Source organism: Caballeronia fortuita (genome assembly GCF_001544835.2).
Classification (GTDB): Bacteria; Pseudomonadota; Gammaproteobacteria; order Burkholderiales; family Burkholderiaceae; genus Caballeronia; species Caballeronia fortuita.
Map to the genome: position 1 here is coordinate 114,151 of NZ_FCNX02000018.1, position 56,996 is coordinate 171,146.

The 56,996-nt window shown below is 63.8% G+C and carries 52 protein-coding genes (1 of these 52 running past the window's edge); 20 read left to right on the forward strand and 32 right to left on the reverse strand.

All coding sequences use genetic code 11. The features are described 5' to 3' along the window. The 4 genes in view from gsiB to AWB77_RS28650 are tightly spaced (at most 37 nt apart) and all read right to left on the reverse strand, a layout consistent with a single transcriptional unit that may run on beyond the window. Positions 1-1,031 carry the 5' portion of a glutathione ABC transporter substrate-binding protein GsiB gene (gsiB, locus tag AWB77_RS28635; protein WP_061137846.1) on the reverse strand. The gene continues 517 nt to the left of window position 1, outside the view, so only the first 1,031 of its 1,548 coding nucleotides appear in the window; the start codon lies at positions 1,029-1,031; its stop codon lies off the left edge, out of view. A gap of 37 nt (positions 1,032-1,068) precedes the next feature. After that, on the reverse strand, positions 1,069-2,970 hold the full coding sequence (locus AWB77_RS28640; RefSeq protein ID WP_061137897.1) for a dipeptide ABC transporter ATP-binding protein: 1,902 nt from the start codon (positions 2,968-2,970) through the stop codon (positions 1,069-1,071). After that, on the reverse strand, positions 2,970-3,944 hold the full coding sequence (locus AWB77_RS28645) for an isoaspartyl peptidase/L-asparaginase family protein (RefSeq protein ID WP_061137847.1): 975 nt from the start codon (positions 3,942-3,944) through the stop codon (positions 2,970-2,972). The genes AWB77_RS28640 and AWB77_RS28645 overlap by 1 nt, the downstream gene beginning before the upstream one ends. Next, a complete protein-coding gene (locus tag AWB77_RS28650) occupies positions 3,941-4,921 on the reverse strand; it encodes a MurR/RpiR family transcriptional regulator (RefSeq protein WP_061137848.1) in 981 nt (326 codons plus the stop codon). Before AWB77_RS28650 ends, AWB77_RS28645 begins: the two co-directional genes overlap by 4 nt. Before the next feature lie 208 nt (positions 4,922-5,129). On the opposite strand from AWB77_RS28650, the gene AWB77_RS28655 reads away from it, so the two are divergent. Both AWB77_RS28655 and AWB77_RS28660 read left to right on the forward strand, forming a co-directional pair. Beyond that, positions 5,130-6,395, forward strand: coding sequence for a mechanosensitive ion channel family protein (locus AWB77_RS28655; protein ID WP_061137849.1), 1,266 nt, complete (start codon positions 5,130-5,132; stop codon positions 6,393-6,395). A 186-nt stretch (positions 6,396-6,581) separates the two neighbouring features. Next, positions 6,582-7,574, forward strand: a complete 993-nt coding sequence (locus AWB77_RS28660; protein WP_061137850.1) for a LysR family transcriptional regulator — start codon at positions 6,582-6,584, stop codon at positions 7,572-7,574. A 13-nt stretch (positions 7,575-7,587) separates the two neighbouring features. Here AWB77_RS28660 and AWB77_RS28665 read toward each other — a convergent pair whose 3' ends face one another. Next, positions 7,588-7,884 (reverse strand): YciI-like protein, encoded by a 297-nt coding sequence (locus AWB77_RS28665; RefSeq protein ID WP_061137898.1) that lies wholly within the window; start codon positions 7,882-7,884, stop codon positions 7,588-7,590. Positions 7,885-8,033: 149 nt separating this feature from the next. On the opposite strand from AWB77_RS28665, the gene AWB77_RS28670 reads away from it, so the two are divergent. Continuing rightward, entirely contained in the window at positions 8,034-8,270 is a 237-nt protein-coding gene (locus AWB77_RS28670; RefSeq protein WP_061137851.1) for a hypothetical protein, read from the forward strand. A gap of 139 nt (positions 8,271-8,409) precedes the next feature. Then, entirely contained in the window at positions 8,410-10,215 is a 1,806-nt protein-coding gene (locus AWB77_RS28675) for an OmpA family protein (RefSeq protein WP_061137852.1), read from the forward strand. Positions 10,216-10,314: 99 nt separating this feature from the next. Here AWB77_RS28675 and AWB77_RS28680 read toward each other — a convergent pair whose 3' ends face one another. Next, positions 10,315-10,803: a hypothetical protein gene (locus tag AWB77_RS28680; protein WP_061137853.1), complete on the reverse strand. Its 489-nt coding sequence runs from the start codon at positions 10,801-10,803 to the stop codon at positions 10,315-10,317. Between the two features lie 202 nt (positions 10,804-11,005). Between AWB77_RS28680 and AWB77_RS28685 the strand changes: the two genes are divergently transcribed. Continuing rightward, a complete protein-coding gene (locus AWB77_RS28685) occupies positions 11,006-11,257 on the forward strand; it encodes a GlsB/YeaQ/YmgE family stress response membrane protein (RefSeq protein ID WP_061137854.1) in 252 nt (83 codons plus the stop codon). Between the two features lie 83 nt (positions 11,258-11,340). Here the strand turns inward: AWB77_RS28685 and hutI are convergent, their stop codons facing one another. The 3 genes from hutI to AWB77_RS28700 form a co-directional block, all read right to left on the reverse strand. Continuing rightward, a complete protein-coding gene (gene hutI / locus AWB77_RS28690; RefSeq protein WP_061137855.1) occupies positions 11,341-12,570 on the reverse strand; it encodes an imidazolonepropionase in 1,230 nt (409 codons plus the stop codon). Next, complete coding sequence (hutU, locus tag AWB77_RS28695) at positions 12,567-14,240, reverse strand: urocanate hydratase (RefSeq protein WP_374728722.1); 1,674 nt, start codon at positions 14,238-14,240, stop codon at positions 12,567-12,569. The genes hutI and hutU overlap by 4 nt, the downstream gene beginning before the upstream one ends. 154 nt (positions 14,241-14,394) lie before the next feature. Further along, positions 14,395-14,859, reverse strand: a complete 465-nt coding sequence (locus AWB77_RS28700) for an Lrp/AsnC family transcriptional regulator (RefSeq protein WP_061137856.1) — start codon at positions 14,857-14,859, stop codon at positions 14,395-14,397. 128 nt (positions 14,860-14,987) lie between these two features. Between AWB77_RS28700 and AWB77_RS28705 the strand changes: the two genes are divergently transcribed. Next, positions 14,988-15,614 (forward strand): LysE family translocator, encoded by a 627-nt coding sequence (locus AWB77_RS28705; RefSeq protein WP_061137857.1) that lies wholly within the window; start codon positions 14,988-14,990, stop codon positions 15,612-15,614. Between the two features lie 2 nt (positions 15,615-15,616). On the opposite strand, the gene AWB77_RS28710 is transcribed toward AWB77_RS28705, so the two are convergent. Further along, positions 15,617-16,837, reverse strand: a complete 1,221-nt coding sequence (locus tag AWB77_RS28710; RefSeq protein ID WP_061137858.1) for an ROK family transcriptional regulator — start codon at positions 16,835-16,837, stop codon at positions 15,617-15,619. A gap of 169 nt (positions 16,838-17,006) precedes the next feature. Here AWB77_RS28710 and AWB77_RS28715 point away from each other — a divergent pair, with 169 nt between their 5' ends. Then, a complete protein-coding gene (locus AWB77_RS28715; RefSeq protein ID WP_061137900.1) occupies positions 17,007-17,216 on the forward strand; it encodes a hypothetical protein in 210 nt (69 codons plus the stop codon). Positions 17,217-17,228: 12 nt separating this feature from the next. Here AWB77_RS28715 and AWB77_RS28720 read toward each other — a convergent pair whose 3' ends face one another. From AWB77_RS28720 to AWB77_RS28730, 3 genes are all read right to left on the reverse strand, one after another. After that, entirely contained in the window at positions 17,229-20,198 is a 2,970-nt protein-coding gene (locus tag AWB77_RS28720) for a putative bifunctional diguanylate cyclase/phosphodiesterase (RefSeq protein ID WP_061137859.1), read from the reverse strand. A gap of 154 nt (positions 20,199-20,352) precedes the next feature. After that, a complete protein-coding gene (locus AWB77_RS28725; RefSeq protein ID WP_374728723.1) occupies positions 20,353-21,027 on the reverse strand; it encodes an N-acyl amino acid synthase FeeM domain-containing protein in 675 nt (224 codons plus the stop codon). 665 nt (positions 21,028-21,692) lie between these two features. Beyond that, entirely contained in the window at positions 21,693-22,115 is a 423-nt protein-coding gene (locus tag AWB77_RS28730; protein ID WP_061137861.1) for a hypothetical protein, read from the reverse strand. Positions 22,116-22,416: 301 nt separating this feature from the next. Here AWB77_RS28730 and AWB77_RS28735 point away from each other — a divergent pair, with 301 nt between their 5' ends. Next, positions 22,417-23,637 (forward strand): EAL domain-containing protein, encoded by a 1,221-nt coding sequence (locus AWB77_RS28735; RefSeq protein ID WP_244158684.1) that lies wholly within the window; start codon positions 22,417-22,419, stop codon positions 23,635-23,637. Between the two features lie 3 nt (positions 23,638-23,640). On the opposite strand, the gene pip is transcribed toward AWB77_RS28735, so the two are convergent. Beyond that, a complete protein-coding gene (gene pip, locus AWB77_RS28740; protein ID WP_061137863.1) occupies positions 23,641-24,630 on the reverse strand; it encodes a prolyl aminopeptidase in 990 nt (329 codons plus the stop codon). A gap of 130 nt (positions 24,631-24,760) precedes the next feature. Between pip and AWB77_RS28745 the strand changes: the two genes are divergently transcribed. Beyond that, positions 24,761-25,474: a lysophospholipid acyltransferase family protein gene (locus AWB77_RS28745; RefSeq protein ID WP_061137864.1), complete on the forward strand. Its 714-nt coding sequence runs from the start codon at positions 24,761-24,763 to the stop codon at positions 25,472-25,474. A gap of 6 nt (positions 25,475-25,480) precedes the next feature. Here the strand turns inward: AWB77_RS28745 and AWB77_RS28750 are convergent, their stop codons facing one another. Further along, the gene (locus AWB77_RS28750; protein WP_061137865.1) at positions 25,481-25,849 is read right to left on the reverse strand and encodes a response regulator transcription factor; all 369 of its coding nucleotides are present in this window, start codon (positions 25,847-25,849) and stop codon (positions 25,481-25,483) included. Positions 25,850-26,049: 200 nt separating this feature from the next. Further along, positions 26,050-26,988 carry a pca operon transcription factor PcaQ gene (pcaQ, locus tag AWB77_RS28755; protein ID WP_061137866.1) on the reverse strand — a complete coding sequence of 313 codons (939 nt, stop codon included), beginning with the start codon at positions 26,986-26,988 and terminating at the stop codon, positions 26,050-26,052. A 115-nt stretch (positions 26,989-27,103) separates the two neighbouring features. On the opposite strand from pcaQ, the gene pcaH reads away from it, so the two are divergent. The 3 genes from pcaH (at position 27,104) to AWB77_RS28770 (ending at position 28,815) form a co-directional block, all read left to right on the forward strand. Next, entirely contained in the window at positions 27,104-27,805 is a 702-nt protein-coding gene (pcaH, locus tag AWB77_RS28760) for a protocatechuate 3,4-dioxygenase subunit beta (RefSeq protein ID WP_061137867.1), read from the forward strand. A 7-nt stretch (positions 27,806-27,812) separates the two neighbouring features. After that, positions 27,813-28,421: a protocatechuate 3,4-dioxygenase subunit alpha gene (pcaG, locus tag AWB77_RS28765; RefSeq protein ID WP_061137868.1), complete on the forward strand. Its 609-nt coding sequence runs from the start codon at positions 27,813-27,815 to the stop codon at positions 28,419-28,421. A gap of 88 nt (positions 28,422-28,509) precedes the next feature. Further along, positions 28,510-28,815, forward strand: a complete 306-nt coding sequence (locus tag AWB77_RS28770) for a DUF2288 domain-containing protein (RefSeq protein WP_061137869.1) — start codon at positions 28,510-28,512, stop codon at positions 28,813-28,815. Positions 28,816-28,914: 99 nt separating this feature from the next. On the opposite strand, the gene AWB77_RS28775 is transcribed toward AWB77_RS28770, so the two are convergent. Beyond that, positions 28,915-30,003, reverse strand: a complete 1,089-nt coding sequence (locus AWB77_RS28775) for an AI-2E family transporter (RefSeq protein WP_061137870.1) — start codon at positions 30,001-30,003, stop codon at positions 28,915-28,917. A gap of 175 nt (positions 30,004-30,178) precedes the next feature. Here AWB77_RS28775 and AWB77_RS28780 point away from each other — a divergent pair, with 175 nt between their 5' ends. Then, a complete protein-coding gene (locus AWB77_RS28780; protein ID WP_061137871.1) occupies positions 30,179-30,706 on the forward strand; it encodes an OmpA family protein in 528 nt (175 codons plus the stop codon). Here AWB77_RS28780 and AWB77_RS28785 read toward each other — a convergent pair. From AWB77_RS28785 to AWB77_RS28795, 3 genes are read right to left on the reverse strand one after another with little or no spacing between them, the layout of a single operon-like run. Continuing rightward, a complete protein-coding gene (locus AWB77_RS28785) occupies positions 30,696-32,699 on the reverse strand; it encodes an acetyl/propionyl/methylcrotonyl-CoA carboxylase subunit alpha (RefSeq protein ID WP_061137872.1) in 2,004 nt (667 codons plus the stop codon). The genes AWB77_RS28780 and AWB77_RS28785 overlap by 11 nt on opposite strands. A 17-nt stretch (positions 32,700-32,716) precedes the next feature. Then, positions 32,717-34,324 carry a carboxyl transferase domain-containing protein gene (locus tag AWB77_RS28790; protein ID WP_061137873.1) on the reverse strand — a complete coding sequence of 536 codons (1,608 nt, stop codon included), beginning with the start codon at positions 34,322-34,324 and terminating at the stop codon, positions 32,717-32,719. A gap of 10 nt (positions 34,325-34,334) precedes the next feature. Next, positions 34,335-35,516 (reverse strand): isovaleryl-CoA dehydrogenase, encoded by a 1,182-nt coding sequence (locus tag AWB77_RS28795; protein ID WP_061137874.1) that lies wholly within the window; start codon positions 35,514-35,516, stop codon positions 34,335-34,337. 164 nt (positions 35,517-35,680) lie between these two features. Between AWB77_RS28795 and AWB77_RS28800 the strand changes: the two genes are divergently transcribed. Continuing rightward, positions 35,681-36,415, forward strand: coding sequence for a TetR/AcrR family transcriptional regulator (locus AWB77_RS28800; protein ID WP_061137875.1), 735 nt, complete (start codon positions 35,681-35,683; stop codon positions 36,413-36,415). Here AWB77_RS28800 and AWB77_RS28805 read toward each other — a convergent pair. Beyond that, a complete protein-coding gene (locus AWB77_RS28805) occupies positions 36,405-37,301 on the reverse strand; it encodes a ferritin-like domain-containing protein (RefSeq protein WP_061137901.1) in 897 nt (298 codons plus the stop codon). The genes AWB77_RS28800 and AWB77_RS28805 overlap by 11 nt on opposite strands. Positions 37,302-37,420: 119 nt before the next feature. Further along, the gene (locus tag AWB77_RS28810) at positions 37,421-38,107 is read right to left on the reverse strand and encodes a TetR/AcrR family transcriptional regulator (protein WP_061137876.1); all 687 of its coding nucleotides are present in this window, start codon (positions 38,105-38,107) and stop codon (positions 37,421-37,423) included. Positions 38,108-38,224: 117 nt separating this feature from the next. On the opposite strand from AWB77_RS28810, the gene AWB77_RS28815 reads away from it, so the two are divergent. From AWB77_RS28815 to AWB77_RS28825, 3 genes are all read left to right on the forward strand, one after another. Continuing rightward, positions 38,225-39,751, forward strand: coding sequence for an MDR family MFS transporter (locus tag AWB77_RS28815; protein WP_208601574.1), 1,527 nt, complete (start codon positions 38,225-38,227; stop codon positions 39,749-39,751). A 193-nt stretch (positions 39,752-39,944) separates the two neighbouring features. After that, on the forward strand, positions 39,945-40,739 hold the full coding sequence (locus AWB77_RS28820) for an ABC transporter substrate-binding protein (RefSeq protein WP_061137877.1): 795 nt from the start codon (positions 39,945-39,947) through the stop codon (positions 40,737-40,739). A gap of 195 nt (positions 40,740-40,934) precedes the next feature. After that, positions 40,935-42,050 carry a succinylglutamate desuccinylase/aspartoacylase family protein gene (locus AWB77_RS28825; RefSeq protein WP_061137878.1) on the forward strand — a complete coding sequence of 372 codons (1,116 nt, stop codon included), beginning with the start codon at positions 40,935-40,937 and terminating at the stop codon, positions 42,048-42,050. Between the two features lie 15 nt (positions 42,051-42,065). On the opposite strand, the gene AWB77_RS28830 is transcribed toward AWB77_RS28825, so the two are convergent. Next, positions 42,066-42,434, reverse strand: coding sequence for a nuclear transport factor 2 family protein (locus AWB77_RS28830; RefSeq protein WP_061137879.1), 369 nt, complete (start codon positions 42,432-42,434; stop codon positions 42,066-42,068). A gap of 239 nt (positions 42,435-42,673) precedes the next feature. On the opposite strand from AWB77_RS28830, the gene AWB77_RS28835 reads away from it, so the two are divergent. After that, the gene (locus tag AWB77_RS28835) at positions 42,674-43,870 is read left to right on the forward strand and encodes a porin (RefSeq protein ID WP_061137880.1); all 1,197 of its coding nucleotides are present in this window, start codon (positions 42,674-42,676) and stop codon (positions 43,868-43,870) included. 65 nt (positions 43,871-43,935) lie between these two features. Here AWB77_RS28835 and AWB77_RS28840 read toward each other — a convergent pair whose 3' ends face one another. The 4 genes from AWB77_RS28840 to AWB77_RS28855 all read right to left on the reverse strand — a co-directional run bounded on the left by AWB77_RS28840 (position 43,936) and on the right by AWB77_RS28855 (position 49,048). Further along, on the reverse strand, positions 43,936-45,582 hold the full coding sequence (locus AWB77_RS28840; RefSeq protein WP_061137881.1) for a bifunctional aspartate transaminase/aspartate 4-decarboxylase: 1,647 nt from the start codon (positions 45,580-45,582) through the stop codon (positions 43,936-43,938). Between the two features lie 49 nt (positions 45,583-45,631). After that, entirely contained in the window at positions 45,632-47,323 is a 1,692-nt protein-coding gene (gene aspT / locus AWB77_RS28845) for an aspartate-alanine antiporter (protein ID WP_061137882.1), read from the reverse strand. A 315-nt stretch (positions 47,324-47,638) separates the two neighbouring features. Further along, the gene (locus tag AWB77_RS28850) at positions 47,639-48,700 is read right to left on the reverse strand and encodes an alkene reductase (RefSeq protein ID WP_061137883.1); all 1,062 of its coding nucleotides are present in this window, start codon (positions 48,698-48,700) and stop codon (positions 47,639-47,641) included. Between the two features lie 54 nt (positions 48,701-48,754). Further along, positions 48,755-49,048: an ArsR/SmtB family transcription factor gene (locus AWB77_RS28855; protein WP_061137903.1), complete on the reverse strand. Its 294-nt coding sequence runs from the start codon at positions 49,046-49,048 to the stop codon at positions 48,755-48,757. Between the two features lie 205 nt (positions 49,049-49,253). Here AWB77_RS28855 and AWB77_RS28860 point away from each other — a divergent pair, with 205 nt between their 5' ends. Together AWB77_RS28860 and AWB77_RS28865 are read left to right on the forward strand one after the other, a co-directional pair. Beyond that, positions 49,254-49,658, forward strand: coding sequence for a DUF6232 family protein (locus tag AWB77_RS28860; RefSeq protein ID WP_061137884.1), 405 nt, complete (start codon positions 49,254-49,256; stop codon positions 49,656-49,658). A 112-nt stretch (positions 49,659-49,770) separates the two neighbouring features. Beyond that, positions 49,771-50,097, forward strand: a complete 327-nt coding sequence (locus AWB77_RS28865) for a hypothetical protein (protein WP_061137885.1) — start codon at positions 49,771-49,773, stop codon at positions 50,095-50,097. A 7-nt stretch (positions 50,098-50,104) separates the two neighbouring features. Here the strand turns inward: AWB77_RS28865 and AWB77_RS28870 are convergent, their stop codons facing one another. From AWB77_RS28870 to phnS, 5 genes are all read right to left on the reverse strand, one after another. Then, entirely contained in the window at positions 50,105-52,558 is a 2,454-nt protein-coding gene (locus AWB77_RS28870) for a glycogen/starch/alpha-glucan phosphorylase (protein ID WP_061137904.1), read from the reverse strand. A gap of 275 nt (positions 52,559-52,833) precedes the next feature. Further along, the gene (gene phnV / locus AWB77_RS28875) at positions 52,834-53,643 is read right to left on the reverse strand and encodes a 2-aminoethylphosphonate ABC transport system, membrane component PhnV (RefSeq protein ID WP_061137886.1); all 810 of its coding nucleotides are present in this window, start codon (positions 53,641-53,643) and stop codon (positions 52,834-52,836) included. 1 nt (position 53,644) lies between these two features. Beyond that, entirely contained in the window at positions 53,645-54,586 is a 942-nt protein-coding gene (locus AWB77_RS28880; protein WP_061137887.1) for a 2-aminoethylphosphonate ABC transporter permease subunit, read from the reverse strand. Continuing rightward, positions 54,564-55,625: a 2-aminoethylphosphonate ABC transport system ATP-binding subunit PhnT gene (gene phnT / locus AWB77_RS28885; RefSeq protein WP_061137888.1), complete on the reverse strand. Its 1,062-nt coding sequence runs from the start codon at positions 55,623-55,625 to the stop codon at positions 54,564-54,566. Before phnT ends, AWB77_RS28880 begins: the two co-directional genes overlap by 23 nt. After that, complete coding sequence (phnS, locus tag AWB77_RS28890) at positions 55,625-56,698, reverse strand: 2-aminoethylphosphonate ABC transporter substrate-binding protein (RefSeq protein WP_061137889.1); 1,074 nt, start codon at positions 56,696-56,698, stop codon at positions 55,625-55,627. Before phnS ends, phnT begins: the two co-directional genes overlap by 1 nt. Positions 56,699-56,996: the final 298 nt, after the last annotated feature.

The following is a 56,996-nucleotide window of genomic DNA, read 5'->3' on the forward strand; positions in this document are numbered from 1 at the left end:
CCCGCTTCCTTCAGCAGCTCGCGCGCCTTTGCGGGATCGTATTTCCAGGGCCCGAGCTTCGTCGAATAATCGACGCCCGGCGGCACGACGCCTTCGGCCGGCACCGCATAACCCGCGAATGCGACCTTCACGAGCGCTTCCTTGTTGATCGCATAGTTCATCGCTTCGCGCACCTTCGGATTGTCGAAGGGCTTTTGCAGCGTGTTCATGCTGACGTAGCGCTGAATGATCGACGGCGCCGCGATCAAATCGACCTTCGGGCTCGCCTTGAGCGTCGCGGCCTGCTCGAATGGGATCGAGAACGCGAAGTCCGCTTCGCCCGTTTGCATCAAGGCGGCGCGCGTGTTGTTATCGACGACGGGCTTCCAGTCGATCATGTCGATCTTCGGCAAGCCCTTCTGCCAATAGCCCGCGAACTTCTTCACCTTCAGGTCGTCGGTCTGCTTCCATTCGACGAATTCGAACGGGCCCGTGCCGACGGGATGGAACGCGATCTCCTTGCCGTACTTCTGCAATGCCGCCGGCGAAATCATCACCGCCGACGGATGCGCGAGCACGTTGATGAACGCCGAGAACGGGATCTTGAGCGTGATCTTCACCGTGTACGGATCGACCGCTTCGGTCTTCTCGATCTTGTTGAAGAGGTTGTAGCGCCTCAGCTTGTTGTCGGGATTGGTCACGCGGTCGAACACGGCTTTCACGGCCTCCGCGTTGAAGTCCGTGCCGTCCTGGAACTTTACGCCCTGGCGCAACTTGATCGTGTAGACCTTCGCGTCGGGACTCGCTTCGTAGCTCGTCGCGAGCACGTTGCGGATCTTCATGTCCTTGTCGAAGCCGAACAAGCCTTCGTAGAACGACTTCGCCACCGCTTGCGAGAGCGTGTCGTTGGCGTCGTAAGGGTCCATCGTCGTGAAGGTCGAGGCGACGGCCATCACGGCCGTAGTCTGCGCGTGCGCCGCGACCGGTGCGAGAGCGGTCAGTGTGGCAAGCGCGCTGGCCGTGAACATTGCGCGCAAATTGAAGGACGGCATCGTTGGGCTCCTTGTTGAAGTGCTCTTAGAGGTGCTCTTAGTAAGCGCCGCCAACGTGATGCTCGGCGACAAAGTGATCGGGTCCGACGGCAACCAGTTTCGCGACGATCGGCTCATCGCCGAGTTTGCGGATCGGGCTCGGAATCTCGTCGGCGGCGAGCATGCGCTTAGCGTGCCGTCGCGACGGATCGGCGACCGGCACCGCGCTCATCAACTTGCGCGTGTACGGATGACGCGGCGCTTCAAACACCGCCGCGCGCGGTCCGATCTCGACGATCTGCCCGAGATACATCACCGCCACGCGATGACTCACGCGCTCCACGACCGCCATGTCGTGCGAGATGAAGAGATACGCGACGCCGAGTTCGCGCTGCAGATCGAGCATCAGGTTGACGATCTGCGCGCGCACGGAGACATCGAGCGCGGACACGGATTCATCGGCGATCACGACTTTCGGATTCAACGCGAGCGCGCGCGCAATCGCGATGCGCTGCCTTTGTCCGCCCGAGAATTCATGCGGATAACGCTGTGCGGCTTCCGGCGGAAGACCGACCTTTTCGAGCAGCCAGTCGACGCGCGCCTGCGCCTCTTTACCGCTCGCGACGCCGTGCACGAGCAAAGGCTCCATCACGGAGAAGCCGACCGTCAAACGCGGATTGAGCGACGCGAACGGGTCCTGAAAAATGAATTGGATGTTGCGTCGAAGCGTTTGCAGCTCATGGCCTTCGAGCTTGCTGATATCGCGTCCGTCGAATTCGATGGAACCGCTCTGACTCTCGACGAGCCGGAGCAGCGAGCGGCCCGTCGTCGACTTGCCGCATCCCGACTCGCCGACGAGCGCAAGCGTTTCGCCCGGCCGCAGATCGAAGCTCACGCGTTCGACCGCATGCACCGCCGCCGTTGTGCGCCCGAACAGGCCGCTCTTCACCGGAAAGCGCGTGACGAGATCGCGCACACGCAGAATCGGCTTGATGGATTCATCGACGGCGGGCTGCGTCTCTTTCCCGACCGCTTCCGATACGCGCAGCGCGCTCGCATCGTCGGGTGCGATCTCCACCGGTTCTACTTCGAGGATCGGGAATTTCGCGGGGCGGTCGGTGCCGCGCATCGCGCCGAGCGTCGGCACGGCGGCGAGCAGCGCCTTCGTGTACGGATGCTTTGGCGCATGAAAGAGCGCGTCGGACTGCGCCTCTTCCACTTTCTCGCCGCGATACATCACGAGCACGCGATCCGCCACTTCCGCGACCACGCCCATGTCGTGCGTGATGAAGATCACGCCCATGTTCATCTCGTCCTGCAAGCCGCGCACGAGTTGGAGTATCTGCGCTTGAATCGTCACGTCGAGCGCGGTCGTCGGCTCGTCGGCAATCAGCAGCGCAGGCTTGCATGACAGCGCCATCGCGATCATCACGCGCTGGCGCATGCCGCCCGACAACTGTTGCGGATAGCGCGCGAACACGCGCTTCGACTCGGGGATACGCACGAGATCGAGCAGACGCAGCGCTTCCGCGCGCGCGTCGGCGCGGCTCTTGCCTTGATGCAATGCGATGGCTTCCGCGATCTGATCGCCGACCGTGAAGACCGGATTGAGCGATGTCATCGGTTCCTGGAAGATCATCGCAATGTCGGCGCCGCGCACGCCGCGCATCGTCGCCGACGATGCTTTCGCGAGATCGTGAATCCGCCCATTGCGCCGCCGGAAGGCGATGCTGCCCGACACGATCTGTCCGCCGCCGTGCTCGACGAGACGCATCAGCGCGAGCGACGTCACCGACTTGCCCGAGCCCGACTCGCCGACGATCGCGAGCGTCTCGCCGCGATCGACGGTGAACGAGATATCGCGCACGGCTTCGATCGTGCGCGAGCGCGAGCGGAAATTCACGGACAGGTTCTGCACGTCGATGACGCGCGAGTCTGGCAAATGCAGTGGCAATGTCATCATCGGTAAATCGCCGTGACGGGCGCAGCGCCTACGCGCGCAAATCCACGATACATGCCTTCCGTGTTGAACGGCAGCACGACGTTGCCTTTCGCATCGACAGCGATGAGTCCGCCGCGTCCTTCGATACGCGGCAGCTTGTTCATCACGACATCGTTCGACGCTTCTTCCAGGGACACGCCGCGGTACTCCATCTGCGCCGATACGTCATACGCCGCGAGCATGCGCATGAACATTTCGCCCGTGCCCGTCGTCGAAACCGCGCAGGTCGCGTCGTTCGCGTAACAGCCCGCGCCGATCATGGGGGCATCGCCGACGCGCCCCGCCTGCTTGTTCGTGATACCGCCCGTCGATGTCGCCGCCGCGAGATGGCCGTTCGCATCGAGCGCGACCGCGCCGACGGTGCCGAACTTCTTGTCCGGATCGATGGGATCGTTCGGGCCGTTATCGAACGAGAACTTCGTCATCGCATCGTGATCGAGCATCGTGCGCGATGTGCCGCGCGCCTTCTGCCATTGCTGATAGCGCGCATCCGTGTGGAAGTACGACGGATCGACGAGTTCGAGACCTTGCGCTGCTGCGAACGCCTCCGCGCCCGCGGCCGTGAACATCACGTGATCGCTCACGTCGAGCACGCGGCGCGCGGCGAGCACCGGGTTCCTCACGCGCGTCACGCAACTGATCGCGCCGGCTTCGAGCGTTGCGCCGTCCATCACGGAGGCATCGAGTTCGTGTGTGCCTGCCGCCGTGAACACCGCGCCGTGGCCCGCGTTGAAGAGCGGACAATCTTCGAGCAGACGCACGGCCTCGGTGACGGCGTCGAGCGCGCTGCCGCCGTCGGCGAGCACGCGCTGGCCGGCGCTCAAAATATCGGTGAGCGCGGCGATGTAGCGCGCTTCCATCTCGGCGTTCATTGCCTGGCGCAGGAGCGTGCCCGCGCCGCCGTGAATCGCGATGACTGGTGTGACTTTCATGATTCGCGCGGCTCCGTGTGAGTGTGGCGTTTCGCGGGCGTGCGGCGCGGCGTGTCGACGGTCTGCGTCTTCTTCGACATCGACGGCGCGACGAGCCACGGCAAAACGAATTCCGTCAATCCCGATGCCGCCTCGACCGAGCGCTTCGCCCGATGCGCGACCGCATCGCACAGCGCTTCGATGACGGCGAGCACGGCGGTATCGCAATTCGCCGCGAGCCTGCGCTCGGCGCGGATCGCGAGCACGAGGTCCGCGACGTGCGCGAGCGGGGACGCGGCGCTGTCAGTAAGCGCGACGACGCGCAAGCCGTGATCGTGCGCGAGACGCGCGAGCGTGATGGTGTCGTCGACATAACGCGGGAAGGCGATCGCGACGAGCACATCGCCGCGCGACGCCGTGAAGAGCCTGCGCGCCGCATGCGACGGACCGCCTGTCAGCGCGAGCGACTGCACGTTCGCGCAATACGGCGTGAGTCCGTGCTCCATCAGACCGGCGAGAAACGCGCTCGCGCCGTAGCCGATCACGAAGACGCGCGGCGCGGCGAGAATTGTCTCGATGATCGCTTCGGCGTTCGCGCCATCGACGGATGTTTGCGCAAGACGCAGATTCGCCGCCGCCTGCGCGAGCGATGCATCGAACACTTCGGCGCCGCTCGCAGGCGATTCGAGCGCCGTGCGCAATCGCTCGACCGGCGCGATGGTCGCCTCGAAGCCGCGCACGAGCGCCTCGCGAAACGCCGGATAGCCGGAGAAGCCGAGCGCGCGCGCGAACCGGTTCGCCGTCGCGACCGACGCGCCGACCGCGCCCGCGAGTTCGTCGATACGCATCGTCGCCGAACGGAACAGGTTGGCCAGCACGAACGCTCCCATGCGCCGATGGATCGGCGTGAGCGTCGGCATGGCCGCGGCGATGCGCGCGGAGATGAGATCGTCGGCGCTCGCGGGCGCGCGAACCCGAACCGATAGTGAGCGAGTCATGAAATGCGCTGCACACTCATGGCGATGAAACGCGATGAAAGTATATTTACTCGAAAAACCCGCCAAAAAAAATTCATTTTCATCGGACTCGGGTTTTCGATAACGCGGGCAAGTGGGCTGCGTCCGATGCATCGATCGCGCACGATCATGCACAATACGAAGCGCGTCGCGAGGCTAAAGCGCGCGTTTCCAGTCTCCAAACTCCCCTATGAATTTCGATTTCCTGCCCGATCCGCTGCCTCATCTGCTCGCCGCCCATCCGTGGGCGCAAACGCTCGCGGGTCTCGTCTCGCTCGCGCTGATCGCGCTCTTCGTGCAGTGGGTGATGGCGCGCATCGTGCTGTATGTCGCGCATCGGCTGCTCGTGCTCGCCGGGCATCAGAAGTGGGACCGCGCGTTCATCAGGCATCGCGCGTATCACAGGCTCTGGTATGCGGTGCCGTTCGCAACCGTCGCGCTCGGCATCGACGATGTGCCGCGCATCGGCGCCTGGTCGACGATGATCGGCCGCGTCGCGCACGGCGGCGCGTGGGTCTGCATCTTCTTCGCCGCGGGCAGCGCGCTTTCCGCATGGCAGGACGTCTATGCGGACAGCAAGGAAGCGCAGACGCGCTCGATCAAGGGCTATATACAGATCGGCAAGCTGGCGCTCGCGCTCGTGTGCGGCGTGCTCGTCCTGTCGATACTGATCGATCGTTCGCCGCTCTGGATGCTCTCCGGAATCGGCGCGCTCTCCGCCGTGCTGCTGCTCGTGTTCAAGGACACGTTGCTGTCGCTCGTCGCGAGCACGCAGTTGACGTCGAACGACATGCTGCGCATCGGCGACTGGATCGAAATGCCGCAAGCCGCCGCCGATGGCTTCGTGAAGGACATCGCGCTGCATACCGTCAAGGTGCAGAACTGGGACAACACCGTGACCACGGTGCCGACCTACAAGCTCTTTTCGGAGAGCTATCGCAACTATCGGCACATGTTCGAATCGGGCGGACGGCGCATCAAGCGGACCATGCGCATCGACGCGCAATGCGTGCGCTTTCTAACCGATGAAGAGACCGCGCGCCTGAAACGCTTTCGCCTGCTGCACGATTATCTGGAACAGAAGCAGACCGAAGTGGAGCAGGCCAACCGCAATCTCGGCGAACTCGCGAACGAGCCCGCGAACCGGCGGCGGCTCACGAACATCGGCACGTTCCGCGCGTATGGGCTCGCTTATCTGCAGCGGCATCCGGAGATCCGCCAGGACATGGCGATCATGGTCCGCATGATGGAACCCGAATCGCAGGGCATTCCGATCGAGGTGTATTGCTTCACCGCGACGACCGCATGGACGCAGTATGAGCGCATTCAGGGCGACGTCTTCGACCATCTTCTGTCGATTCTCCCGGAGATGGGCCTGCGGCTCTATCAGGCGCCGTCGGGCAGCGACTTCGCAGGCGTCGCGGGCCGTCTGCGCGGCGAAATGCCGACCATGTGACGCGCGCGATTCTCGCCGTCAAAAAGAATCAGGCAAGAATCCGCCATTTTTGTGTATTCACGTTGACGCTTCCCGTCCGTACGATCTAACCATCGCCGATGCGCCTTTTTTCCGCAGCTTCAACGCCGCGGCGGAGCCGTTCGTTCCGCGCATCGCCATTCAATCGTCATAAAAGGAAAACTCAACGTGATCGATCGCGTCCATGCCATGCGTGTCTTTACGCGTGTCGTCGATACGAACAGTTTCACGCGCGCCGCCGAGTCGCTCGGCATGCCGCGCGCGAGTGTTTCGACGACCGTGCAACAACTCGAGGCGCTCGTCGGCGTGCAATTGCTCGCACGCACGACGCGGCGCCTGAATCTCACCGTCGACGGCGCCGCTTATTACGAGCGCTGCGCGCAGATCCTCGCCGATATCGACGAACTCGAATCCGGTTTCGGCGCGGGCGAGGAGCGTCTGCGCGGGCGGCTGCGCGTCGAAATGCCGGATACCGTCGCGACGTCGATCGTCGTGCCCGCGCTGCCGGAGTTTCACGCGCGTTATCCGCACATCGAACTGTCGATCGGGATCGGCAACCGGAATGTCGATCTCGTCGGCGAAGGTGTCGATTGCAGCGTGCAGCTCGGAGAATTGCCGGATTCCGGTCTGATCGCGCGCCGGCTCGGCATGCTCGAACAGGTGACGTGCGCGAGTCCCGCGTATCTGGAAAAGCACGGCATGCCGGAAACGCTCGACGAACTCGCGCAGCATGTCGCGGTGAATTGTCTGTCCGAGAAGAGCGGACGCCCCGCCGATTTCGACTTCGACGTGGACGGCGAGGCCGTCACCATGAAGATGCGCGGTTTCGTGCAGGTCGCCGACGAGCACGCGTACCTCGCGTGCGGCGTCGAAGGGCTCGGGCTGATCCAGCCGCTGCGCATCGCGGCGCAGCCTTATCTGCGTTCCGGACAACTGCGCGAAGTGCTGCCGCAATGGAAGTCGCCGCCGCTCGAGGTGTCGGTGGCATTCCTGAAAAGCCGTCAGGCGACGCCGCGCGTGTCGGTGTTCGTCGACTGGCTCGCGACGCTTTTCGAGCGTTCGCAGCAGATCGACGCCACGCTGACGAGCCTGTATCGCGCGGCGCAGCGTCGCGGGCCGACGCGCCGCGATCGGCCGGAGGAAGAAACCGCCGACGCGTGATGCAAGCGTCGCGCTATCGCACTGGCGTGGCGGCATTCGCGCCCACGACCGTATTCCATTTGCGCACTTCCCATCGCTCGACGAGCCCGTTCGTCACGTAAGGATCGTTCTTCGCGAAAGCCTCGGCGGCGGCCGGTGAATCGCTGTGAAAAAGCAGCATTGCGCGATCCGAGGGCGCATCGAGCGCGCCCGCGAGCACGATCTCCCCGCGCTCCACCGCCGCCCATGCGAGGGCCAGATGCGCGTCGCGGAATTCCGCGCGCCGCTCCAGATAGTCTGAACGAAGTTCATAAATCAACAGGTAGTGCATCGCCAATCTCCTTTCAGTGGCACGCAGGCGCATCATCGCCTTAGTTTGTCCTATTTCCGAGATCGAAACTAAGAGTTCAATCGGATGTCTCTGATCGTCTAACGATAACGTATCGAAGATCATGTGCGGATACTGTCAAGGACTCTGCCATGAACCGCGATCAACCTCCCTGCAACATGTGCGCGAAGCACGATTGCCGCGCATGCGCGTGGACATCGCCGCTCGACGCCTCATACCGCGCGCTCCTCCGCTCCCATTCCATGCTGTCGCTCGTCGCGCTTTCCGTACAGAACCCGGAACCCGCGCCCGCGGAACCGTCCTGGCTGGCCGTCGCGGGGAAGCGCATCGTCAACTTCTTCTCGGAACTGACGCTGCGCGCACGCTGAGAGAACGCAATTTCAGTCGTTTGAAAACACCATTTTCGTAAAGATGTTTGCACGAATCTTTTTAGGATAACTGTGCATATAGAATGCGCCACACCCTCGCGCTTGCGTCAAGCGCTCATGTAGAAAGGAAATTCAGTCGATGAGCATCAATCTGGTCCAGGCGGTCAACGCCGCGATCTCGGAACCCATCGCGGAGCAATTGTCGCAGCAGTTCGGCATTCCGGGGCAGATCGTCCGGCAACTCGCATCACGTATCGCGCCCGGACTCGTGGCATCGCTGATGGACCGGGCGACGCTCGTTCCCGGCTCGCAGTCGGTGTTCTCCGTCATCATGCAGCAGGAGACGAATGCCTATATCGCGGATCAGCTACCGAAACTGATCGCGACCACTGGCGGGCTCAAGCAGCTCGAAACCAACGGTCATATGCTCGCCGCGCTCGCGACCGGACAGCGCGTCGACGCTCTGACCGACGCCGTATCGGCCGAAACGGGCGTTCCCACGCAAGCGACGTCGGCGCTCGCCGGCATCGTCGCCGCCGTGCTGTTCGGCGTGATGAAGCGGCACTTCCTGCTCGCGCAGTGGGGTCTGCCGCAGCTTCCCAAGCTGTTGCGCGAACAGGTCGGCGAGATCAATGGGTCGATGTCGAACGCGGTGGCTACGGCTATCGGCGTCGGCAATACGGAAGGCTTCACCAGTTGCATCACGCCGCGCCTGGATACGGTCGCTTCGAGCCTCGAACCGCACACCGATCGAGATGTCGCGATGGTGGCGGCGGGAGCGCTCCCGCCCGAGCCGGCCATGAAGGCGGCCCCGCAAAGCGCGCCTGTTTCGAAACCCGTGACGCCGCCCCCGCCGCCGATGCGCGCGCCCGTGCGCAAGCCGTCGCCGAAGCGTTCGAACAAATGGGTCTGGATGCTGTTCGCGGTGCTGGCCGCCATTCTCGCGCTGGTCTATTACCGCGGCTTCACGCATAGCGGCAGTGTCGATCTGAGCGCCGCGCCCGCCACGCAGCAGGTCGCGAGCGAGCCGGAGCCCGCTTCGTCGGCCATGCCGCCGGTTACGGCGATTACGACCGAAGCGCCGGCTGCGGCGCCCATCGATCCGCCGGAGGCCTCCACGAGCGCGGCGGCATCCAAGCCCGCACCCGCATCCTGGAAAGACGCGCAGTTGCTGTTCAACGTCAATGCTTCGGGCGCTCCGGCGATCGAGGCGACCGTTGGCACGGAAGCAGAGAAGAAGCATCTGATCGATGCGCTGACTGCGCGCTTCGGAAAGGCCTATACCGCGACCGTTTCGGTCGTTCCCGAAACGCGTCCGGCAACCTGGCTCTCGCGTCTGAACGACTTCTTCCCGCTCATGGCCGTGCCCGGTGCGGAAGCTAAGATCAGCGGCTCGAAAGTCGAACTGAGCGGCACGGCGGCGAGCGCGAAGTCGGGCTGGACGGATCGTCTGCGCGGCGCGCTCGGCGGCATGTTCCAGGTCGCAGCGTTCGACGTCGACGGCGCAGTCGCCACCGCGACGCAATCCTTTCGCAGCGCGATGAAGAGCCTGCTCGCCACCGAAACGCCCTGCTCCGGCAGCAAGCTGACGCGCGTGCTGGACCTCCAGGTCGTCAACTTCGCGCGCTCGAGCGCGCAAGTGCCTGAAAGCGCATACGCCACGCTCGGCGAAACGGCCCAATTGCTCAAAAATTGCGCCGCGAAAGGTTCGATGGTCAATCTCGAAGTCGCTGGATTCTCGGACGCGCAAGGCGCGGCATCCGCGAAACTGGAAGTGTCGAAGGAACGCGCTCAGGCGGTCCGCGGATACCTCGTTCGAAACGGCGTCCCGCCGCAATCGCTCACGGCCGCAGGCTACGGCGACGCGAACCCGATCGCCGACAACGATACCGCCAGCGGACGTTTCGCGAATCGCCGGATCGAGTTTGTCGTCAGAAAGGGCTAAGCGAGAACCCTACTCGCGTGATTCCGCTCACGACGCCGTCGCACGAAAGCGCGACGGCGTTTTGCTTTTTGCGCGCGCCGTCAGCGCCTCGCAGCCGGTCTAGTTCGGCTTTGCGAAATCGTTCTCGGCCCAACGCTCGGCGCTTGCCTTGCTGAGCTTGAATGCGGGCGACACGCGCACGAACGCGAGTTGCGCGCCATACGCATCGAAGGCCTTGAGATTGGCGTACGGATCGTCTTCATCCGGAACGATCTCCAGCGTGACGGTGATGTCCTCGCCCGCTACGCCGATGGTGACATTCTTGTTCAGCATCGCGTGACGCTGCTGTTCATGCCGCCGCAATACTTCCGATGCCGTCTTGACCAGCGTGCGGAACGCGTTGGCATCGAGCGGCTTGGGATTTTTCTTGTCGCGGCCCATTGTCCACGGGCCGACGAGCGCAGGCTCCGCCTCGCCCGTCTGGATCATCTCGACGGCCCAGCCGTCGTCGTCTTCGTTCTTGATCACGCGCGCGGTCCAGCCGTCGTCGCGCCACAGGCGGTCTTCGTGGATCGCGTCCTCGGTGGAGGAAAAGTCGGAATCGGTCATGGTGTGAAGGCATGCAGTGAGGCAATGCGACGAATTTTACCTTGGGGCGGCGCGCGGCATCGTTTGTGCTTCGAGGGTTGGCCGAACGGCCAGTGTCATACCCAAACGCATTGCGCCGTGCTAATTTGAATAGGCCGGGATCATCCGGAATCCATCCGCAACGCTATCAAGAAGCCTTAAAACTCTGCCAAGGAGCAACCGCATGCTTGCATTCATCGGTACTTTGATCGTCGGACTCGTCGTCGGTCTCATTGCGCGGGCCATCAAGCCAGGCGACGACAGCATGGGCTGGATCATGACCATCGTCCTCGGCATCGCGGGCTCGCTGATTGCGGGCTATGTCGGCCGGGCGCTAGGCTGGTATCAGCCGGGACAGCCGGCGGGCTGGATCGCCTCGGTGATCGGCGCGATCATCCTGCTCGTCATCTGGGGCATGATCCGCAAGCGCGCCTGAGGGCACGTCGGGCATGTAAGTGCCGTGCCTCGTCGTTTCATTTTTTGCAAAACGCCTCGTCGGCATTCGAACGAGGCGTTTTTTCATCGCGCGATGTTGTCGATCCGATCGACATCGATTAACGCTCCGCCCCGCACCACACGATGCGGAACCGAACCGCCGAGCCAGTACGAAAGCTCCGCCGGCCTGCCGATTCGCCACGCGACGAAATCCGCGGCCTTGCCGGCTTCGAGCGAACCGTGCGTCGCGTGCAGCCCGAGCGCCCTTGCCGCGTGAATCGTCACGCCGGCCAGCGCTTCTTCGGGCGTCAGGCGAAAGAGCGTGCAACCCATGTTGAGCATCAGCCGCAACGATAGCGCCGGCGACGTGCCGGGGTTCGAATCGCTCGCGAGCGCGATCGGCACGCGATGCCGCCGTAGCGCATCGACCGGCGGCAACTGCGTTTCGCGCAGCATGTAGAATGCGCCGGGCAGAAGCACGGCGACGGTGCCGGATTGCGCCATCGCGATGGCGTCGTCCTCGGTCATATATTCGAGATGATCCGCCGACAGCGCGCGGTAGCGCGCCGCGAGCGACGATCCATGCAAGGACGACAACTGCTCGGCATGCAGCTTCACCGGCACGCCCAGATCGTGCGCGCGCTGGAACACGCGCTCGACTTGGGCCGCCGAGAACGCGATGTGCTCGCAGAACGCATCGACGGCATCGACGAGGCCTTCGGCGACGAGCGCGGGGAGCATTTCATCGCAGACATAGGCGATGTAATCGTCCGCGCGATTCGCATATTCGGGCGGCAACGCGTGCGCGGCGAGGCAGGTCGTGCGCACGGTCAGCGGCAGCGCTTCGCCGAGACGCCGCGCGACGGCGAGCATCTTGCGCTCGTTCGCGAGATCGAGGCCGTAGCCGGATTTCACTTCGAGCGCGGTCACGCCCTCGCGCAACAAGCCGAGCGCGCGCGCTCTCGCGGTCTCGAAGAGCGCGTCCTCGCCCGCTTCGCGCGTCGCGCGCACCGTGCTCGCGATGCCGCCGCCGCGCGCCGCAATCTGCGCGTAACTCACGCCTTCGAGCCGCTCTTCGAACTCGCCGCTCCGATCGCCGCCGAAAACGAGATGCGTGTGACAGTCGATCAGACCCGGCGTGACCCACGCGCCTTCGAGATCGACTCGCTCGCATTCGCCGATATCCGGCGCCGCCGCGCGCGGCCCGATCCATTCGATGCGCGCGCCGTCCGTCAGAATCGCCGCGTCTTCGATGGCCGAATATTTGCCATCGACCATCGTTGCCGCGCGGCAGTGTTGCCAGAGCGTTCTCATCGCTTGTCGATCATCGGCAGATCGAGGCCTTGCTCGCGCGCGCAGTCGACCGCAATGTCGTAACCCGCATCGGCGTGACGCATGACGCCCGTCGCCGGATCGTTGTGCAGGACGCGTGCGATGCGCGCGTCGGCTTCAACGCTGCCGTCGCACACGATCACGACGCCCGCGTGCTGCGAGAAGCCCATGCCGACGCCGCCGCCGTGGTGGATCGACACCCACGTCGCGCCGCTCGCCGTGTTCAAAAGCGCGTTGAGCAGCGGCCAGTCGGACACGGCGTCGGAGCCGTCCTGCATCGCTTCGGTCTCGCGGTTCGGGCTCGCGACCGAACCGGAATCGAGATGATCGCGGCCGATCACGACCGGCGCCGACAACTCGCCGCTGCGCACCATCTCGTTGAACGCGAGGCCAAGCTTCGCGCGCAATCCGAGCCCGACCCAGCAGATGCGCGCCGGCAAACCTTGAAAGCTGATGCGCTCGCGTGCCATGTCGAGCCAGCGATGCAGATGCGCATCATCGGCGATCAGCTCTTTGACCTTCGCATCCGTCTTGTAGATGTCCTCGGGATCGCCCGACAGCGCGGCCCAGCGGAACGGCCCGACGCCACGGCAGAAAAGCGGCCGGATATACGCCGGCACGAAGCCCGGAAAATCGAACGCGTTCCCGACGCCCTCTTCCTTGGCCATCTGGCGGATGTTGTTGCCGTAATCGAACGTCGGCACGCCTTGTTCGCGGAACGCGAGCATCGCGCGGACGTGCTCGGCCATTGATTGCTTCGCGGCCTTCACGGTCGCCGCCGGATCGCTTTGCGCGCGGTCGCGATATTGCGCCCAGGTCCAGCCTTTCGGCAGATAGCCGTTGAGCGGATCGTGCGCGCTCGTCTGATCGGTGACCATGTCCGGGCGCACGCCGCGACGGACGAGTTCCGGCAGCACGTCGGCCGCGTTCGCGCACAACGCGACCGACATCGCGCGGCCTTCGGACGTGTAGCGCTTAATGCGCGCGAGGGCATCGTCGAGATCGCTTGCCTGTTCGTCGACGTAACGCGTCTTCAGACGAAAATCGATGCGGCTTTGCTGACATTCGATGTTCAGCGAGCACGCACCCGCGAGCGTCGCCGCGAGCGGCTGCGCGCCGCCCATGCCGCCGAGACCGGCGGTGAGCACCCAGCGGCCCTTGAGGTCGCCGCCGTAATGCTGGCGGCCGGCTTCGACGAACGTCTCGTAGGTGCCCTGCACGATCCCTTGACTGCCGATATAGATCCAGCTTCCGGCGGTCATCTGACCGTACATCGCGAGACCTTTCGCGTCGAGTTCGTTGAAGTGTTCCCAGTTCGCCCAGTGCGGCACGAGATTCGAATTCGCGATGAGCACGCGCGGTGCGTTTTCATGCGTGCTGAACACGCCCACCGGCTTGCCGGACTGGATGAGCAACGTTTCGTCCCCTTCCAGACGCTTGAGCGTCTCGACGATCTTGTCATAGCACGCCCAATCGCGTGCCGCCCGGCCGATGCCGCCGTACACGACGAGTTCTTTCGGATTCTCGGCCACTTCCGGGTCCAGATTGTTCATCAGCATGCGCAGCGGCGCTTCGGTCAGCCAGCTTTTGGCGTTGAGTTGCGTGCCGCGCGGCGCGCGGACCTCGGTATCGCGAAAGCGGGAAGAAGTCACGGAAGGCTCCAGAGCATCGGGGAAAGAAGATCGGCGGACGCGCACGGTCAGCCAAGTCGGTTCCGGCTCATCTTCTTGTATATACAACTTAGGGGGTACTAGGGAAATCCCGAGGCCGAGAGGTGGATTCGTGCGTCTTCTTGTATAGACAGCGTCAGGGCACCGGGAGGCCGCCGTCGCGTTTCACTTCGCGAAGCGAGAGCATCGATTCGACTGCCGTCACGCCGGGCAAGGTGCGCAAGACGTCGCGCATGAAGATGCCGTATTCGTCGAGATTGCGCGCGACGATCTGAAGCAGATAGTCCGCCGTGCCCGATACGTTATGGCACGACACGATGCGCGGAATGCCCTGAATTTCGCGCTCGAAACGATCCGACAGCGCGCGGTCGTGCACGCTGAAGCGCACCTGCGCGAACGCGACGACGCCCAGTTCCAGCGTTTTGCGCGATAACACCGCGCGATATCCGTCGATGAAGCCGTCGCTTTCCAGCCGCTTCAGACGGCGCGCGCACGGCGTTTCGCTCAAGCCGACGCGCTCGGCAAGCTTCGCGACGGAAAGACGGCCGTCCTGTTGAAGCGCGACGAGCATTGCGCGGTCGATACGGTCTAGATCGTTCATGGTGTTTCCCATTTTTTCGAGTAATGATTCTAGTGTAAAGCTCCAAATTAATACGATAAATCGACGCAAAAGACCACAAAACGCTCCTATCGAAGTGGCACCATGAAGTCTTCCAACAGGAGCGCATCATGGTTTCGGCACATCTGCTTTGGGTTTTCATCGGCGCGCTGGCAGTCGTCTACGCGCTGCCCGGACCGGACATGGCCCTCGTACTGCAAACGAGCGGCACGCGCGGCTTTCGGCACGGACTCGCCGTTGCGGCCGGACTTGCCACCGCGCGCGCGACGCACGTGACGTTATCGGCGCTCGGCGTCGCCGCGCTCTTGCGCAGCGCGCCGTGGCTCTACGACAGCGTACGCATCGCGGGTGGCCTGTATCTTTCGTATGTGGCGATTCAGATTTTTCGCTCGCCCGCGTTCGGACTCGACGCCGCGCCCGGTCGAACGGCGGCGCTCACGCTGCGTTCGGCCTACGCAAAGGGGATCCTGAGCAGCATTCTGAATCCGAAGGCGCTGCTCTTCTGCTCCGTGCTGCTGCCGCAGTTCGTCCGGCCGGAGGCGGGGCCGGTCTGGTCGCAAGTGCTGGAACTGGGCGTCGTGCTGATCGCGGTCGGCGTGTTGTTCGATCTCACGCTCGCCGCCTGCGCAGTGCGGATTTCGGGATGGCTGCGCCGTCATCCGAAGGCGCAGACCGTGCAACGCTGGACGTTCTCCGCCGCCCTGCTCGCGTTCGCAGCGCGTCTTTCGCTCGACTGAACTCAGGTTTCGAGCGGCTTCAGAAAAAGCTCGTGCTTGGGCGCGAAGTGCGCGTAGAGCGGCAGGATCGCGCCGCCCATCGCGCGGGCGTCGGGGCCGATCTGTCCTTCGACGAGACGCGGCCGCGTCATGCCTTGCCAGTCGAACGCGGCGAGCGCGTCGTCGCTTCGGCTGATGACTTCGCGCAGCAGCGCGCGGTCGATTTCCCCGTCGATGACCACGGCTTCGAGATCGAGCAATGCCGCCGACGACGCGATGGCCGTCGCCAGCGCGGGACAGGTCTCGCGCATCCACGCTTCCGATAACGCGCGCAGTTCCGTCGACCACGCGCGCTCGTCGTGCGCGGCTTCGGCCGGCACGCCCGCCGCAGCGAACGCCTTCTCCAGCACGTACACCGACGCCGTGTTGAGCAACTGACCCGCACGTTTGCCCTTGCTGCCGATCAGCGGCAACGAGCCGATCGCGCCCGCGTTGCCGCCCGGCCCCGCATGCAGCCGGCCATCGATGACGAGCCCGCCACCGATGAACGTGCCGATGAACAAATACAAAAAATTACGTATTCCGCGTCCTTGACCCATCACGAGTTCGGCGGCGCACGCGGCCGTCGTGTCCTTGGCGAACTCCACGGGCAGCGCGGTCATCGCTTCGATCCGTGCGCGGATGTCGATGTCGTTCCACGCCGCGAGCGCATCGGGCGGCGTATCGAAGAAATCGCGCCAGCCGCCGAGCCACAGCGGCGCCGCGACGCCGATGCCCGCGATCTTGAGCGCATCGTCGCCGAGCGCGGCCGTGACGCGCGCGAGCCGCTCTTCGAGCGCGGGAAAGAGCGTGTGCGGATCGGGATACGGATACTCCAGCGTCTCGCGCGTACGCACGTTCCCGGCGAAATCCATCGAGAGCACGTCGAGACTGCGCCGCCCGACTTTCACGCCGATGGAAAACGCGCCGTCCGCGCGCAGCGAAATCGGCACCGAAGGCTGCCCGATGCGCCCGCGCACGCGCGAACGCGGTTCCTTCGCGAGCAGGCCGTCCTCGATCAGATGATCGACGATCAGCGAAACGGTCTGCATCGACAGACGCGTCATGCGCGCGATATCGGCCTTGGGCAGCGCGCCATGAAGCCGGATCGCCTGCAGCACGATGCGCTCGTTGAACTGACGCATGCCGAGCTGATTGGAGCCGACGGATTGCATCGAAGCTTTGCGCGCGGGCCGTTCAGACATCGGCCCGCGCCTCGCGGCGCAGGCGTGCGCGCCGGAAATGATTCATAAGGTCGTCCCGCTAGATTAATTCGAGTGCTTTTATTTAAACATCCGCGCGGATTTTTTTCCGGATTTTTAGCCGGTTATGGTCGATGCGAGCGCCATCGCCATCAACCTCGTTTCCGAAAACATGAGCACACTCGAAGCCCTCCACGCGATCGTCAACGACGACAACGCGCCGCAGATCATCCGCGATCACATCGTCGATTCGTTGCAGTTTGCGTTGCGCAACCATCCCGGCTACTTCACGCGCAAGGAGATTCAATGGCTCGCGCAATGGGATGACACGCGCATTCCCATTGCAGCGGCGAAAATTCTGAATGAGATGAAAACGGCGTGAGTCGCGGCGCGTTCAGTGCGTGCCCGACGCGCGCGCGTGCCATTCGTAGTCGAACACGGTGGCCTGCACCGGCTCCGACAGACCTTCGACGAAGCTGATCACTTCCGGATCTTTCAGGAAGCTCGCGGCCGAGCTTGCCGCGAGAATCGCCGCGCTGTCCTGCGGCCGCGCGACGAGGAAGCCCTGCACGTAATCCACGCCGATTTCCTGCAGCGCGCGCAAGGTATCGACGTCCTCGACCCATTCCGCGACGCTGCGCATCCCGAGATTGCGCGCGAGCGCGACGATCGCCTCGACGATCGCGATATCGGCCGGATGCGCACACATCGAACGCACGAATTCGCCGTCGATCTTCAGCGCATCGGCGGATAGCGCCTTCAGATATTTGAACGACGTGTAGCCCGCGCCGAAGTCGTCGAGCGCGATCTTGCCGCCCATGTCGTGCACGCGCGCGATGAAGCGCTGCGTGTTTTCCAGATCGTGCAGCGCGACGCTCTCCGTGATTTCGAGACAGAGGTAATGCACGATGGACTGATGCCGCGCGAAGAGCGCGAAGATGTCCTCCATGAACTGCTCGTCGTTCAGCGAGCCGCCGGAGAGATTCACGCAGATGAACTGCGTGTTGGCGAGCCGGTGCTGATGCGCCTCGATCCAGTCCAGCAATGTCGAGATGACCCAGCGATCGATCGCGGCGATATTGCCCGATTCCTCCGCCGCGACGATCACCTTGCCTGCGGGCAGCGTCGCGCCGTCGGGCGAGCGCATGCGCAGCAGGACTTCGAAGTTGAGCGATTCGGTCGGCGCTGTGAGCGACATGATCGGCTGCATCACGAGGAACAGGCCCGGCGGAAGGCGATTGCGCCCGAGCGTCTCGACGAGCTTCAGTTCTTCCGCGCGCTCCTCGAAAGCGGCCGCGCCCTTGCGATACGTGACGAGATGCGTGTGCGCGACTTTCTTCGCTTCGCGGCACGCGCGATCCGCGTGCGAGAGCGCGTCCTGCACGCGCACGCCGCGCGAGCATTCGACCAGACCGATCGACGCCTTCACCTGGAACGCGCGATTGCCGACCTGATACGGCGCATCCGACAAAATGGAAATGAGCTCGCGGCATTGCGCGATGGCGTCTTCGATCGACGTATCGTTCATCACGCAGACGAACTCGTCGCCGCCGATGCGCCCGACCGGATAGCTGCGCGCGAAGTGCGCGCGCGTGCGCGCCGCGACTTGCCGCAATACTTCGTCGCCGCTGCGATGGCCGAAGAGATCGTTGACGAGCTTGAAACGGTCGAGATCGACGTACGCCAGCGCCCACGGCAGCGTCTCTTCGCTTTGCGCGGCGATTGCCTTCTCGACGCCGCGTCGGTTCAGCGAGCCGGTCAGCGAATCGTGCTCCGCGAGAAAGCGCAGGCGCTCGACGGCCTTCGAACGTTCGGTCGTGTCCTGCAGCGAGCCTTCGATCCAGCCGTTCGAGCGGATCGCCTTCAATAGATATCGGCGCTCGCCGGTGCCGCGTTCGAGCGAGCCGCCCATTTCGAGCTCGCCGTCGCTGCCTTTCGACGCCAGCGCCTGGAGTGCGCCCCACGCGCCGGCTTCGAAATAGTCGTTCCAGTGCCGCGCCTTGTAGTCGGCTTTTTGCAGATCGAGCATCGCGCGCAACGCGGGATTGGCGCGCACGAAGTGGCCGTCGGCATCGAGCGTGAAGAGGCCGATCGGCGTGACTTCGTAGGTATTGCGCAATTCCATCTGCGCCTGACGGCGGAAATCGCGTTCGGCGCGCATCTGCTCCGCGATCGCGAAGGCGGCCATCATGCTCGACGACAGCGCGGCCATCACCGTATTCACGCCGCCGACGAGCACCTTCAGCCCGAACGCCGCGCCGAGCACTTCGGAGAACGTCGAGAACAGCACAACCGCGAGCGACGCGACGTACCACAGCACGGTGCGCGAGCGCGCCATCCACACGAGCCGCGCGAGGAAGAACAGCAGCACGCAGATGCCGAAGCCGGCGATGATCCACAGCGCCGGGATGAAAAGGGAATACGGCAGCGCGAACGCGGCGGCGAGCAGCACGATGCCGACGTATTGAATGACGCGCAGCAGCCATCGATAGCCGACTACGCGCAACTCGCGCCTGAAGAGTTGCTGGAAAAGCGCGGCGGTCAGCAGGTAATACGCGGCGAACGTGAATTGCCGCAACGGCTGCATGTAATCCGATGGCAGCACGCGGCCGAGCCATTGCATGTCCCAGCCCATTGCGTTCGCGCACAGACGCAGATTGCCGACGAGCCATACCGCGAAAATCACGTAGGTCCATTCGTGATTGATCAGCGCCGTGACGAACACGAAGACCGCGAGCGTCAGCAAGCCGCCCGCGATGAGTGCCGAACTCTCCTGAAAATCGAGTGCCGAATTACGCAGACCTTGCCATTCCCATGCGAATGCATTGATTTGCGCCGGACCTGAAAATGTGCCCCGGCAGAGAATGTCTTGCGCGTGTTTCAGGCGGCCGACCTGAATCGAGAAACCGGCCTTTACCGCGCGCATTTCTCCGCTCACGCCTTCGCGGCTCGCTGCGCCGAGCGGCGCAAGCGTGCTGGCATTCCAGCATGCAAGCGTTTGCGCATGACGCGACGGCAATTCGACGACCGTCGACGATTCCGCGCTCATGCTCGGCGTCGTGAAACTGAACCAGATGGGCTTTTCGGAGAGACGCGTGCTGTAGCGGGAAACGGGCGTCGCGCCTTGCAGGGCTTCGAGCGCATCGCCGGGAGTGGCGATGCCGGGTTTATCGGTGAGTATGCGCAGTTCGAGCGGCACGGCGCCGCGCGTTTCGTATTGGCGCGGCAGGAAATAAAGCGTCGCGATCGTACCGAGCAGAATCAGAAAGGGCACGGCGTATACGGCGACCGCGTACAGCGCGTCGTCGATCCACGAGCCCGTGCGTCTGAATCTCGATAAGGAAGCTGGAATAACCGACGCCATACCTGGACAAACCCCCGTTTGCGTTCGACGCGAAACGCGCCTACGCCGACAGCGGCGGAGCCGAAACCCCGCGCGCCACCGCTTTTTGGCCAACCGGACCGCTCCGTGGTCCGGTTATTCGCTATTACCTTCCTAAAAACGGTCGTGCCTTTCGTTACCTGCCATAAGCCATTAACGGAGCCTCCGGGCATCGTACCGGTTCCCAGTCAAAAGATAAATCTACAGAATGCAAATCGATGTCCGGATGGTGCGTGTTCACCATGTAATTGAAGAGCGGATGGCGCGCCTCTTCCCAGCGCTGGCGCGCCGCCGCGACATCCTTGGCCAGCACGCGATGCGGCAGGCCGCCCACGTGCGACATCGGCAGGAATTCGTTGACGCCGAATACATCCTTGAAGAGCATCGCCTCATACTCCCGATCGAGCGGCGTACGCGCCGTGATGACCATGTAATCGATCCCGTGCATCTCGCAGAACATCCAGAGCGCCTTGCACAGCGCCACCTTCACCACCCGCCCCACCATGCCGCCCGCGACGCCGAGACGCGTAGCTTCGGCAAGACGGCTCGTCGCGAATCGCTCGGGAAGACGCACCGACTGCTCGACGGCGAGCGGGCCATACGCGTTGGTCTGAATGCGCATGGTGCCGAGCGGCGCGCCATCGAGTTTCGATTCCGCGAGCAGCACGGCGGTGCCGCGATCGCGGTCCGACGGCTCGATCGTCATCTTTTCGGCGAATTCGGGCAGATGCCGCCCATAGGCCGAACGTCTGATGCTCACGGCTTTCTGCAATCCGCCATCGTCCTGGACGATACGAATAGTAAACGGCATGCGCTCGGTTTTCTGAAGCGCGGGTACGACCGTGAGAGTCGGGCGAACCGCCGGTTCGGTTTGGTTAGCGGCGGCATTGCTGGCAAGGTTCAGACGTTCCATTTTGTAAACCCCATTTTTTCTTGGCGATTGGAAAGGCGCCGCGTGTTGAGGACGTTTTCTGGTTGGTCCCTCAAACGGGCGAATCGAGCCTCTCACGAAGTCAAATAACGGGGTGCGCGCTTGCCACTGTTTCTCAACAGAATCTCAGCAAATTTCAGGCTAATACCGTGGAAGAAAGCTTCTAATCGACGCAAAGCCAATCGCCGGTAGCCGCTGCAAACCAGAATATGCATATGCCGTACTGGAATATGCGAGCCCGATCAGGGAGAAAGAACGAGGGCGAGCAGCCACCCATCGACGCGAGAGGCAGTTAGGAGAATAGCGTTCGGCGAAGCGGCGCGGAGCATCGCGTAAACGCTGGAAAACACATAAAAAAAGGGGTTCGGTAACGTTTGCTTACACTTTTTCTTCGCAGAATGTTCGAATCGGCGAAAACGCAAAGATTGGGATTGCGGGCGCAGCGGAGATGCAAAGAAAAAAGCGGGCGTCCATTAAATGGAACGCCCGCCTTATCACGACATAATCATGTCGGCAGTGTGAAGTTGTTTCGGCGAATTAGGAAATCAGTCCTCTTCGTCGAGCCAGGGGATATCCACATCGGTAATGAAAGCGACCATCGCGAGCGGCCGGCCTTCCTGTCTGCCGATATTGCCGTCGGCGCGTTGCCATTCGCAGCGGAATATCGTCGCGGGCGTGTCGGCGAGCAGCGTGATGGTGCGGATTTCGTCCGGATCGTTCTCCTCGACCGGGCCGTCCAGCGATACGAGCAATTGCTGCGGCCAGACGCCGTCGGCGGGATCGTAGATCTTGTCGCCGTCGTGGATGACGACGTGCGCCTCGACGCCGATCGTCGCCGACGCCTCCACGATCATCTTGCCAAGGGCGCGCAGCACCGCGGTGGCGCGGCCCGAGTTCGCCTGACGGATCGCGAGATCGCCGCGGGTCAGCGCCTGCTCGAGTTTGGGATTGGTTTTCTGTTGCGCCATATCTCTCTCTAGGGGTTCGTTGCAGCTTTCGACGAGCGCGGCCCGGCTTAAGTTGCAGGCGGATCGTAGCATCGCACCAACAAAGATAGGTCGCGCGGGCTGCGGCGGCAAACCGGACGCGCCCTTTTCGCGCATGGAACGTATAGACGACCGCGCCGCTCAAGTTTATGCACGACCGGCCGATATCGTGCTCATCCCCAACGAAACGCGTGACTGCCGTGCCGTTCATCGACCTGACTGCTGCCTTGTGCGTTCGTCCGCGCGCGCCCGCTTTCCGCATTCCGTCCTTCCGCGCGTGAACGTGCTCGCCGCGCACCCGGAGATCGTCGACGGCATCACGCTGCGCACGCATCTGCAACCGATCTACAGCCTGCCGCATCAGCGCGAAGTGGGCTACGAGGCGCTCCTGCGGGGCGACGCCGGCGGCGGCGCGCTCGTTGGGCCGTTCGATCTCTTCGGACGCGCGATCGTCGCGGGCGCGCTGACCGAGCTCGACCGCATGAGTCATCTCACGCATCTGCGCAACGCGGCGCCGATGCTGCCCGCTGCGCACTGGCTCTTCATCAACATCAATCCGGCGACGTTCACCGCGCCCGGCTACGCCGCGCGGCTCGCATCCGCGACGCGCGCGGCGGGTCTCGCGCCCGAGCAACTGGTCATCGAAGTACTGGAATCCGGCGGCACGGACGTCGCGGACATCGCGCGCGCGACGCATGCGTTTCGCGCGCAAGGCTTTCTCGTCGCCGTCGACGACTTCGGCGCGGGGCATTCCAACATCGACCGGCTGCTGACGCTGCGGCCCGATATCGTCAAACTCGATCGCAGCCTCGTGCGCGCGAAGAGCGCCCACATGCGCGACGCGCTGATGCCCAAGCTCGTCGATCTGTTGCACGAGTCGGGCATGTTCGTCGTGGCCGAGGGTATCGAAACGGGCGAGGATCTGATGCTCGCTGCGCGCTCGAATGTAGATTTCGTGCAGGGTTATCTGCTCGGCATGCCTTCGGCGCAACTCGCCGGGCGCGGCGCGGCGACGCCGATCATCGAAGACGTGTTCGATACGCTCGCGCAGATGCGGCGCACCGAGCGCCTTGCGAGCGACCTGCTGCTCCTGCCGTATCGCGCGGGTCTCACGCACGCGGCGCGGCGTTTCGCGTCCGGCGCGACGACCGAGGCCGCATGCGCCGATCTGCTCGCGCTGCCGTGCACGCTCAGTTGCTTCTTCCTCGATCAGGCCGGGCGCGAATTTCTGCCCGGATTGGCGGGCGCGGCCGCGAAAACGCGGACGCAACGCTTCGCGCCGATCGCCGATCCGTCCACGGGGCGCTGGGACAATCGCCCGTATTTCGTCGATGCCCACGCAAAACCGCAGCAGGTCGTCACAAGCGCGCCGTATCTTTCGGTGACGGGCACGTCGCTGTGCGTGACGCTCACGATCTCGACGCAGCGCGCCTCGAAACCGGTCGTGATCGGCGCGGATCTCGACTGGCGCAGTCTCACCGAAGAAGCGCCCGCCATTTTCTGAGCCTTACGCGGTCGCGCTCTTCGCCTGCGAAATCGTTGCGGCCAGCGCCGCCGCTCCGGCCCGCAACGCCGCGAGATTGCCCGGCTCGAAGGTCCAGTGCCCCGCCGCGTTCACGACGGCCAGTTCCGCGCCCGGCCAGCGCGCCGCGAGATCGACGGCCTGATCGGCGGGGCACACCATGTCGAAGCGGCCATGCACGATCCGGCAAGGCAAATGCGCGATGCGCGCGACGAGCGGCAGAAGCGGAATCGGCGGCAGTTCGTGGGCCATGTAGTGCCGTTCGAGCAGCGCCATCGAAATGGCCGCCGCGTTGGCCTCCGCGCTCGGGCGTTTCTCCTCGTCGGCCGGTTCCCGCTCCGGCTTGTTGACGACCGAAAGCGTCGTCTCGTACTGCGTCCACGCGCGCGCGAGTCGCGTGCCGGCCTCGTCGAAGCGCGCGAGCGGCGCCTCGGTCATCTCCAGGATTTCACGCGCGTTGGCGGGACGCTTGCCGCTGGCGGCCTCGATCGCATCGAGAAATGCGCGATGCGCTTCGGGAAAGACGCGCCGCACGTCCCACAGGAACCAGTCGATATCCTCGCGCCGCGCGAGAAAGACGCCGCGCAGCAGAAAGCCCGTGCAGCGCTCCGGATGCGCGACGCCGTATGCGAGCCCGAGCGTCGTGCCCCACGAGCCGCCGAAGATCGCCCATCGCTCGATGTTCAACGCGGCGCGCAGCTTTTCCATGTCGCCGACGAGCGCATCGATGCCGTTCGCCTCCAGCTTGCCGAACGGCGTGGACTTGCCGCAGCCGCGCTGGTCGAAGAACACGACGCGCCATGTGTCCTGCTCCAGCACCTCGGCCCATTTCACGTTCATCGCGCCGCCGGGGCCGCCGTGCACGACGAGCATCACGGGCGCATCGCGCGGACCTTGCGCGCGCCAGTAGATCGAATGACCGTCGCCCACGTCGAGCATGCCTTCGTCGAACTGCACCGGCGATTGATTTTCCATTGCACCTGATCCTTGCTGTGTGTTTCGTCGGGCTCCATTGTTGCATCGCTTCGATGACGCCGCATGACGCGCGATGCCGTATGCTTGCGGATTCCGCCGTTCGTCACCCACCTGTCATCTTTCGAATCCGATGCGACGCACCCTCGTCAAGTGGCTCTTTGCAACCTATCTGCTGGGCAGCGGCATCGTCTGGTCGATTCTGATCCTGCCGCTCTTTCCGTTCCTCGGCCGCAACGGGCGTTACCGGCTCGCGAAGCTCTGGTGCGGCGGCGTCGTCACGATGATGCGCGTCATCACCGGCGTCACGTGCTCGGTCGAAGGTCTCGAACATCTGCCCGACGGGCCATGCATCATCCTGTCGCGCCATGAATCGACGTGGGAAACGCTGACGTTCATGGCGCTCTTTCCGCGTCGCATCAGCTTCGTGTTCAAGCACGAGCTCATGAACATTCCGTTTTTCGGCTGGGTCTTGCGCGGCCTCGACATGGTGAGTCTCGATCGCGGCTCGATCCGTCAGGCGCACACGGCGGTGACGCGCGAATGCGCCGCGCGGCTGAAGAAAGGCGATTCGGTCGTGATCTTCCCGGAAGGCACGCGCGTCGCGCACGACGCGCCGCTCAAGCTGGCGTCGGGCGGCGTGCGCCTCGCGTGCGCGACGAAGGTGCCGGTGGTGCCCGTCGTGCACGACGCGGGCAAGGTGTGGCCGGCGAAAGGCTGGCCCGATCACGGCGGGCATATCCGCGTGATCGTCACGCCCTGTCTGCCGCTCGATTGCGAGATTCCGCAGGAACTGAACCGTCTCGCGCAGTCGCAGATGGACGTGGCGCTGGCCGAACTGCGCTAGACGCGCTCAGTAGAGCGGCCGCTTTTTCGCGGCGCACAGGCGGTTCACCGCCGCGACGAGCGTGCCCATATCGACAGGCTTGCGCAAATATCCGTCGTAGCTGACGAAGGCCGGCGGATTCGGGTGCCCCGAAATCATCAGGAAAGGAATGTGCGCGAGCGCCGCGTCGTTCTTCATCGTCTGGCAAAGGAGCGCGCCGCCCAGGCCCGGCATCATCCAGTCCGATACGACGATGTCCACGCGCTCTTCGCTGAGTATCGTCAACGCTCTGTTGCCGTCGAAAGCGCATAAGACGTTGCAATCCTCGCCTTGCATGCAGAGGGTCCAGGCTTCGATGGTGGCGGGATCGTCGTCGACGAGCAATACAGTCTTCATCTTGCGAACATGTTCGAGTGCGGCGCGTACGTGCGGCGGGGGTCAATGACGAGGGCTGCGGACAACGTGGGATGTGACCGCCGCCATCGGCGAATGTTGCAGTCACTTCGTACCCGCGTTTTTGTCATAGTATTTCTTTCCCGCGAAATCTGCGCGGTAAATGCTGCCTCAGCAACTTGCGCGCCGCCCGCTCGCACCGGTCATTTGCGCCCGGCGCGCGAGCGGCCCGCCTCGCGCAACGCATCGACGAGCGTTTCCTCGACCGGCGTGCGCGCGGCATCGTTGCGGCGGATCAGGCCGATGGGCTCGTCGGTGCCCGCGAAGGGCATCGGCAGGGCGGTGAGCAGTCCGAGCGCGATGTCCTGCTCGACCGCGCCTGCCGGCACGAACCACACGGCGTCGTTGTTCATCGCGAGCGCGCGCCCGAGCGACACCGACAAGGTTTCGACGAGCGCCGTCAGCGCGTGCGCGCCGAACGCGGTCAGCACGCTTTCCGCCGACTGACGGATCAGCGTGCCGAACGGCGGCACGACGATCACGAAACGCGCGAGCAGCGCGGGCGTGAGCGGCGTTTCCAGCGTGAGCGGATGCTCGCGGCGCACCACGACCGCGAGCGGCTCGCGATAGATCTGCTCGAACGACAAGCCGTGCATCGCTTCCGGCTCGGACAGCCGCCCGACGACGAGGTCGACATCGCCCGCCTTCAGCTTTTCCAGCAGCAGCGCGTTGGAATCCGTCCAGACGGACAGCGACACTGCCGGCCATTGCTGCCGGAACGCGCTCAGCGCGGGCGACAGCAGCACCGGCGCGACCGTCGGCAGAATGCCGATCGCGATCGATCCCGGCACGTCGCCGCGTTCCCGCAACAGCATGTCGACGCCTTCGCGCAAGGATGCGACGCACGCGCTCGCGTGCGGCGCGAAAAGCCGCCCTTCGCGCGTCGGCACCGCGCCGCGCCGTCCGCGCTCGAAGAGCCGCACGCCTAAAATGGATTCGAGTTCGCCGATCGTTTTCGACACGGCGGGCTGCGTGATCGACAGGCTATCGGCGGCCCGCTGCACGCTGCCGAGCTGCGTGACGGCCAGAAAACACTGCAGATGCCGGAACTTGACGCGGGTGTTGGTGAAGTCGGTATCCATTACGATCCGTTATGCAAGATGGCACGAAACATCATTTTCCATAACTTGCATCGTTCTATAAAGTAGCCGTCAGAAACATCCTATTCAACTTCCACAAATACAGGAGACAGTCGACATGACCTCCCCCATCCTCACACCGCGCGATTGGGAATCTCATCCCGCGTATCTGTCGCCCGGTTACCGGTCGTCGATACTGCGCAGTCCGGGTTCCCCGCTGATTCCGCTCAAGGAGAACCTGCGCAATCGCCGCGTGCCGGTTTACGGTGCTGACGATCTGGGCGTGCTCGACAACGACCTCACGCGCAACGCCGCGAAAAACGGCGAACCGCTCGGCGAGCGCATCATCGTGACGGGCCGCGTGCTCGACGAAGGCGGCCGCCCGGTGCGCAACACGCTCGTGGAAGTGTGGCAGGCGAACGCGGCGGGCCGCTACGTGCACAAGGCCGATCAGCACGATGCGCCGCTCGATCCGAACTTCCTCGGCGCGGGCCGCTGCCTGACGGACGACGACGGCCGCTATCGCTTCATGACGATCAAGCCGGGCGCGTATCCGTGGGGCAATCACCCGAACGCGTGGCGTCCGCAGCACATTCATTTCTCGCTCTTCGGCGAGTACTTCGGTTCGCGCCTCGTCACGCAGATGTACTTCCCCGGCGATCCGCTGCTCGATCTCGATCCGATCTATCAGGGCATTCCCGAGCACGCGCGCAAACGTCTCGTCTCGTCCTTCTCGATCGACACGACGCAGGAAAACTACGCGCTCGGCTACGAATTCGACATCGTGCTGCGCGGTCCGGACCAAACGCCGACGGAGTAAAACGAACATGACCACGCTGAAACAGACCCCATCGCAGACCGTCGGACCGTACTTCGCTTACGGCCTCGTTCCCGAGCAGTACAACTTCGACCTGAAAAGCCTCTTCACCGCGTCCGCCGCGGATCGTGAGGTGCCGGGCGAGCATATTTCCATCGTCGGCAACGTGTTCGACGCCGAAGGCAAGCCCGTCAACGACGCGCTGATCGAAATCGCTCAAGCGGATGCCAACGGCCGCTACGTGCAAAGCGTGCAGGAAGCGCGCGAGTCGGGCTTTCGCGGTTTCGCGCGCTGCGGCACCGGCACGGATCCGAAGCTGCGCTTCATCTTCGATACGGTGAAGCCGGGCGCCACCGCCGACGATTCCGCGCCGCACATCGACGTCATCGTGCTGATGCGCGGCATGCTGCTGCACACCTACACGCGCATTTATTTCGACGACGAAACCGACGCCAACGCGAAGGACACCGTGCTGCAAAGCGTGCCGGCCGAGCGCCGTCACACGCTGATCGCGAAGTGCGAAGCGGGCGCGTCGGCGAAACCGGGATCGTCGGGCACGATTTATCGATTCGATATCAATCTGCGCGGGCCGAACGAGACGGTTTTCTTCGACCTGTAAGGTTTCTCGCGGCAGTTGCAGGCAACGAGGGCGTCCGGCACTGCGCTATAGTGTCGGACGCCTTTCGTCTTTTTCTTCGCTTTCCCCCATGTCCGACGCCTCCACGCCCAGCCCGCTCTATGTCAAGCTCCTCGCCGAAACCGCCCAGATAGGCTGGTCCGAACTGGAACGCTTTTTCGCGCAGGGCAAGCTGATCTGGGTGCGGGGCGATATCGATCTCGTGAGCGTTGCGGAAGCCATCGCCAACGACGACAAGCAGCAGGTCGCGCAATGGCTTTCGGCAGGTCATGTCGAACGCATGCAGGCCGAAACCGCCGCCGATCTCGCCGCGCGCGATCCCGAACTATGGGCGGTGGTGCTGTCGCCGTGGGTGTGCGTGCAGGAGCGCGGCTGAACGCGTCAATCGCGCTCTCGCGCGCGAGCGGGACGCATGCGCCGTACGTCGAAGGCGCCAGCGCGCGTTCGACGCGACACCGCAGTAAACGCTAATGCGCTAACCGCGGTTGTCGACATAACCCGTCCATAGCACAACGAGAATCGTCATCAGCGCCGGGCCGATAAAAAGGCCGATCAGCCCGAACGTTTCCGCGCCGCCGAGAATGCCGAAGAGCACGAGCAGAAACGGCAGCCGCGTCGAGCCGCCGATCAGCACCGGCCGCACGAAGTGCTCCGCCACGAACACGACGATCAGCCCGAACGCGGCGACGCAGGCCGCCGCCACCACCGAGCCTTGCGCGAGCAGCCACAGCGCCGCGCCAAGAAACACGATCGGCGCGCAGAAAGGCAGCATCGCCGCGACGGCGGTCAGCATGCCGAGCAGCGTGGCGTGCGGCACGCCCGCGATCGCGTAGGCAACCGCGAGCAGCGCGCCCTCGCCCAGCCCGACGACGACCAGGCCCACCACCGTGCTGCGCACCGATTCCGCCATGCGCCTGATGAGCGCGGCGCCATCCTGACCGAAGGCGCGGCGCGAGCCCGCGAGCAGTTGTTCGCCGAGCTTCGAGCCTGCAAGAAAGATGAAAAAGAGCGTCATCAGCATGAAGCCGAAAATGACGAGGCCATGCACCACACGCCCGCCGAAGTGCCGCGTCATCGCGACGACCGTCCCGCTGTGCAGACCCTTCACCGCGGGCGACGCTTCGAGCGGCGTCGCGAGATTCTGCTGCCACCAGCGCGCGACCTGCTGCGAGCCCATCGGCAGATGGTCGATGAACGCGGGCATCGGAATGCCGGTGCGCAGCACGTCGTGGAACCAATGAAGCATGTCGTGCGCTTCGGCCGCCGTCTGCGCCGCGACGATGAAAAACGGCACGACGAACAGCAGGCCGATGGCCGCCGTCAGCGCGACCGCGAGCACGTTGTGATGCCGCTTGAAGAACGGCCGGCGCTCGAGCCAGCCGAAAGCCGGCCAGAGCGCGATAGCGATGACGATCGCCCACACGACCGCCGGAATGAACGTGCGCGCCGTGTAAAGTGCAACCAGCACGAGCACGGCATAGAGCGCGGCGGAAGCGGTGCGCTGCATCTTGCGCGTGCGCTCGGATGCGTCCGGTGTCGGTTCGTTGCGCGGCTGGATCGGCATGAAAGAAAGTTCCCGTTCGTGATGGACGACGATCCTCAAGAAGTGAATCGCTCGCCAGCATTGTAATCACGCACGAACCATTCCACTCGATGTGAACAGTCAGGCAACGTTCTTTACAGAAGGCACGTTTCGCGCTCCCTATAATCGAGGCACATATCGACGCAGGGATCGTGCAATGACGGACAGAGCTTCACTGACCACGATGGGCGCATGCCTGTTGCTCGCGCTGCTTGCCGGATGTTCGACCGGCCTCAATCGATCGAAGGAAGATCGGTTGAACGCGCAATACGGCATCGTCATGTTGCCGGTCAAGGGAGGCGTGGAGATGCGCCTGCCCGAAGCGCCGCTCTTCGATACCGACGAGTCGGCTCTTCGCGACACCCAGTCGCCGGTGCTCGATCGCGCCGCGCAAGTATTGAAGCGCAGCATGCGGCCCGTGCTGATCGAAGGCCACACCGACAACGAAGGCTCGCTTGCGTATAACCGCACGCTGTCGGCGGCACGCGCGGAGACCGTCGCACAGGCGTTGATCGCGCGCGGCGTACCCGCAGAACGCATCACGACGAAGGGCATGGCATACCTGCGCCCGATCGCATCCAACGCCACGCGCGAAGGACGCGCATTGAACCGGCGCGTGGAGATTCTCGTGCGCGCCGAGAACGAAGAAACGCTGCTCGGCGCGCCCGCGAAGGTCAAGCGCTAGCGGGCTGCGCCACTTCCAGCACGAGCAATTGCGAGCCGTCGGCGACCTGATCGCCGACTTGGAACAGAATCTCGCCGATCTTGCCGCCAGCCGGAGCCACGATCGTGTGCTCCATCTTCATCGCTTCCATCACCATCAGCGGCGCGCCCTTTTCGACCGTCGCGCCCGTTTCCACGAGCACCGCGATCACCTTGCCGGGCATCGGCGCGGTAAGCCGCCCTTCGTGCTCGGCATCGCCCGCGTGCGCCATCAGGTTCTGCCATTCGAACTGAAAGGCCGCGCCTTCGTGAAAGACGTGGAAGACATCGCCATCGGTGAAGACGTGGCCTTTGATGAGCGCATCGTCGAGCTGGACGGCAAACGACGTCTCACCGCTATGCGACCAGTCGAAGCGCGCGCTGGCATCGTTCAGACGCAGGCGTTTTTCGCCGTTCTTCGTGAACACGACTTTCAGCGCTTCGTCGGTATCGAGCGCGCGCCAGTTCAAGTCCTGGCTGTAGCCGCCCGCCATGCGCCAGTGCGACAGCGCATCCCACGGCGAATGACCGTGCGCTTCACCGCCCTCGCGCGTGAGCAGCGCCGCGCATGCGAGCGCGAGGCCCTTGTTGCGTGAGACGTGCGTGGGCGCAAAGAGCGTATCGTGATGACGTTCGATCAGGCCGGTGTCGAGATCGCCCGATGCAAACGGCTCGCTCTTCACGATGCGTTGCAGGAACTCGACGTTCGTCGACAACCCGACGATCTCGCATTCCGCCACCGCGCGCGCCATGCGGGCGAGCGCGTCGCGACGATCGCGACCATGCACGATCAGCTTCGCGATCATCGGATCGTAGAACGGCGTGATCGCGTCGCCCTGACGCACGCCGCTATCGACGCGCACGTCGCCGTCGATCGAAAACTCCACCGCGTGCGGCATGCGCAGATGCTTGAGCGTGCCCGTCGACGGCAAGAAGCCGCGCGACGGGTTCTCTGCATAGATGCGCGCCTCGATCGCGTGGCCATGCACCTTCAACTCGTTTTGCTTCAGCGGCAGCGGCTCGCCCGCCGCCACGCGCAGTTGCCATTCGACGAGATCGAGGCCGGTCACCATCTCCGTCACCGGATGCTCGACCTGCAAACGCGTGTTCATCTCCATGAAGTAGAACTGGCCGTCCTGCGTCATGATGAATTCGACCGTGCCCGCGCCGACGTAATTCACCGCGCGCGCCGCCGCGACCGCGGCTTCGCCCATCGCGCGGCGGGTTTCACCGTTGAGACCGGGCGCGGGCGCTTCTTCCAATACCTTTTGATGGCGACGCTGCACGGAACAATCGCGATCGAACAGATAGACCGCGTTGCCATGTTTGTCCGCGAAGACCTGCACTTCGACGTGACGCGGACGCAGCAAATACTTTTCGATCAGCACGCGATCGTTGCCGAAGCTCGACGCCGCCTCGCGCTTGCACGATGCGAGCGCCTGCGCGAAATCCTCGCTCTTCTCGACGACGCGCATGCCCTTGCCGCCGCCGCCCGCGCTCGCTTTCAGCAGCACCGGATAGCCGATGCGATCCGCTTCGCGCTGCAGCAGCGACGCGTCCTGATCGTCGCCGTGATAGCCCGGCACGAGCGGCACGGACGCGTGCTGCATCAGCGCCTTCGCGGCGGCCTTCGAGCCCATCGCGCTGATCGCCTCGACGGGCGGCCCGATGAAAACGATGCCCGCCTTCTCGCACGCGTTCGCAAATGCTTCGTTTTCCGAAAGAAATCCATATCCCGGATGAATCGCTTGCGCGCCGGTCTTCTTCGCTGCATCGACGATGCGTTCGATGCGCAGATAACTCTCCGACGCAGCCGATCCGCCGACATGCACCGCTTCGTCGCAGACATCGACGTGCTTGGCTCTGGCATCGGCATCCGAATACACGGCAACGCTGCCGACGTTCAGACGCTTCGCCGTCGCCGCCACGCGGCATGCGATTTCGCCGCGGTTCGCTATGAGTATTTTGTTGAACATGGCGTTACATCCGTGGGTCACATGCGGAACACGCCGAAGCGTGTTTCTTCGATAGGCGCGTTCATCGTCGCGGCAAGGCCGAGGCCGAGAACGTCGCGCGTTTGCGCGGGATCGATCACGCCGTCGTCCCACAGGCGCGCGCTCGCATAATACGGATGACCTTGCGCTTCGTATTGATCGCGGATCGGCGCCTTGAACGCTTCCTCTTCTTCCGCGCTCCACGTTCCGCCCTTCTTTTCGATGCCGTCGCGCCGCACCGTCGCGAGCACGGACGCGGCCTGCTCGCCGCCCATCACCGAGATGCGCGCGTTCGGCCACATCCACAGGAAACGCGGCGAATACGCGCGGCCGCACATGCCGTAGTTGCCCGCGCCAAACGACCCGCCGATGATCACCGTGAACTTCGGCACCTTCGCGGTTGCAACCGCCGTCACCATCTTCGCGCCGTTGCGCGCGATGCCTTCGTTCTCGTACTTGCGCCCGACCATGAAGCCCGTGATGTTCTGCAGGAACACGAGCGGAATCTTGCGTTGCGCGCACAGTTCGATGAAGTGCGCGCCCTTCAACGCCGACTCGGAAAACAAAATGCCGTTGTTCGCGACGATGCCGACCGGATGCCCCCAGATATGCGCGAAGCCGCAGACGAGCGTCGTGCCGTAACGCGCCTTGAACTCGTCGAACGCGGAATCGTCGACGATGCGCGCGATCACTTCGCGCACGTCGAAAGGCTTGCGCGTATCGACGGGAATCACGCCGTACACGCTTTGCGGGTCGTAGCGAGGCGGCAGCGGTTCTTTCAATGCGAGCGTCGGCGTCTTCACGCGATTCAGATTGCCGACGATGCTGCGCGCGATGCCGAGCGCATGCGCGTCGTTCTGCGCGAGATGATCGGCGACGCCGGAAAGACGCGTATGCACGTCGCCGCCGCCCAAGTCTTCGGCGCTGACTTCTTCGCCGGTCGCAGCCTTTACCAGGGGCGGGCCGCCCAGAAAGATCGTGCCTTGATTCTTGACGATGATCGATTCATCGCTCATGGCGGGCACATACGCGCCGCCCGCTGTGCACGAACCCATCACCACGGCGATCTGCGCGATGCCTTGCGCCGACATGTTCGCCTGGTTGTAGAAGATGCGGCCGAAGTGATCGCGGTCGGGGAAGACATCGTCCTGATTCGGCAGGTTCGCGCCGCCCGAATCGACCAGATACACGCACGGCAGGCGGCTCTGCTCCGCGATTTCCTGAGCGCGCAAATGCTTCTTCACGGTGACGGGATAGTACGTGCCGCCTTTCACGGTCGCATCGTTGCACACGACCACGCACTCCTGCCCCGCAATGCGCCCGATGCCGGTGATGATGCCCGCGCCCGGCGCGTCGTCGTTGTACATGCCGTACGCGGCGAGTTGCGAAAACTCCAGAAACGGCGTGCCCGGATCGAGCAGTTGCGCGATGCGATCGCGCGGCAGCAGCTTGTTGCGCGACACGTGCTTGTCGCGCGCGGCCGCGCCGCCGCCTTCCGCGATCTTCGCGATCTTTTCCTTGAGATCGGCGACGAGCGCTTCGAGCGCGGCGGCGTTCGTGCGGAAGTCCTCTCCGCGCGGATTCAGTTTCGATTCGATGATCGTCATGACGCGCGCCTCAAGCCGTCTCGGCGAACAGTTCGCGGCCGATCAGCATGCGGCGGATCTCGCTCGTGCCCGCGCCGATCTCATAGAGCTTCGCATCGCGCCACAGGCGGCCGACCGGATATTCGTTGATGTAGCCGTTGCCGCCGAGCACCTGAATCGCTTCGCCGGCCATCCACGTCGCTTTTTCGGCGGTGTAAAGAATGACGCCCGCGCAGTCCTTGCGCACCTGACGCACGTGATCCGTGCCGAGCGTGTCGAGTTGTCGGCCGACCGCGTAGAGATAGGCGCGGCACGCCTGCAGCGTCGAATACATGTCGGCGACCTTGCCCTGGATGAGCTGAAATTCGCCGATCGCCTGACCGAACTGCTTGCGATCGTGGATATACGGCACGACCGCGTCCATGCACGCGAGCATGATGCCGGTCGGCCCGCCCGCGAGCACGGCGCGCTCGTAGTCGAGACCGCTCATCAGCACCTTCGTGCCGCCGTTCAGTTGCCCGAGGATGTTTTCCTTCGGCACTTCGACGTTCTCGAACACGAGTTCGCCCGTGTGCGAGCCGCGCATGCCGAGCTTGTCGAGCTTCTGCGCAACGGAGAAACCCTTCATGCCCTTCTCGACGATGAACGCCGTGATGCCGCGCGGACCCGCCTCGATGTCCGTCTTCGCGTACACGACGAGCGTGTCGCAGTCGGGGCCGTTGGTGATCCACATCTTCGTGCCGTTGAGCACGTAGTGGTCGCCCTTTTCCTCGGCGCGCAGCTTCATGCTGACGACGTCGGAGCCTGCGTTCGGCTCGCTCATTGCCAGCGCGCCGATATGCTCGCCGGACACGAGCTTCGGCAGATACTTGCGCTTCTGCGCTTCCGTGCCATTGCGATGAATCTGATTCACGCACAGATTCGAATGCGCGCCATACGACAACCCGACCGACGCCGACGCGCGCGAAATCTCTTCCATCGCGACCATGTGCGCCGTGTAGCCCATGTTCGCGCCACCGTACTCCTCGGAGACGGTCATGCCCAGCACGCCGAGATCACCGAATTTCTTCCACAGGTCCATCGGGAACTGGTCGCTGTGGTCGATCTCGCCCGCGCGCGGCGCGATTTCCTTCGCCGCGAAATTGGCGAGCGAGTCGCGCAGCATGTCGATATCTTCGCCCAACGCGAAATTCAGGCCGGGTACGTTGCTCATGGGTCGTCTCCTCCAGATGCGGGTATTTTCGGTGCGTCCTGAAATCTGAGTTTCACTCACACAAGACGCTAAACCACGGGATTGGGGAATTTCACGCTCAAATCGTCTATCCGTCAATAGATTTTTGAGCTACGCTCACATTTATCTCCCCACGTTTCCCGCCAATGTCGACGCAAACCACCGCCACCGGCCGCCGCGCGCCCGCCGGAGTCAAATCGCAGCAGCGCGTAAAGGACATCCTGCAGGCGGGCCGCGACGTCTTCGCCGAAAAGGGCTACGACGCCGCGACGAGCGCCGAGATTGCGCAGCGCGCGGGCATTTCGGAAGCGACGGTCTTCAGCTATTTCAGCGGCAAGCGCGAGTTGTGCGCGCGCGTGATCGCGGATTGGTACGACGAGATCATCGACGCATTCGAAAGCGGCCTGCCGCGCGACGGCTCCGTGCGCCAGCAGTTCGCGTTCATCGTTCGAACGCACATGCGGCTGATGTTGATGAACGGCACGGGGCTATGCGCGCTGGTTCTTTCGGAAGGCCGCACGAAGCAGCACGATCTGTCGGATACGCTGACGGAACTGCAACGCCGCTATACCGCGCCGCTGATGGACGTGCTCTCGCGCGGCCAGGCGCTCGGCCACGTGCGCGCGGACATGCCGTTGCGCCTGTTGCGTTCGCTTGTCTTCGGGCCGATGGAACACGTGCTGTGGGATGCGACGCTCGCCAAACGCCGCCTGAGTCAGACTCAGATCGAGACGACGGCGAACGAACTGGTAGACGTGTTGTGGACCGCCCTGCAGCCGCCGAACGCGCGACTGGCCGCGCTGGCGCAATTCCGGCAGGACGTGGAGGAAGCGTCGCGGCGCTTCGAGGCGGGCGCCGCACGCGGGAAACCTACTTCTTGATGAAGCGCAACGCGAGACGCGCAAGTTTCGGAACGGTGACCGGACGCAGCAGGCGCGCGTCGTAACCGCCCATGCGGCGATCGTTTTCCGCGAGACACAGTTCGATCAGCGAACGAAGCGATACATCGCCCGCGACGGAATCGCCGACATTCGCCGGGAAGTTCGCGTCCTGCGCCGCGCCGCTCTTGTCGAAGCCGCGCGCGAGCGAAATGCGGTCGCGGATCAGCGAACACCACACGCTCGCGGTCTTCGCAAGTAACCACGGCCTGCGATACCACGGCAAACTCCGCCGATACCACGCGACCCAGTTCGCGAAAAACAGAATGTGCCGCGCTTCTTCCTGAATGACCGGCTCGAAGGTTTCGACGAGTTCCTCGGGAAAATACCCGGACTGCCGCGCCGCTTCGAAGAGCCCGAACGCGAAGAAACTGTCGATGCACTCGCTGTAGCCCGTCAGCATCCACGCGCGCAGGGCGTCGTCGGGCGCGGGATACGGCGGCTCGGGCGCGAGCTCGATGCCGTACGCTTCGACCAGCTTCGAAAGCACGAGCTTGTGGCGCGCTTCCTCGCCGCCGTTCATCCGCAAGGCTTCGCGCAGTTGCGGATCGTCGACGGTGCCAGCGTAGGTCGCGACGCGTATCGATGCGCGCCCTTCCGTCTGCACGGCGATATCCCAGATCGGCAGCGAGGTCACGCGCTTCAACGCGGCCGGATCGAGCTTCGGCCAGTCGATGACGGCGGGCTTGTACGGATTGTGCGTCGTCAGCAGCATCTCGCAGAACATGCGCTTGTGCAGGTCCGAACCGATCGGAATCTTTCCCGTCGACCGGTACGTCCAGTTGCGCATCGCATGATCTGCTTCGAGTGTGTTGAGCGTGTCGGACATATTCGAATATTGGCCGCCGATGAGGTACGTCCTGCGGATTCTGGCACACAGGACGGCGAATCGCAGCATCGCGCGCCAATTTTCGGTCGGCGTCGGCGCGGGAACCGCATCGGAATCGATCAATCCGGCCGGATGCCGTCCATCAGCAATGCGACGACGTGCCGCGCAAGCTGCTCCGTGCTGACGGCGCGATCCGCGTCGCGCCAGCGGAGCGCCGCAAGCGGAAACACCGTCAGCCCGAACAGCGACGCGAACACGAGCGACGGCTCCAGCGCCGCGTTCAGCTTGCCCTCCTTTTGCCAGCCGGCGATGCGCTCGATCGCGTGATCCTTGTGCGTGTCGCCGAAACGCTCGGCCATGCGACGGCGCAACAGCCCGCCCTCGCTGATCATTTCGCGGACCCACAGCGCCGCGAACCATGGATGCCTGTCGACGGTCGCGACGAGCGTCTTCACGAACGCGCTCAAGGTCTCGACAGGCTCCGAATGCGGATCGTTGAACACGCGCGCAAGCTCGACGCGCAAGGGCACGAAGCGCTCGTCGATCAGCATGTCGAGCAACTGCTCGCGCGTCTTGAAGTAGTAATGGACCATCGCCGGGGTGACGCCCGCCTCGCGCGCGATCGCGCCGAGCGTCGTCTCGCCGATCCCCTGCCGCGCGAACAACGCCAGCGCGATATCCAGCAGTTGAGCGCGCGCCTGCTCGCCGTGCGCGCCGCCCGGCCGTCCCGGCGGGCGTCCGGGTTTTCTTGGTGGCGCGAGCGTGTCAGATTCGTCCGAGCCGGATTGCGATACGTCGTTTGCCATAGGAATTTGACGAGAACCATCCCGTCGACTATATTAATCTTTATGTTAATTAATTACAATTCGCGTCGTTCTTCGGGCGCCTGCCCGCTCGCGGATTCGTAAAAGCAGATCATCAATATGACATCTTTGCATCAAACCGCCGTCGCGGGCGCGAATGCGTCCGAGGAGACCGGCCTCGCAACGAAGCCGCCCATCTGGCTGCTGTTCACGGCGCTCATGCTCGTGATGCTGCTCGGCGCGCTCGACCAGACGATCGTGTCGACCGCGCTGCCGACCATCGTCGGCGACCTCGGCGGGCTCGATAATCTCTCGTGGGTCGTTACGTCCTACCTGCTCAGCTCGACGATCGTCGTGCCGCTCTACGGCAAGTTCGGCGATCAGTTCGGCCGTAAGATCGTGCTTCAGGCGTCGATCGTGATCTTTCTCGCCGGCTCGATCCTCTGCGGCGTCTCGCAGAACATGACGCAGCTCATCGCGTTGCGCGCGCTGCAAGGTCTGGGCGGCGGCGGGCTCATGGTCGTCACGATGGCCGCGATCGCCGACGTCATCCCGCCCGCCGAACGCGGCCGCTTCCAGGGCCTCTTCGGCGGCGTGTACGGGCTCGCGACGGTCGTCGGCCCGCTGCTCGGCGGCTTTCTCGTCGAACATCTGTCGTGGCGCTGGATCTTCTATATCAACGTGCCGCTCGGCCTCGTCGCGCTCGCCGTGATCCAGTTCGTGTTCAGGCCGCACTCGGCGCACGTGAATCATCGCGTCGACTACATGGGCGCGGGCTTTCTCGCCGCCGCGCTCACCTGCATCATCCTGTTCACGAGCGAAGGCGGCACGCTCTTGCCGTGGAGTTCGCCGCAGCTCTGGTGCACGCTCTTGCTCGGACTCGTGTGCGTGGGCGGTTTTGTGTACGAGGAACGCCTCGCCGCCGAACCGATCATGCCGCTCTCGCTTTTCAAGGAGCGCACCTTCGTGCTCGCGGGGCTGATCGGCTTCATCGTCGGATGCGCGCTTTTCGGCGCGGTCACGTTCCTGCCGCTCTACCTTCAGGTCGTGAAGGGTTCGACGCCGTCCCAGGCCGGTCTGCAGATCACGCCGATGATGGGCGGCGTGCTGCTGTCGTCGATATTGAGCGGGCGCATCATCAGCAAGATCGGCAAATACCGCTTGTTCCCGATCATGGGCACGGCGCTCGTCGCCGGCGCGATGCTGCTGCTTTCCACGCTGGATCTTGACACGCCGCTCGCGCTCATGAACGTCTACATGGCGCTGCTCGGACTCGGGCTCGGCATGGTGATGCAGGTGCTCGTGCTGGCGGTGCAGAACGTCGTCGAATTCCGGCTGATGGGCGTGGCGACTTCCAGCGCGACACTGTTCCGCTCGATCGGCGGCTCGGTCGGCGTGGCAGCGTTCGGCGCGATCTTTTCAAACAGCTTGCGCTCGCGTCTCGAAGCGCTCATGCCGTCCGGCACGGAACTGCCGCAATCACTCGGGCCGCAGGCGGTCGCGCATCTGCCGGCCGCGCTGCGCGACGATTATCTGCACGCATTCGCGAGTTCGATGCACACGGTCTATCTCGTCGCGGCATGCATTGCGCTCGTCGCGTTCGGGCTGTCGTGGTTCCTGCAAGACCACCCGCTCAGGAAGAGCTGATTACGAGGAAAGGCTCTAATGCTCCGGCTATCGGGGCTTTTACTAGCTCCCGAACTATTTTGGCTTGGTAACCTTCTGCCGATTCTGAGCGGACACGATCCGCGGAATATCATGCTCCGGCGCCCAACGACGCGCCGGACGCCCGGATCGAGACCTACCGGGCTGAAACTGACCACCTTTCGGAGTTAAAACAGTGAAGAAACTGCTCGCGGCACTGACGATGTCCCTCCTCGCCGCCACGTCGCTCACCGCCGTCACGCCGGCGCTTGCGAAAGACTATTCGACGATCCGTTTCGGCGTCGACGCAAGCTATCCTCCGTTCGAATCGAAGGGTTCCGACGGCAAGCTGGTCGGTTTCGACATCGATCTCGGCAACGAGATCTGCGCGCGCCTGAAGGCCAAATGCGTGTGGGTGGAAAACGACTTCGACGGCATGATTCCCGCGTTGAAGGCGAAGAAGTTCGACGGCGTGCTTTCCTCGATGTCGATGACGCCGCAACGCGCCGAACAGATCGCCTTCTCGAGCAAGCTCTTCAACACGCCGACGCGCCTCGTCGCGAAAAAGGGCAGCAACATCCTGCCGACGCCTGACAGCCTGAAGGGCAAGAACGTGGGCGTCGAACAGGGCACGATCCAGGAAACGTACGCGAAGACCTACTGGGCGCCGAAGGGCGTGACGGTCACGCCGTACCAGAACCAGGATCAGGTGTATGCCGATCTGACCTCGGGCCGTCTGGACGCCGCGCTGCAGGACGCGGTGCAGGCTGAAATCGGCTTCCTGAAGACGCCGCGCGGCGCGGGCTACGACTTCGCCGGCCAGAACATCGACGATCCGAAGACGCTCGGCAACGGCGCGGGCATCGGTCTGCGCAAGGAAGACACGGATCTGAAGGCGAAGATCGACAAGGCGATCGCCGACATCATCAAGGACGGCACCTACAAGAAGCTCGAGAAGAAGTACTTCGACTTCGACGTGTACGGCGGCTAAGCTTCTCGTCACAAGCCACACCAACTGACGAACGGGCTCCGCGCTCAAGGGCGCGGAGCCCGTTTTTCTTTCGGCCGCCCGCCGCGCCGATTTCGGCTAAGATCGAACGTCCAACAGGACGCCGGCGGAAGGAGACACCGCGGCGCCCGGCAATCCCAAGAGGCAAGACCCGCGCATCGAACGCGCGCGCACATTATGCAAACCAGAACTCATTCCCTCATCTCGCCGACGCTCGGCACCTCCCGCACCATTTCGAGCTTTCACTACGGCCCCGGCGGCGGCCAGAAAATCTACATCCAGTCCTCGCTGCACGCGGACGAACTTCCCGGCATGCTCGTCGCGTGGCGTCTGCGCCGTCAGCTTGCCGAACTCGAAGCGGCGGGCAAGCTGCGCGGCGAAGTCGTCATCGTGCCGGTGCCGAATCCGATCGGTCTGTCGCAGCATCTGCACGGCACGCTGATGGGCCGTTTCGAGACCAACAGCGGCCACAACTTCAACCGTAATTTCCACGATCTCGCAGCCCTGATCGCGCCGCGCATCGAAGCGCGCCTCGGCAAGGATGCGGGTGCCAACAAGCTCGCCGTGCGCGCCGCGATGCGGGAAGCGCTCGACGAGCAGACGCCGCACACCGAACTCGAATCGCTGCGCCTCGCGCTGCAAAAGCTGTCGTTCGACGCCGATGTCGTCCTCGACCTGCACTGCGACCTCGACGCCGCGCTGCATCTCTACACCAATCCGGACATCTGGGACGAAGTCGAGCCGCTCGCCCGCTATCTCGACGCGAAGGCGTCGCTGCTCGCGCTGAATTCCGTCGGCAATCCGTTCGACGAGATTCACAGCTTCTGCTGGTCCGACCTGCGCCAGCGTTACGGCGAGCGCTTCCCGATTCCGAACGGTGGCATCTCGGTGACGGTCGAACTGCGCAGCCAGCACGACGTGTCCTACGAACTCGCCGATAAAGACGCGCAGGCGATCGTCAACTATCTGATTCATCGCGGCGTGATCGATGCGCCCGTGCCCGAAGCGCCGCCGCTCGCCTATCCCGCGACGCCGCTCGCGGGCGCGGAGCCGATCGTCGCGCCGGCCTCCGGCGTGCTCGTGTTTCGCGCGCAAGTGGGCGCGTTCATCGAAGCGGGCGAGCCGATCGCCGATATCGTCGATCCGCTCACCGATGTCGTCACCACGCTCAAATGCACGACCTCCGGCGTGATGTACGCGCGGCATATCACGCGTTTCGCGACCGCCGGGCTTGAAGTGGCGCGCATCGCGGGTGCGAAGGCGTATCGGACGGGCTCGCTGCTGTCGGCGTAAGCGTCGCGTTTCCGGTCAGAACGGCGCAAGACCGCATTGCGCCGCGACGACCTTCCACGCGCCGCCAATGTTTCCCCACGTTCGCGTGTAGCGCAAGCTGCCCGCGAACGGCGCGCCGCCGAACGTCCCCGAAATCGCGACGCGCGTCACCGTGACGGCGAAGCCGCCATACACGCGCACGCTCTGATCCTCGACCTCCAGCTTGTCGATGCGCTGCATGCCGTAGCGATGCCCGTTGAGATCGTCGGCCTTCGTCCAGACCTTGCCGGTTGCATCGACGAAGCTCAGGTCGTCGGCGAGTAGCGCATCGAGCGCGTCCACGTCCGACGCCACCATCGCCTTCTTCAGGCGCTCCTCCAGTTCGCGGATTCCTTGCTCGTCCATGTTTTCGCTCGCGGTGAGAGAACCGTGAGCATCGCATCGGACCCGGCGAATGCACAAGCCGGGAAATTTCGCCAGTGCTGTTGCATGCGCGATACAGCGTAAGTCGTCTGAAAGCGCTGTCACATTCCTTTCTTTGGCGCCCGCTACATTTGCGCCCGTCGACGCCACGCGCCATCAGAGCGCGACGCACTGCAGACACCGTCAACAACCACACCGCGAACCAACACACGGAGCTTGTTTTGAAGAAGAATCTCTTGGCGACCGCGACGCTCGCCGCCTTTGCCGCCCTCGCCGCCACCTCCGCGCACGCGCAAAGCAGCGTGACGCTGTACGGCATCATCGATGCCGGCATCAGCTACGTGAACAACAGCACGCAAACCGCGACCCGCGCGGGCGAGAAGCTCTTCAAGTACGACGACGGCATCGCGCAAGGCAGCCGTTGGGGCATGAGGGGTTCGGAAGACCTGGGGGGCGGCATGAAGGCGATCTTCACGTTGGAAGGCGGCTTCAACAGCGGCACGGGCACGCTCGGCCAGGGTGGCGCGCTCTTCGGCCGTCAGGCGTATGTCGGTCTTGCGAAGAACGACGTCGGCTCGGTGACCTTCGGCCGTCAATACTCGTTCTCGACGGACTACCTCGGCAGCAACTACTCCATCGGCGGTCAGACCGTCGCGGGTAACTACGGTTACCACATGAACGACGTCGACCAGCTGACGTCGAGCCGCATCAACAACTCGGTGAAGTTCAGCAGCGCGAGCTTCTACGGCGTGACGTTCGGCGCGATGTACGGCTTCTCGAACCAGGCGGGCGCGTTCGCGGGCACGCCGAACACGACCGTCGGCACGACGACGACGGCGGGTTCGTCGCGCGCCTACAGCTTCGGCCTGAACTACAAGGCGGGTCCGTTCGGCATCGGCGCGGCGTACACCGACATCCGCTATCCGGCGGCTTCGACGCCCGCGTTCAGCACGGCCGTCGCGAATATCCAGACGATGGGCACCGCGAACGCCGGCAAGGACCTGCGCACGTTCGGCGTCGGCGCGAACTACGCGTTCGGCGCGGCGACCGTGTTCGGACTCTGGACCAACACGCTGTTCGAGCCGATCAACGGCGCGAGCTCGAAGCTCAACGCGTTCGATGTCGGCGGCAAGTACGCGTTCACGTCGGCGCTGTCGGCCGGTCTCGGCTACTCGTACCTCAACATGACGGGCAATTCGAGCGGCCACTGGAATCAGGTCGATGCAAGCGTCGACTACGCGCTCTCGAAGCGCACCGACGTCTACGTGCTCGGCATCTATCAGAAGGCATCGGGCTCGAACCGCGGCGTCGAGAATCAGGCGTCGATCGGTTCGTCGTCGTCGAGCTACTTCGGCACGTCGGGTCTGGGCGAAAACGACCAGCTCGCGTTCCGCATCGGCGTTCGCCACAAGTTCTAAGCGCTTCGGCTCTTTATCGGGCTGAAAGAAATCGGGCCGCCGGACGTATCGGGCGGCCCGATTTTTCATTTCTTGTCGGACTTCTTGCCGACGGCCTTGTGATAGCGCTCGATGTACTCGTCCATCAGCTTGCGGATCGCGCGGCCGATCAGCATGTAGTCGCTTTCGTTCAGATTCGCGAGCGACACGCGCCCCGACGGATGCTGCGTGCCGAAGCCGCGCCCCGGCAACAGCACGACGCGCGCTTCCTTCGCGAGCCTGAAGAGAATCTCGGAAGGCTCGGTGTTCTCGATGACCCAATCCACCAGATCGCGGCCATGCCTGCGCTCGCCGAGATATTCGATATCGAGGATCGTGTAGTAGTCGACCTCGTTCTTGTCTTCCTCTTCGAGCGCGATGCCGATCTCGCGATACAGCGCCTGCTTGCGGCTGCGGATCAGGCGCTTCAGCGCGTTCTTGTACGCGTCGGGCGTGTCCATCAGCGAGAAGAGCGAGAACAGCACCATCTGCACCTGCTGCGGGGTCGAGAGGCCCGCCGTGTGATTCAGCGCGACGGTGCGGCTGTCGGCCACGAGACGGTCGATGAACTTGAGCTTGTCGGGCTCCGTCGTGATCGATTCGTAGCGCTCGTGAAGCTGCGCCCGCTGGTCTTTCGGCAATGCGGCGAGCTGCTTGTCGAGCACGTTGTCGCGATGCGTCGCGATCGCGCCGAGACGCCAGCCGGTCGCGCCGAAATACTTCGAATACGAGTAGACGAGGATCGTGTTCTTCGGACACAGCGCGAAGAGCGATACGAAATCGTCGGCGAAGGTGCCGTAGACATCGTCGGTCAGCAGGATGAGATCGGGGCGCTCCTTCACAATGTCCGCGATGTACTGAAGGCTTTCGTCGTCCATCTTCACCGACGGCGGATTGCTCGGATTCACGAGGAAGAACGCCTTGACCTTCGGATCGCGCAGCTTGTCGAGTTCGGCCTTCGAGTATTGCCAGCCGTTCGCGACGTCCGCTTCCAGATTCACGACCTTCAGCTTGTAGTCGTTCAGGCGCGGGATCTCGATGTACGGCGTGAAGATCGGCGTGCCGAGCGCGATCGTATCGCCCGGCGCGATCAGGAAGTTCTCGCGCATCGTGTTGAAGATGTAGGTCATCGCGGCGGTGCCGCCTTCGACCGCGAAGACATCGAACTCGCCGACGAACGGATGCTTGCCGATCATCTCGCGGCGCAGATATTGCGCGACGATCTGCTCGGAGAGCTTCAGCATGCGGTCGGGCACCGGGTAGTTCGAGCCGAGAATGCCTTCGCACATCTCGTAGAGAAAGTCGCCGGCGTTCAGGCCGAGCTGATCGCGCACATACGACACCGCGCCCGCGAGAAACGCGATGCCCGGCACGCCCTTGTTCTCCCGCGCGAAGATTTCGAAGCGCTCTTCCAGCCCTTCGCGCTTAGGAAAACCGCCGACGCCTTCGGGCATGTACGCGAACGAGCGCTCCGACTCGCGCATCGCGAAGAGGCCCAGTTGCCAGAAGCCGTGACGCGGAATCGTCGCGAGGAAGTTGGGATTGCCGCGCCCGGCGTTGAGCATCGAGAGATTGGCCGGCCGTTCGACCGCCCCGCCGCCCGCCGCCTTGATGAGCTCGTCCTTCAGCTCGAACGGGCTGAGCGCCGCCATGCCGGCGCGATCGCCGGAACCTGCTTTATCGGACTTTGCCATCCAACACCTCCAGATTTGATAGTCGAAACAAGGCGACGGGAGACGCGCGTCACGTAAGCAGCATCACGATGACCATGCCCCAGATCGTCAGCAGCGTATTGCCGACCGCATAGGTCACCGTGTAGCCGAGGCCGGGCACCTGACTCTTCGCGGCGTCGCAGATCATGCCGAGCGCGGCGGTCGTCGTGCGCGCGCCCGCGCAGATGCCGAGCAGGATCGCGGGATGAAACTTGAACACGTACTTCGCGACATACATGCCGATGATGAGCGGCACCGACGACGCGAAAATGCCCCACAGGAAAAGACTCACGCCGAGCTTCTGCAAGCCCGCGACGAAACCCGGCCCCGCCGATATGCCTACGACCGCGATGAAGACGTTCAGGCCGACCGAGTTCATGAACCAGATGGTCGGCGACGGAATGCGGCCGAAAGTCGGATGAATCGCGCGCAGCCAGCCGAACACGATGCCCGCGATGAGCGCGCCGCCCGCCGTCGACAACGTGAGCGGAATCGCGCCGACGTGCAGCACCAGCGCGCCGATCAGCGCGCCCAGCGTGATCGCGAGGCCGACGAAGGCCATGTCGGCGGCATCGGCGGGACGGTCGAGCACGCCGAGCGTCTTCGCGGCCGCCGTCGTGTCCTGCGTGCGGCCGACCAACGTGATCGTGTCACCGCGATGCAGCTTCGTGCTCGGCAGAATGGGAATCTGCGTTTCGGTCGCGCCGCGCTTGATCTTGCGCAGAAACACGCCGCGCGATGCAGGAGACTGCGCGAGTTCGAGCAGCGTCTTGCCGTCGACTTCCTTGTTGGTCACGTAGACATCGACGCCTTCGACCGGCACCGCGAGCAGTTCGGCGTCGTCCACTTCTGTCGCGACGCCGCCGAGCAGTTCGACGAGCAGTTCGCGCCGCCCCGCGACCGCGACGACATCGCCGGGCTGGAGCACGTCGTCGATCTTGGCTTCCTGGATCGTCCCGCCGCGCCTGATCCGCTCGATGAAAAGCCGCGTGCCGGCCGGCTCCAGCGCCTCCGCCTGCGCGACCGACATGCCCGCCGCGCGCCCGTGCTCCGCCACCCGATAGGCGCGCAGCTCGAACTTGTGCCACGCCTGCCCCGCGCCGCCCAGTTCGCCGCCGCCGCCGAGTGTCGCCTCGTACTCCTTGCAGGCCGCGACGAGATCGATGTTCAGCAGCTTCGGCCCGAGCATCGCGAGAATCAGCGCGGAGCCGATCGTCCCGAAGATATAGGTCACGGCGTAGGCGGTCGGCATGGCGTCGAGCAGCGACTTGGCCTGATCGGGCGGCAGCCCGAGCCGATTGATGGCGTCGGTGGCGAGGCCCATCGATGCCGAAATCGTCTGCGAGCCCGCGAAGAGACCGGCCGCCGAGCCGACGTCGTAACCCGCGATCTTCGCCGCCGCGTAAGGCGCCGCGAGACACAACACGCACTGGATGACGGAGAAGAGCGCCTGCGGCAAGCCGTCTTTCGCGATGCCGCGCACGAACTGCGGCCCGACGCCGTAACCGACCGCGAACAGGAACATCAGGAAGAAGACCGATTTGACGTTCGACGAGATGGTGATGCCCAATTGCCCGATGGCGATGGCGGCGAGCAAGGTCGCCGTCACCGCGCCGAGGCTGAAGCCGCGAAAGCTCTTCCCGCCGACCCAATAGCCGACGCCGAGCGAAAGAAAGATGGCAATCTCAGGGTAGCTGCGCAGCGTTGCCGTAAGCCATGACATAGACACTCCTTTGCGACGTGAGCCGCACTGTCGCCCGAAGATTCGGACGCTCGAGCGGTGTCTTTTCGTTCAATACACCATTTTTCGCCGTTGAGGTTGATTCCGTTCGACTTGCCGTCGGGCCCGTTCGCAACGCGCGCAGTCGACACGATCTGAGTGCCTACTGAAACGGATTCCTAAATAATAATGGTATCGAAAAACGCTGGAATGAAACCGGTCGCACGCCGATTCTTTGCGCCAGATCATATTTTCGCCCGCTGAAACAAAAACAGCGGCCGAAGCCGCTGTTCTTATCGACGCAGTCTTAGACGCGTCTTATTCCGCCGTTTCGAGCAGCGGGTAATCCGTGTAGCCTTTTGCGCCGGGCGCATAGAACGTCGACGTGTCCCAATTGTTGAGATCGGCATCGACTTCGAAGCGGCGCACGAGATCCGCATTCGCGATGAACGGCTTGCCCCACGCGACCGCATCGGCGTCGCCGCGCGCGATGATCGCTTCGGCGCTGGCCTTCGAGAAACCTTCATTGGCGATGTAGACGCCGCCGAACGCCTTCTTCAGTTGCGGGCCGAGGCTGTCCGCGGCTTCGTGCTCGCGTGCCGCGATGAACGCGATCTTGCGCTGACCCAGCTCACGCGCGACATAACCGAAGGTCGCGGCGCGATCGCTGTCGCCCATCGTGTGCGAATCGGCACGCGGCGCAAGATGCACGCCGACACGGTCCGCGCCCCACACTTCGATCGCCTGATCGACGACTTCGAGCAGAAGACGCGCGCGGTTCTCGATCGAGCCGCCGTATGCGTCGGTGCGCTGATTCGTGCTGTCCTGCAGGAACTGGTCGAGCAGATAGCCGTTTGCGCCATGCACTTCGACGCCGTCGAAGCCCGCGCGCTTCGCGTTCTCCGCGCCCTTGCGGAAGGCCGCGACGACACCGGCGATTTCATCGAGTTCGAGTGCGCGCGGCGTCACGTACGGACGTTGCGGACGCACGAGGCTCACGTGGCCGCCCGCTGCAATGGCGCTCGGCGCGACCGGCAGTTCGCCGTTCAAAAACACGGGGTCCGAAATGCGGCCGACGTGCCACAGTTGCAGAAAAATCTTGCCGCCCGCGTCGTGCACGGCCTTCGTCACGAGCTTCCAGCCTTCCACTTGTTCGTCGGACCAGATGCCCGGCGTGTCGGCATAGCCCACGCCTTGCGGCGTCACCGACGTCGCTTCGCTCAGAATGAGTCCCGCCGCCGCGCGGTCTGCGTAGTACTGCGCCATCAACGCGTTCGGCACGCGTTCGATGCCGGCGCGCTGACGCGTGAGCGGCGCCATGATGATGCGGTTCTTCAGCGTGAGTGCGCCTACTTTGAGCGGATCGAAAAGAGTCGACATGGATTGGATTCCTAATGAAATTGAAAGCGGACTTTCACCGAATGGCAAGCAAGCTCAGAGACTCCCGATGGAATCGCGGAACGCCTGAATGACCGCTTCGTCGCGCTTGAAAAACACCCACTGTCCTACGCGCTTCGTGGTGACGAGCCCGGCTTTGTGCAAGGTCGCGAGATGCGCCGAAACGGTGGACTGCGACATGCCGCAGCGCCCATCGATCTGACCCGCGCAAACGCCGTGCACGTGCGGCAGTTCCTGATCAGGGAAATGCAGCTCCGGCTCCTTCAGCCACTCGAGAATTTCGCGGCGAAGGGGGTTGGCTAAGGCCTTGTGAATTGCGTCGATGTCCATTTCGTTGCTCGTGCGTCTGACGAATCGAAGGCGCAAAGCCTTCCGAATCGTCTTGAGTCGAAGTATATATCGCAAATCTACGATATGCAAATCCCGCGTCGAATGCATCGATTGAATCAATGCGGCGATCCGCGACATGCCGCCGCGCCGCGCCGTCTGGTACGCTCGCGGGTTTCATCGGCTGCAAAGAAGGCTGCAAACTTTTATGGATACTCCTTTCAACGAACGCGGCGTGACGCTCTCGCGCGCCGGGCTGTCGGCGTCGGGTCAGATGATTCCGCTGCGCGATCTGCGCGCCGCGCGCGTCGTGACGATTCCGCGGCAGAAACCGTTGCCCGTCATCATCGCGCTGATCGGACTAGTCGTGCTCGGCGCGGGCATTTTCACCGGCGCAGGCGCGGCGCTCGTGCTCGGCGTGATGATCGTGGTCGTGGGTTATCTCACGTGGATCACGCAGGACGTGATCTATCAGCTGATGGTCGCGACGCCCGGCGGCGAGCGCGAAGTGCTCATCACGAAGGATCAGGAATTCGCGGACAAGGTCGCGGCGCTCGTCGGCGAAGCGGTCGCAAAACATGCGGCAGGCGCGGCGGCCAAGCCGCAAGCGTGAGCTTTTACGCCGCGTTTACGCGGCGGCGCGCACCTTTAGCCGGGTTTTTAGGCGGCCGGCGCTAGAGTTCAGGCGTTGCCACAACGGGCCGTCATCGGACGGCTTCATATCGATGTATATCCGCACTGCCGATTCGTCCGCGCTTCCTCAAGCGCACAGCGGCGGCTCGCCGCGCCGCAAGGAAGCGCGCCGCTGCGTCGCGTTCGATCTCATCGTACCGGGCCTCGATTCATCGGGCGCGCGCGAGGTGCTCGCCTATGCGTTCGGCGTGGGCACGCAGGCGTACATCGTGGAGACGAGCCGCCTCCACGAGTGCACCACGCTCTATGTCGAGACCGGCAGCGACGACATCAACGACGTCATCGGCACGCTCACCGCGCATTTCCCGAACGCGACGCTCGGCCGCGTCATCCGGATCGATCGCATCACGCGGCCCTAGACGTCCGTCACGTCACCTGCAACGGCTCGACGTGCCAGATATCGCGCGCGTACTCCGCGATCGTGCGATCCGACGAAAAGATGCCCATGCCCGCGACGTTCTCGATCGCGCTTCGCGTCCACGCGTCCTTGTCGCGGAACTTGAGATCGACTTCGGTTTGCGTCTTGTCGAAGCTGTCGAAGTCGGCGAGCACCATGTAGTGATCGCCCCAGTCCACGAGCGTATGGAAGATGTCGTAGAAACGATGCGGCTCTTCCGGCGAGAAATGCCCGAGGCGAATCTGGTCGAGCGCGAGCTTGAGTTCCGCGTTCTCCTCGTAGATCTGCCGCGGCCGATACCCCGCCGCGCGCAGCGACTCGATCTCGTCGGTCGTGTTGCCGAAGATGAAGATGTTCTCGCGCCCGACGGCATCGCAGATTTCGATGTTCGCGCCATCCAGCGTGCCGATGGTCAGCGCGCCGTTCAGAGCGAGCTTCATGTTGCCGGTGCCCGAGGCTTCGGTGCCTGCCATCGAAATCTGCTCCGACAGATCCGCCGCCGGAATGATGAGCTCGGCCACCGATACGCCGTAGTTCGGGATGAAGCCGACCTTCAGCCTGTCGCCGATGAGCGGGTCCGCGTTGATCCGCTTCGCGACATCGTTGATGAGCTTGATGATGTTCTTCGCCATCTTGTACGCCGATGCCGCCTTGCCCGCGAACATCACCACGCGCGGCGTCCAGTCCTGCTCCGGATTCTCGCGGATGCGGTTGTAGCGCACGATCACATACAGGATGTTGAGCAGTTGCCGTTTGTATTCATGGATGCGTTTGACCTGCAAGTCGAACAACGCTTCCGGATTGATGATCGCGTTGGCATCGCGTTTCGCGCGCTCCACGAGCCGCAGCTTGTTCTGGAACTTGGCCTCGTGAAATGCCTTGCGAAACTCGGGATCGTCGCGCCATTCGCGCAGGCGGCCGAGTTCGAAGAGATCGGTGCGCCAGCGCGGCCCGAGCCGCTTGTCGATCAGTGACGACAGCGACGGACTCGCCTGCGCGAGCCAGCGGCGCGGCGTGATGCCGTTCGTCACGTTGGTGAAGCGCTCCGGGAACATGCGCGCGAAATCGGAGAAGATGTTCTGCACCATCAATTGCGAATGCAGCTTCGATACGCCATTCACCTTGTGGCTCGCGACGATCGCGAGATGCGCCATGCGCACGCGCCGCTGACCGAATTCATCGACGAGCGAGATGCGGCGAATCAGTTCGACATCGCGTCCGAACTTCTCCGTCACCTGCTTGAGAAACTGCGCGTTGATCTCGAAGATGATCTCCAGATGACGCGGCAGCAAGCGCGCGAGCATCTCGACGTCCCACGTTTCGAGCGCCTCGGGCATCAACGTGTGGTTCGTGTAGGAGAACATCTGCTGCACCAGCTTCCACGCCTTGTCCCAAGGCAGATGATGCCGGTCGACGAGCAGGCGCATCAGTTCGGGAATCGCGAGCACGGGATGCGTGTCGTTCAGATGCACCGCAACCTTCTCCGCAAGCCGCCCGAAATGCGTATGCGTGCGCTGATAGCGTCGAATCAGATCCTGCATCGTCGCGGAGACGAAAAAGTATTCCTGGCGCAGACGCAGTTCGCGCCCGGCTTGCGTCGAATCGTCCGGATAAAGCAGGCGCGATACATGTTCCGACGTGTTCTTCGCCTCCACCGCGCGCCGATAGTCGCCCTGATTGAACGCGGAGAGGTCGAACTCGTCGGTCGCGCGCGCGGACCACAGGCGCAGCGTGTTGGTGGCCGTCGTCGCGAAGCCGGGAATGACCGTGTCGTAGGCCATCGCGTTGACGTGCTCGGTGTCGATCCAGTCGGTGCGATCGTCGTGCTGCACGGTGCGGCCACCGAAATGCACGGTGTACACGACTTCGGGGCGCGGAAACTCCCACGGATTGCCCGCGCGCAGCCAGTAATCGGGCATCTCGACCTGATTGCCGTCGACGACCGTCTGCCGGAACATGCCGTATTCGTAACGAATGCCGTAGCCGAAGCCGGGCACGCCGACGGTCGCCATCGAATCGAGGAAGCAGGCCGCGAGACGCCCGAGGCCGCCATTGCCGAGCGCAGCGTCCGGTTCGAGCTCTTCGAGCGCGGCGAGATCGACGCCGAGGCCGGCGAGCGCGTCGCGCACCTCGTCATAGATGCCGAGCGCGAGCAGCGCATTGCTGAAAGTTCTGCCGATGAGAAACTCCATCGACAGGTAGTAGACGCGTTTCACGTCCTGCTCGTATTGCAGCCGCGTAGTGCGCATCCAGCGTGCGACGAGCCGGTCGCGCACGGCCAGTTCGGCGGCATGGAGCCAGTCTCGCGGCTGCGCGGTGACCGCGTCCTTGCCGACGCCGTACATCAGGCGGTTCGAGATGGAGCGCCTGAGCGCATCGACGGTGCTGTTGAGCTGGTCGAATTCCAGGTCGACGGATGTCATCGAAACCTCCGGTATTTGCAACATATGCAACGACCGCGAAAGCCTGGCGGGAGTTCAAACCGGACGCACCGAAATGGCGCCCCGCTCCGGTCAGGCGGGTGCGGACGTGCCTGAACGTGCAGGTTACGCCAGTTTTATTTTTTTTGGTATGACAAGGCCGCAACAACGCGCAACCACGACGGCGAGGCCCGCAAATTGCTCGCAAGCCTTTCACGCGCATGACTTTATTTCGGATTCCGTAGTGGTTCCGTAGCGGTTCCGCGCGATACGGCGATCTAACGGCGCGGGGCACGCGCGGCGATGAGCAGAAGCGCCGCGAGCGACACGGCCAGCAAGATCAGCGAAAGCGCCGACGCCGGCAGATAGTAGCCGCGATTGACTTGCCCCACGACGACGATCGGCACCGTCGCGAAACCGGGCGGATAGACGGTCAGCGTCGCGCCCAGTTCGCCGAGCGAGAGCGCGAACCCGAGCGCGAGACTCGCGCGGATCGCGGGCACGAGCTGCGGCAGCACCACGCGCGCGAGCACCATGCGCGGCGGCGCGCCGAGACTCGCGGCGGCTTCGCGCAAGACCGTGAGTTCGGGACGCAGCGCGGCGGCGGCGCACCGGTAACAGAACGGCAGGACGAGCGCGAGCTGCACGAGCACGACGATGGCGGCCGACCCGGACAGATCGAGCGGACGCTTGTGATACGCGATCAGCACCGCAAGCCCGAGCACGACGCTCGGCACGCCGCTGCCCATCATCGCGACGGCATCGACGAGTGCGCCGAGACCACGCCGGTCGCGGCCTTCCAGCGCGAGCGCAAGCCACAGTCCCAACGCCGTGCCGATGAACGCGACGCCCAGGCCGACTTCGAGGCTCGTCATGACGGCATCGAGATCGCTTGACGAAAGCCGCGCGAACCAGCGCGTCGAAAAGCCATCGGGCAGGATCGTGCCGGACCAGTGCGACGCCACGCTCGACAGCGCGACGACCGCAACCGGCAAAACGAACAGCCAGAAGCACAGCAACGCGACGAACGCGGTGAACGCATGACGCAACAGCGCCTGCGGTCTGAACGCGGCAGCGATGACCTGCATCTCAGCGCCCTCCTTGCGAGCTGCGGCTCGATCGGCGGTTCACGCGCCGGTACAACGCATAGAGCGACAGCGACATCAGCAGCATTACGACCGATCCCGCGGCGGCCGTGGGCAGATCTAGATCGACGGTCGCGGCGCTGTAGATCGCGATCGGCAGCGTGATCAGATGCGCGCTGCCGAGCACGAGCAGAATGCCGAACTCGTTCAACGTGAGCAGGAAGCAGAGGATCGTGCCCGCCGCGATACCCGGCCACGCGAGCGGGAGCACGACTTTGGTCGCGACCATCCAGCCATCGGCGCCGAGGCTTTTCGCGGCTTCGACGAGCCGCATGTCGAGCGTCGCATACGATGCGAGCGTCGGGCGCACGACGAACGGCGCATAGAACACGACTTCCGCGAGAATCACGCCGCCGATGCCGAAGAGAAAGTCGAGCGGCGCCGCATCGAGCGAGAAGATGCGCTGCAGGCCGATGCTCACCGCGCCTTGCGAGCCGTACAGAAAGATCAACGTGAACGCGACCAGAAACGACGGAAACGCGACGAACAATTCCAGAAAACGCGTGAGCAGGCGCGCGCCCGCGAACGGCCTGAAGAACAACATCGACGCAAGCGCGACGCCGAGCAACGAAGCGATGCTCGCGCTCGCGAAGAGAATGCCGAGCGTCGTGCCGATCATGCCGCGCGTTTCGGGATTGCCGAAGAACGCGGTGTACGCGTGCAGCGAAAAGCCGTTCGGACCGCTCACGCTCAACATGACGAGGCGCGCGAGCGGATAGACCACGAGCGGCCCGAGCACGAGCACGAGAATGAAGAGCAGATGCCATTGCGCCTTGCGCTCGCGGCGTCGCGCTTGCCCGGCGTGCGCGGCGAATTGCGCGGGCAGATCCGCGTCGCTGATGCCGCCATCGCGGGCGACGCTGTCAGGGACGAACAAGGACGACATCGTCAGCCTCGAAGCGAAGTGAAACGCGCGTGCCTTTGTCCGGCATGCGCGTGTGACCGCGCTGCGTCGTCACGAGCACGGGCTCGCCGGGCAACGAATCGAGCGCGACGGAAATGGAGAGCGCCGCGCCGTACCATTCGACGGACGCGATCGTGCCGTGCAACGGACCTTCGCCCAGCGGCACGATGACAAAGCGCTCCGGACGAATGCACGCGAGACGTTCACGCTCGTCGTGACGCGTATCGCCGACCGGATACACGACGCGCGGCGGCAGCAGATTCGCCGCGCCGAGATAGCGCGCGACAAAGGCATCGCTGGGCGCGTCGTAAAGTTCGCGCGGTGCGCCGAGTTGCGCGATGCGGCCATCGCGCATCAGCAATGTGCGATCGGAAAGCACGAGCGCGTCGTCCTGATCGTGCGTCACGCAGACGATCGTGAGATTCGGCAGACGTTCATGCAGAGCCTTCAGCTCGCTGCGCACGGATGCCCGCAGATTTGCATCGAGCGCGGAGAGCGGCTCGTCGAGCAGCAGCACATCCGGTTCGATGACGAGCGCGCGCGCGAGCGCCACGCGCTGCTGCATGCCGCCGGAAAGCTGCGCGGGCATGACGTGACCGGCATCGGAGAGTTGCACGAGCTTGAGCGCATCGGCGACGCGCCGCGCGATCTCGCCCGTCTTCAGCTTGCGCGCGCGCAAGCCGAACGCGACGTTGTCGAACACGGACAGATGCGGAAAGAGCGCATAGCTCTGAAACAGCAGCCCGAGATTGCGCTGATGTGGCGGCACGTGCGTCAGATCGCGGCCCGCGACGGCGAGCTTGCCCGCGAGCGCATCGGCCTTTACGAAACCGGCGATGAAGCGCAGCAGCGTGGTCTTGCCGCAGCCGCTGCGGCCGAGCACGGTCAAGAACTCGCCGCGTCCGATGCGCAGCGACAGATCGTCGAGGACGGTGCGCGTGCCGAAGCGCACCGTCAGGCGATCGATATGCACGCCCGGCGTCTCATCGACGCCGAACGCCTGCTTTGGAATCGCGTTCATCAGGACTTCGGCTTGACGACTTCGGTCTGCTTGCCGGTGTTGCCGATCACTTCGGTTTTCCAGCGCTCGGTCCAGCCGGCTTTCTTCTGCATGACTTCGTTCCAGTCGACCGGAATCAGCTTCACGCCTGAGATGGCCTGCTTGACGGCATCGCCGTTCTTGCCTGCGAGCGGCACGTCGGTGCGGCCCGGAATGCCGTAGATGTCGGGCACTTTCGACTGAACTTCCGACGACATCAGATAGTCGATCAGCTTCTTGCCCGCTGTCTGATTCGGGCCGCTCTTGATGAGGCCGATCGCGTAGGGAAGCTGGAACGTGGTCGGCGCTTCGCCTGCCTTGTGCGAGAGGAAGAGCGGCTTGATCGAGAGACCGCCGTTCGCGGCATCGTCGAGGTCCATTTGCAGGTCGCCGTTCGCGAAGGCGATTTCGTTACGCGAGAGCAGCACGTCGAGATAGCCCGTGCCCTTCGTGTGGAACTTGGCGTGCTGCTCGAGATCCTTGAGGTATTTGAACGCCTGGTCTTCGCCCATGAGCGCGGAGGTCAGGATGATGACGGCCATGCCGTCGCCCGCGGTAGCCGGATTCGAATACGCGATTTTGCCCGAGTAGTTCGGATGCAGTAGATCGGCGAAGGTCTTGGGCGCGGACCTGGTGACTTCGGGATTGATTGCGAACGAGAAATAGTTGTTCACGAACGTGGCCCATGCGCCGTCTTTTTCTTTCGCGATGGCGGGGACGTTTTTGTAGTTGACGCTCTGATACGGCTGCAGCAGGCCGCCTTGCTGCGCTTGCTGGATGAATGGCGGCAGCGTGACGAGCACGTCGGCTTTGGGCGAATCCTTTTCGACGGTGGCGCGGTTCACGACTTCGCCGCTGCCTGCCGTGACGATGTTGACCTTGACGCCTTCTTTCTTTTCGAATGCGGGAAGCACGTCCTTGTAGAGATTTTCGAGGCCATCGGCGGTGTAGAGAACGACGGCGTCGGCGGCGTGAGCGGGCATCGCGGCAAGCAGAGTGAAAGCGGCGGCGAACGCCGGCAGCACGTTGCGCGCGAAGCGGAAATCGCGGGTCATGGTGGTCTCTCGTGTCGGGATGTTGGAAGGTCGGTCGCGACCTTCGACCCGAAGGATTGCAGAGCTCTGTGACATCGACGTGAAGGCGCCACGGGGCGCCAATTATTTGCACGATTTGCCACGTGGTTATTTGGTCGTTCGGGTGATTCACATCAGGCGGGTTTTGTTTTTTTCGCTGGATCCCGTTTTCTTTGTGGTCTGTTAGCGTTGCCCCTGTGCGGGGCGGCACCTACTTTCTTTGCTGCTGCAAAGAAAGTAGGCAAAGAAAGCAGCTTTTCAGGCCCGCGGTCACACGCAC

Coding starts and splice junctions, on each gene's coding strand:
- AWB77_RS28640 (WP_061137897.1), bottom strand. CDS start 2,970: ATGACATTGCCACTGCATTTGCCAGACTCGCGCGTCATCGACGTGCAG.
- AWB77_RS28645 (WP_061137847.1), bottom strand. CDS start 3,944: ATGAAAGTCACACCAGTCATCGCGATTCACGGCGGCGCGGGCACGCTC.
- AWB77_RS28650 (WP_061137848.1), bottom strand. CDS start 4,921: ATGACTCGCTCACTATCGGTTCGGGTTCGCGCGCCCGCGAGCGCCGAC.
- AWB77_RS28655 (WP_061137849.1), top strand. CDS start 5,130: ATGAATTTCGATTTCCTGCCCGATCCGCTGCCTCATCTGCTCGCCGCC.
- AWB77_RS28665 (WP_061137898.1), bottom strand. CDS start 7,884: ATGCACTACCTGTTGATTTATGAACTTCGTTCAGACTATCTGGAGCGG.
- AWB77_RS28670 (WP_061137851.1), top strand. CDS start 8,034: ATGAACCGCGATCAACCTCCCTGCAACATGTGCGCGAAGCACGATTGC.
- AWB77_RS28675 (WP_061137852.1), top strand. CDS start 8,410: ATGAGCATCAATCTGGTCCAGGCGGTCAACGCCGCGATCTCGGAACCC.
- AWB77_RS28680 (WP_061137853.1), bottom strand. CDS start 10,803: ATGACCGATTCCGACTTTTCCTCCACCGAGGACGCGATCCACGAAGAC.
- AWB77_RS28685 (WP_061137854.1), top strand. CDS start 11,006: ATGCTTGCATTCATCGGTACTTTGATCGTCGGACTCGTCGTCGGTCTC.
- hutI (WP_061137855.1), bottom strand. CDS start 12,570: ATGAGAACGCTCTGGCAACACTGCCGCGCGGCAACGATGGTCGATGGC.
- AWB77_RS28700 (WP_061137856.1), bottom strand. CDS start 14,859: ATGAACGATCTAGACCGTATCGACCGCGCAATGCTCGTCGCGCTTCAA.
- AWB77_RS28705 (WP_061137857.1), top strand. CDS start 14,988: ATGGTTTCGGCACATCTGCTTTGGGTTTTCATCGGCGCGCTGGCAGTC.
- AWB77_RS28710 (WP_061137858.1), bottom strand. CDS start 16,837: ATGTCTGAACGGCCCGCGCGCAAAGCTTCGATGCAATCCGTCGGCTCC.
- AWB77_RS28715 (WP_061137900.1), top strand. CDS start 17,007: ATGAGCACACTCGAAGCCCTCCACGCGATCGTCAACGACGACAACGCG.
- AWB77_RS28720 (WP_061137859.1), bottom strand. CDS start 20,198: ATGGCGTCGGTTATTCCAGCTTCCTTATCGAGATTCAGACGCACGGGC.
- AWB77_RS28725 (WP_374728723.1), bottom strand. CDS start 21,027: ATGCCGTTTACTATTCGTATCGTCCAGGACGATGGCGGATTGCAGAAA.
- AWB77_RS28730 (WP_061137861.1), bottom strand. CDS start 22,115: ATGGCGCAACAGAAAACCAATCCCAAACTCGAGCAGGCGCTGACCCGC.
- pip (WP_061137863.1), bottom strand. CDS start 24,630: ATGGAAAATCAATCGCCGGTGCAGTTCGACGAAGGCATGCTCGACGTG.
- AWB77_RS28745 (WP_061137864.1), top strand. CDS start 24,761: ATGCGACGCACCCTCGTCAAGTGGCTCTTTGCAACCTATCTGCTGGGC.
- AWB77_RS28750 (WP_061137865.1), bottom strand. CDS start 25,849: ATGAAGACTGTATTGCTCGTCGACGACGATCCCGCCACCATCGAAGCC.
- pcaQ (WP_061137866.1), bottom strand. CDS start 26,988: ATGGATACCGACTTCACCAACACCCGCGTCAAGTTCCGGCATCTGCAG.
- pcaH (WP_061137867.1), top strand. CDS start 27,104: ATGACCTCCCCCATCCTCACACCGCGCGATTGGGAATCTCATCCCGCG.
- pcaG (WP_061137868.1), top strand. CDS start 27,813: ATGACCACGCTGAAACAGACCCCATCGCAGACCGTCGGACCGTACTTC.
- AWB77_RS28770 (WP_061137869.1), top strand. CDS start 28,510: ATGTCCGACGCCTCCACGCCCAGCCCGCTCTATGTCAAGCTCCTCGCC.
- AWB77_RS28775 (WP_061137870.1), bottom strand. CDS start 30,003: ATGCCGATCCAGCCGCGCAACGAACCGACACCGGACGCATCCGAGCGC.
- AWB77_RS28780 (WP_061137871.1), top strand. CDS start 30,179: ATGACGGACAGAGCTTCACTGACCACGATGGGCGCATGCCTGTTGCTC.
- AWB77_RS28785 (WP_061137872.1), bottom strand. CDS start 32,699: ATGTTCAACAAAATACTCATAGCGAACCGCGGCGAAATCGCATGCCGC.
- AWB77_RS28790 (WP_061137873.1), bottom strand. CDS start 34,324: ATGACGATCATCGAATCGAAACTGAATCCGCGCGGAGAGGACTTCCGC.
- AWB77_RS28795 (WP_061137874.1), bottom strand. CDS start 35,516: ATGAGCAACGTACCCGGCCTGAATTTCGCGTTGGGCGAAGATATCGAC.
- AWB77_RS28800 (WP_061137875.1), top strand. CDS start 35,681: ATGTCGACGCAAACCACCGCCACCGGCCGCCGCGCGCCCGCCGGAGTC.
- AWB77_RS28805 (WP_061137901.1), bottom strand. CDS start 37,301: ATGTCCGACACGCTCAACACACTCGAAGCAGATCATGCGATGCGCAAC.
- AWB77_RS28810 (WP_061137876.1), bottom strand. CDS start 38,107: ATGGCAAACGACGTATCGCAATCCGGCTCGGACGAATCTGACACGCTC.
- AWB77_RS28815 (WP_208601574.1), top strand. CDS start 38,225: ATGACATCTTTGCATCAAACCGCCGTCGCGGGCGCGAATGCGTCCGAG.
- AWB77_RS28825 (WP_061137878.1), top strand. CDS start 40,935: ATGCAAACCAGAACTCATTCCCTCATCTCGCCGACGCTCGGCACCTCC.
- AWB77_RS28830 (WP_061137879.1), bottom strand. CDS start 42,434: ATGGACGAGCAAGGAATCCGCGAACTGGAGGAGCGCCTGAAGAAGGCG.
- AWB77_RS28840 (WP_061137881.1), bottom strand. CDS start 45,582: ATGGCAAAGTCCGATAAAGCAGGTTCCGGCGATCGCGCCGGCATGGCG.
- aspT (WP_061137882.1), bottom strand. CDS start 47,323: ATGTCATGGCTTACGGCAACGCTGCGCAGCTACCCTGAGATTGCCATC.
- AWB77_RS28850 (WP_061137883.1), bottom strand. CDS start 48,700: ATGTCGACTCTTTTCGATCCGCTCAAAGTAGGCGCACTCACGCTGAAG.
- AWB77_RS28855 (WP_061137903.1), bottom strand. CDS start 49,048: ATGGACATCGACGCAATTCACAAGGCCTTAGCCAACCCCCTTCGCCGC.
- AWB77_RS28860 (WP_061137884.1), top strand. CDS start 49,254: ATGGATACTCCTTTCAACGAACGCGGCGTGACGCTCTCGCGCGCCGGG.
- AWB77_RS28865 (WP_061137885.1), top strand. CDS start 49,771: ATGTATATCCGCACTGCCGATTCGTCCGCGCTTCCTCAAGCGCACAGC.
- AWB77_RS28870 (WP_061137904.1), bottom strand. CDS start 52,558: ATGACATCCGTCGACCTGGAATTCGACCAGCTCAACAGCACCGTCGAT.
- phnV (WP_061137886.1), bottom strand. CDS start 53,643: ATGCAGGTCATCGCTGCCGCGTTCAGACCGCAGGCGCTGTTGCGTCAT.
- AWB77_RS28880 (WP_061137887.1), bottom strand. CDS start 54,586: ATGTCGTCCTTGTTCGTCCCTGACAGCGTCGCCCGCGATGGCGGCATC.
- phnT (WP_061137888.1), bottom strand. CDS start 55,625: ATGAACGCGATTCCAAAGCAGGCGTTCGGCGTCGATGAGACGCCGGGC.
- phnS (WP_061137889.1), bottom strand. CDS start 56,698: ATGACCCGCGATTTCCGCTTCGCGCGCAACGTGCTGCCGGCGTTCGCC.